This is a genomic window from Paenarthrobacter sp. TE3676, assembly GCF_056279165.1.
The window spans coordinates 229725-287044 of record NZ_JBWBQU010000005.1 but is presented as its reverse complement, the minus strand read 5'-3'; the positions used below and the strand labels follow the sequence as shown (position 1 = coordinate 287044).

The window sequence follows — 57320 nt, the reverse complement described above, 5'->3', positions numbered from 1 at the left end:
ACGACGTTCGGCTTCCGCTTGCCCTTCTTTGGTCCGTTCGCCATCGCGGACATGGCTGGCTTGGACGTCTACAACTTCTGCTACAAGTCGCTGCAGACCGGTTTCCCGGAACGATTCGCGACGCCGAAGATCCTCTCCGACCTTGTGGAAGCGGGCAAGCTCGGCACCAAGACCGGCGCAGGCTTCCTCAACGTGCCCGCCGAGCGCACTCCGGAACTCATCGCCTACCGCAACAAGGCCTACGTCGCCATGCAGAAGCTCATTGAAGAGCTCGGCCCGGCCCCCATCAACTAACTCTTCCTAGGAGAAAACACATGACTTTCCCCGCTGAACGCACCGCAATCGTCACCGGCGCCGTCTCTGAACGCGGTATTGGCCGCGCTACCGTCAACTACCTGGCCGCCCAAGGCTGGAACATCGGCATCATCGATCTTGATGACGCCGCCTGCAGGATCGCAGCCAAGGAAATCGCCGCTGAGTATGGCGTGCGGGCACACGGCGTTGGCGCAAATGTGGCAAGTGAAGCCGAGGTCCGTACGGCCATTGACGAACTTGAGGCCGAACTGCCGCAGATCGTCGCACTGGCCAACGTTGCCGGTGTCAGCTCGCCGGTTGGCTACCTTGAGCTCGAACCCGCTGAGTGGGACCGCGTCCTGAACATCAACCTCAACGGCGTCCACTACGCCACCCGCCGCGTGGCCGAATCCATGGTCAAGAACCGGATCGGTCGCATCGTGAACATCTCATCGGTCTCCGCCCAGCGCGGCGGCGGCACGTTCTCCAAGACCCCGTACTCCGTGGCCAAAGCCGGCGTCATCGGTTTGACCCGCGCTACGGCCCGTGAACTTGGCGAGTACGACATCACCGTCAATGCCATCTCTCCCGGCCCCATCGACACCGACATCATGGGTGGAACGCTGAGCCAGGAACGCAAGGATGAGCTCACCAAGGACCTGGTAGTGAACCGTGTGGGTTCCACCCGGGACATTGCCGCCGCCATCGCCTTCCTCATCAGCGAGGACTCCGGATACATCTCCGGCCAGACGCTGAATGTGGATGGCGGACTGTACATGCACTAGGGCCCGTGCCGTGAAGACCTGGACACGAGAACGCAAGATCTACCTTGCCGTGGGCGTCCTCGCCTGCGCAGTGGGCATGGTGCTCATTTTCTTCCCGCGCTGATCGCGCTGCTCTAGTCATTTCCTGTCACTCAAAGAGGAGTTTCAATGTCTGTTGCCACCAATTCCACTAAGGAGTTGCTGGATACGCCGGTCTTGAAGTCGGCGATTTCCAAAGCCTCGCGGCGGCTCATGCCAATGCTCGTCATCCTGTACGTGGTGGCCTTCCTGGACCGCACCAACGTTGGCTTCGCCGAAGCCGCGCTGGAAGTGGATAAGGGCATTACCGCAGGAGCTTACGCGCTGGGCGCCGGTATCTTCTTCATCGGCTATGCCCTTTTTGAGATCCCCAGCAACCTGCTGCTCACCAAGTTCGGAGCGAAGGTGTGGCTCGCCCGCATCGCCATTACCTGGGGCATCGTTTCGGCGTGCTTCGCTTTCGTCCAGGGTGAGACGTCCTTCATCATTCTTCGGTTCCTGTTGGGGGTCACCGAGGCCGGCCTCTTCCCGGGCGTCATCATGTTCCTGGCCGCATGGTTCCCCAACAAGGTCCGCGTGAAGATGTTCGCCATCTTCTACCTGGCCCAGCCATTCTCCCAGATGATGGGCGCACCGCTGTCGGGGTGGCTCATCAACATCGGCGACCAGGTTCCGGGCGTAGCTGGCTGGCAGGTCATGTTCTTCGTAGAAGGCATGCTCGCCGTCGTGGCCGGTATCGCCGCCTACTTCTTCCTCATCAACAGCCCCCAGGACGCCAAGTTCCTTACCAAGGAAGAGAAACGGGCACTGTCCGATGTTATGGCATTGGAGGACACCGTGAAGGAAGAAACGGGTCCCCGTGGCGTCCTGGCATCCATGCGCAACGGCCGGGTCTGGTACTTCACCGTCATCTACTTCTGCCTGCAGGTTGCGGTCTACGGCGTGACGTTCTACCTGCCACAGCAGGTGGCGCAGTTGACCGGTCAGAAGGTGGGTATCGCCGTCGGACTCTTGGCCGCGATCCCGTGGTTCTTCGGCATCTTCGCTTGCTACTTCATCGGCAAAGCTGCCAACACTGTGGAACGCCGCCGCCGTTGGGGCACCGCATTGTTCATCTCCACAGGCCTCTGCATCTTCGGCTCCGCATGGGCGGGTGCGAACCAGATGCCGGCCGTCGGCATCATCTTCATCACCCTCGCGGTGTGCAGCTTCCTGTCGACGGGCCCCATCTGCTGGTCATACCCGACAGCGTTCCTCACCGGAACTGCTGCGGCTGCGGGCATCGGGCTGATCAACTCCCTTGGAAACCTGGGTGGGTTCGTTGCCCCGATCCTGCGCACCACGGTCAACCAGGTCACCGCCTCGGACACCGGCACCATGGGTGTCTACGCGCTGGGTGTGCTGCCCTTCGTGGCGGCTGTCCTGATGTTCGGCACCAAGCGCTTCAGCAACAAAGCCGACGAACTGCTGGGGAAGTAGTCGTCCGTGAAGCTGCCTGCTACTGACACACTGTTCATCGGTGTGAGCACCAAGATGTACATGGGCTACGCGCAGAGCCTGGAATGGCTGGAACAGCTGGTAGCTGAAGTGGACGCCCGTCCGGCCCTCGTGGCCGGGCGGGTGGTCCCGTTTGTGATCCCGTCGTTTCCGGTGCTGCCCGAGGCGGCGCGGTTGCTTGAAGGCACGCCATTGGTCCTGGGCGCCCAAAACTGTGGCTGGTCCGATGGTCCTTGGACGGGCGAGGTTTCGTCGTCGATGCTGGCGGAACTCGGTGTCGATCTCGTGGAGATCGGGCATGCAGAACGCCGCCGGTACTTCGCTGAGGATGAGGCGATGATTGCCCTCAAGGTGAGTGCCGCCGTCGACGCGGGACTGACGCCACTGCTGTGCGTGGGGGAGCCTGAAACCCTGGCCCCGGCGGCAGCAGCTGACACGGTTTACCGGCAGATCAAGGCAGCTGTGTCCGGCGACTGGTCCGTTGCCTCCGGGCTGGTCATTGCTTACGAGCCTGTATGGGCGATCGGTGCTGCCGAGCCGGCTTCGGCAGAGTACGTTTCCCAAGTGGTGGACGCACTGCGGGATTCACTGGCCCAGCATGGCCTGGCCCGATTGCCCATCATCTACGGGGGTTCGGCTAAACCAGGTCTCCTTCCGCAGCTGAACGGGGTGTCCGGGCTCTTCCTCGGCCGTTTTGCCCACGACGCCACCAACTTCGGAAGAGTCCTCGACGAGGCCCTCGCTGTCAGCTAACCCCGCGCTGGCAGAGGGCCACGAAGCCACCAAGATTCTCAAGACCCTCGGGATGCGTCGGCAGGTAGTTGGTCAGTTCGGGTGAACGCACGACGACGGCACGCCACTGACCGCGCGACACCGCCACGTTGATCCGGTTCCGGGACAGCAGGAACTCCATGCCCCGCGGGACTTCTCCGGCAGCTGACGCGGCCATGGAAACGATCACTACCGGAGCTTGCTGACCTTGGAACTTATCAACGGTACCCACCCGCACCTTGCCTAGTCCGGCGACCCGGAGATGGTGCTTGATCAGCTGGACCTGGGCGTTGTACGCGGCGACCACCAGGACGTCGGTTTCCTCGAGGGGACGGGGCGCCGGCGATTCCGAAGGGTCGAGCCAAGTCAGGCGGAGGTGGGCCTGGACCTGCCGGACCACCTCCGCCGCTTCCTCGGGTGAGGACGTTGAGTTACCGGTATGCGGGACGTAGACGCAGGAAATACCCGGAGCAACACCGTCCAGGTGCCGTTCCTTGGCCGCGGGTGCTGCCTCAAGTCGGTTGTCGTAGGAAAGCTCGGAAACTGCGCCGCAAAGCTCTGGATGCATGCGCCATGACAGCGCCAAAAAGTAGCCGAGTTCAGGCGGCAACGTGTTGTACCCGTCTGACAGCCAGCCGAGTGCTGATTCATCAACAGGTTCCGGATGCTTCCCTTGGGTGACCTGCGGAAGCTGCTGAGGGTCGCCTAAAAGCAGAAGCCGTTGTGCAGCCCGGCTAACGGCCATGGTGTTTGCCAAGGAGAACTGTCCGGCTTCGTCGATGACCAGGAGATCCAGCGAGCCCGCCGGAACCGAACTGCCCACCATGGTCCAGGCTGTTCCGCCAATCAAGGCCCCGCCCGGCTTGGACAACAGTTCTTCCACGTCGCCTTTGGCGCACTGTGTCCACGGCACGGGTTCGTCGTGTTTGACTTCCTTCGCCACCCGCTGGGGATCCAAACCGGCCTTCTCCACGGCAGCGCAGAGCATGTTCTCCACCACGGCATGCGACTGGGCCACGACGCCCACTTTCCAGCCAGCGGCGACGAGTCGGGCGATGACGTGGGATCCGACATACGTTTTGCCGCTGCCCGGAGGTCCCTGGACGGCCAGGTAGGAATTGTCCAAATCCTCGACCGCAGTTGTGATCGCGTCAACGTAGCCGTCCACTCCGGCCGCGAGGGCTGGCAGAGCTGGCAGTGTACGAAGCTTCGGCGGCTGCCTCCGCACAAGATCCAGGGAACAGTCCCGTGGCCACTGCGGCAGGGCAGCGCTGAGTTTTGTGGCCAAAGCCGCGAGTGCTGCCCGCTGCCCGTTGGTGGCAATGGGCGGATCCGGGGTAAGCGCCATGGGCAGTTGGCTGAACTCCGTGGAGTCCTTGCGAAGGCCTTCGGCGATGGTGACTGTTTCGAAGTCCTCGTCGTCTCCCACCTCAGTGACCAAAGTTCCGTTCCAGCCTGCACGGTCAAGCGCGGCGGATTCCTTCCCTTGGAGCGAGTCAGGCAGAGGAGGGCCGTACATGCGGAAGTATTTCTTACCGGGTTCCAGCCCGGCGCCGTCACCGGACCGGCCATAGAGTTTCACGAGCCGCGCAGGGTTGCTCCGAGGTGTCGGTTTCGCCCAGTCCTGCAGCAGTTCGGCGTGGTCGACAACGAAGAGGTCGCGCTCGTCAGGCCACTGGGATGTTGGTCTTTCCAAACGGTCGAAGTGTCCCCACCAGTGCTGCTTATCCTCGCGACGGTGATACCCGACGCCTGCGGCGACGATGCCGATAGCTCGGGAATCGGGAGTGGCTCTCAGGTCCTCGGGCAACCCGGCGAGGTAGTCGAAGAGTGCTTTCTCTTCCGGAGCCGCCTCATACTGATCCGGTTCGGTCTTAGCCGGTTCGGTATCTGCTGGGGGCGCTTCGTCCGCACCCCCTGGCGCGATGGAACGTTCCGCAGCACGGGCAAGCAACCAGTTGCGCAGTTCCAGAGTCGAAAGGCAGTCGTATTCGTTGTAGTCCCGGATGCCTTCGAGGATCACTGCTGCTTCTTCAGGGTTTCCGGTATCCCTGGCCATGCAGTAGTCCGCGTAGGCAACAACTGAGGCGCCGGCGTCGGTCACGTCACCCGAGCGCAGGTGTTGGCCCATGTAGAGAGGCTCGAGCTTTTTGATGCTGTAAGAGTTCTCTGAGATCCGGATGCTGTGCCGGACGGTGTCGTAGAGGTCCACCAGTACGCCTTGGCGCAGGAGGTCGTCGACGGCGGATTCGCCCACCACGTGCGTCAAAGACAGGTTGCGCAGGGCCGTCTTTTCGTAGGCAGCGTAGTGGTAGATGTGCATGCCCGGATATTGTGCCCGCCGCTTGACCACGTACTCAAGGAAGTCCACAAAGGCCTTGCCTTCTTCAGCCCGAGAGTGCGCCCAGAAGGGCCTGAACACCGGCTCGGTACCGGGTTCTACAGGGTTCTCAATGACCCCGAACAGGTACTCCAATCCCCACTTTTCGGTGACGGGGTCCTGCCACAGGGGATCGCCTTCGAAGTCGAAGAAGATGTCGCCCGGATCCGGTGCGGGTAGCCTGCCCAATGTGTGGTCCGGCAGGACGTTGTAACTGATGGCTTTGGCTTCACCGGACTTGGCCGTGTACTTGACTGTGCCATCAGGCGTACCTGTTCCGGTCTGCAGCCGCGCCTGCTCACGGAGCCGCAGCAACGTGGGGTCGCCCGCCTCGGGCATGGCTGCCAGTCCGTCAATGGTGGTAACGCCGGCCTCGATCAGCTTCTTGCGCCGACTGATCCGCATGCCGGCCACCATGAGGAGATCCCGATGAAGTTGTACTTGCTCAGCGCAGTAATCACACCGGCCACAGGCGGAATAGCGGTCGTCACCCCATTCCACAAGCCCGTTTTCCGAAACGTGCGCCTCGGTCATGCCAAGGAAGCGTTCCCGCCGTTCCCTGAAGACGGGAAGGACCTGGGCAAGGGGGTGGTCGCTGTGGACGCGGTTGCCCAGCACCAGGGTGACAGTGGGATGTGGTGTGATCCCGGCCTGGATGAGTTGATCGCCATAGGCTGCCAGCTGCAGGAGGGCTGTGACCTTGGCGTGCCGTGCGAGCTTGGTGTCGAAGACGGCGTACTGCCCGCCGGGGCGCTTCACCAGGAAGTCGGAGCGGCCATGGAATTGGCCATCGAAGAAGGCGGCCTGGAAGACGACGTCCGCGCCGGAGCGCAGGGCGTCGATGGATTCCGCATGCTTGGTCGAAAGGGTGGCGCGGTCCATCGCTGTGGCGGGGACGACGTCGTAAACACCTTTTCCTGTGGCCGCATCCCATGGCCCGAACTCAGCAACGAAATCATCCAGGACCCGGTGCTCGTGGACGTCGCCCAGCTTGGCTGTGCGCTCCAACATGGCGTCAGTTGCGAAGTCCGGTTTAGGCGTGCGGCCCAGTTTTTCGTCGAGTTTCCGGAGCAACTGGTACTCGCAGGTGGCGGCGATAACGAGGTCGCTGGCCGAGAACACCAAGTCCTGCGGGGCGCCCGCGATCTGAGGATCGAGAAAGAACAAAGCGACCCACCTGCCTTTCCATGCCGTGAATAAACCCTTGCAGCCAAGCTATCAGCGGGTCCTGACAATATAGAGCGCAGCCACTTTAGACTGCACGCATGACTGAAACAGCCCCGACCCCGGACCCCGCGTTCGAAGCCGCCTACCAAGCCGCACAAAAGAGCCTCAGCGAGGGCGGCATCCCCATCGGAGCCGCGTTGGCCCGTGGTGGGGAAGTCATTGCCAGCGGCCACAACGAACGCGTCCAGCACGGCGATCCGATCGCACACGGCGAGATGTCCGCGCTGAGGGCGGCCGGGCGTCAGAAGAGCTACCGCGACACCACCCTTTACACCACCTTGGCACCATGCGCGATGTGCACGGGAACCATCATCCAGTTCAAAATCCCCCGAGTGGTGGTAGGTGAGGCCGAAACGTTCCCCGGTGAATTCGACCTCCTGCGTTCACGCGGCGTGGAAGTCGTGGTGCTGGACGACCCCCGGTGTGTGGACATGATGCGCACATTCCAGGAGGAACACCCCGAATTGTGGGCTGAGGATATCGCCGAGTAGCAGCGGAAAGTGGACTCGGCAAAGGGTGCAGAATTCGCCTAGTCACGGCTAGCCACCGAGCGTAGGCTGACATCATCGGCGTCGGTGCCGAGAGGCCCCGCGTCGATGACCCCAATCGATGAAGGAGGATCCATGAGTGTCGTACGTGAATTCATGACAACCAATGCTCAGTGCATCGAAGAGGACAAAACTCTTCAGGAAGCCGCCAGGCTGATGCGGGACATGGACTGCGGTTCACTTCCCATCTGCGGCCACGACGGCAAGCTCACCGGCTTCATCACCGACCGCGACATCGTGGTCAAGTGTCTGGCAGAAGGCAGGGACGCCCGGGAAGTACGCGCCAGCGAACTCGCCACCGGCAAGCCCTTCTGGGTGGACGCCGATGCCAACGTTGACGAGGCCGTCACCATGATGGAGGAACATCAGGTGCGCCGCTTGCCCGTGATCAGCGACCACAAGTTGGTAGGCATCATCAGCCAGGGCGATATTGCGCGCAACCACTATGCAGAACAGCGCCTCGGCGAGATGGTGGAGCACATTTCAGCCAAGGAGCGCATGTCGCACTGATACCAGAGCCAACCTATAACCCAACCCAGCCGCCGCGAGGCATCCCTTTACAGGAACGCCTCGCGGCCCGTTCCCTCACGCAACACGAGTTCGCCGTCTTCAATCGAGACGAGCAGGCTCTTGGGTTTCCCCGCAAGCTTCTTCGTGGCGCTAAGCCTTCGGCTGCTGACCTCGACGCCCACGGTGGCACCCTTCGCCGGCAGCTCCACTGTCAATTCGTCGGCCATCCCCAACAGCGTCTTGGTGGACACATCCCTCTCAGACACAGCTTCCTTGCCGTTGACGGTCACTGTCACGTCATCGGAAGCAAACCCGTCCTGAAGAATGATGAGCAGTTCCTGCATGGTCCAACTACAGCACTAACACGGCCGCCCGGATAGGTCTTAGCGATACCTGCCTTCGGAAACTGTCGGCCATGTGAGGCAAACTGTCATGGTGACTTCAAATCTCCAACACCAGTCAGCTGACTCCGCCATCCACGCCATGATTGCCGAAGAACTCGGCGTCAAGACCTGGCAAGTCAAAGCCGCGGTGGAACTGCTCGACGCCGGATCCACCGTCCCCTTCATCGCCCGCTACCGCAAGGAAGTCACCGGGACGCTCGATGACACCCAGCTCCGCGACCTTGAGGAACGCCTCAGATATCTGCGTGAGCTGGAAGAACGACGCAAGTCCGTCTTGGAAGCGATCGCCGCCCAAGGCAAGCTGACCCCGGAACTGGAAGCCGCCGTCGTCGGGGCCGATACCAAGGCGCGCCTCGAGGACATTTACCTCCCGTTCAAATCCAAGCGCCGCACCAAGGCCCAGATCGCGCGCGAAGCCGGGCTGGAGCCGCTGGCCGATGTCCTGCTGGCCAACCCGCACCTGGACCCCGCCACCGAAGCCGCAAAGTACTTGAACGCTGAGCACTCCATCGACGACGCCGCCACAGCGCTCGCGGGAGCCCGCGCCATCCTGGTGGAGCGCGTCGGGCAGGACGCAGACCTCGCGGAGGACCTCCGTGAACGCCTCTGGAAGCAGGGACGCATGGTGTCGCGCGTCAAGAAAGGCATGGAGGCTGAAGGCCAGAAATTCAAGGACTACTTCGAATTCACGCAGGTGCCTTCCGGCATGCCGTCGCACCGTGTTCTTGCCCTGTTGCGCGGTGAGAAGGACGGCGTCCTTGAGTTGGATCTCGCCGAAGCAGACCCAGCCGACGACGACGCCCTGGCCGCCGCCCGCGGCCGCTATGAAAACGCTGTGGCCAAGTGCCTTGGGGTCGCCAATAACGGGCGGCCCGCGGATGCCTGGTTGACGCAAACAGCGCAGCTGGCTTGGCGGGGACGCATCCTGGATCGGCTGACCACGGACCTTCGGGGACGCATGTTCGCCGACGCAGAAGATGAAGCTGTTCGCGTGTTCGCCGCCAACCTGCGCGATGTCCTGCTTGCCGCACCTGCCGGCAACCGGGCAACGCTTGGCCTCGATCCCGGACTCCGGACCGGCGTGAAAGTCGCTGTCGTGGACGGCACCGGCAAGGTTGTCACCACGGACACCATCTACCCGCACGCACCGGCGAAAAAGTGGGACGAGGCGTTGGCCACGCTCGGACGGCTCGCGAAGCAGTACAACGTGGAGTTGGTGGCGATCGGCAACGGAACGGCTTCCCGCGAAACGGACAAATTGGCCACGGAACTCATCAAGTCACTCGAAGCTTCAGGCTCCAAGGGGATCCAGAAGCTGGTGGTGTCCGAGGCCGGGGCTTCGGTGTACTCAGCCTCCGCCCTCGCGGCTTCCGAACTCCCTGGCATGGACGTCTCGCTTCGGGGTGCTGTTTCCATCGCCCGCCGGCTTCAGGACCCCTTGGCCGAGTTGGTCAAGATCGAACCCAAGTCCATCGGCGTGGGGCAGTACCAGCACGATGTCACCGCCGCCAAGCTCGACCGCTCGCTGGATGCCGTGGTGGAAGACTGCGTGAACGCCGTGGGCGTGGACGTGAACACGGCATCGCCCGCGCTGCTTAGCCGCGTGGCCGGCGTCGGGCCGCTGCTGAGCGAGAACATCGTGGCCTATCGGAACGAGAATGGGCCGTTCGCCAAGCGCAGCGACCTCAAGAAGGTGCCCCGGCTGGGTGCCAAGGCGTTCGAGCAATGCGCGGGCTTCCTCCGGATCACCGGGGGAGCGGAGCCATTGGATGCCTCCAGCGTGCACCCGGAAGCATATTCCGTGGCTCGGAAGATCCTCGTAGCGGCCGGTGGCGGTCCCGCCACGGCGTTGGATCCGCAGGCATTCGTCGATGACACATTCGGCCTCCCGACCGTCAAGGACATCATGTCCGAGCTGGAGAAGCCCGGCCGCGACCCCCGTCCCGCGTTCAAGGCGGCCTCCTTCTCTGAAGGCATCGAGAAGATCTCAGACCTCAAGCCCGGCATGATCCTGGAGGGCACTGTCACCAACGTGGCCGCGTTCGGCGCCTTCGTGGACGTCGGAGTGCACCAGGACGGGCTGGTCCACGTCTCGGCACTGTCCAACAAGTTCGTCTCGGACCCACGGGAGATCGTGAAGTCCGGCCAGGTGGTGCGGGTCAAGGTGTTGGAGGCCGATCCCGAGCGCAAGCGGATCTCCCTCACCCTGAGGCTCGACGACGAACCCGGCACTGCTGGTGGGCGCACCTCGGGTGGACGTGCCTCAGGCGGCGAACGTGCTGGTGGTCAGCGCGGCGGCGGCCAAGGTGCCCAGCGCGGCGGCGGCCAAGCCGGGCAGCGTTCGGGCCAACCTGGTCAGGGTTCACAACGGCAGGGCCAGGGTGATCGGCGTCAGGGCGGCGCGCGCCAAGGCAAACCCCAGCAGGCTCCGGCCGCTCCTGCCAACACAGCAATGGCTGAAGCATTGCGAAGGGCCGGACTGGGTAAGTAAGCCCCGCTGCCAACGAATCCCGCCCTTGTTCGAGTGCCGTCCCGTTCTACGGTGAGTCGGACGAACACGGGCCGGATTCGTGAGCGGATGCCTACAAACCCGCGGTCCGGGCCTCCCACGCCTCTGCGTTCGAAGCCTGCAGAGCCATCGGTAGCCAGCGCCCGATACGTTCGAACGCCTGGCGCCTGACCGGTTCCGGCGACAGGAAAATGTCGTGGAACGCGTTCGGCAGCCGGCTCACCGTGACGGTGTCCGCCAGGGACAACGCGCGGTGGGCCACGGCGTCGACGTTGAGTGCTACGTCAGCGGTGAGCGCGTCGGCGGACCACTTTGGTTGGAGATAGCTCTTGTCCGAGAGCAACACGAGCACCGGAACTTCGATGCCCAAACCTGCTGCGACGGTTGCCTGGCCACGAAACACGGCGTCGAGGAAGGCCGGAGTGATAGGGAATCCGCGGTCAGGCCGCCACTCGAGGTTGTAGTCCCATTCGCCGTCAAGAGTGGCTGATACGGCCCGGGTGTAGATTCCCGGATCCACTGGTGGCAGCGGTGTCAAGGGGTGAAGACGGGCATGGAGTCCCACGAGGGGTGCGATCGCCCGCCTCCCGAGTTCGGTCGCCTGGAATTCCAGCCAAGGGCTGTTGAGGATTACGGCCGATGCGATGCCGGGATGGCGGGCGGCCCACAGGCTGAGGGTGAGCCCACCGGTGGAGTGTCCAAACAGGATGAGCGGCCGGTCCACGCCCGAAACACCAGAGCGGCCCATGGCTGAAAGCGCTGCTTGGATGTCGGCGTCGTAGTCCGCGAGGTTGGTGACGAAGCCCGGCACCATTCCAGGGCTTAGGCTGCGACCATAATTATGCAGGTCCAGGGCGTAGAAGCGAGCGCCGGCCCGATGCCAGAACTCGGCCACATGCTTTTGGAAGAAGTAGTCGGACCAGCCATGGACGTACAGAACGTCGGCGTCGATTCCACCGTCGTCGGGAATTTCGCCGGGGACCGCGAGCCACTCCGGGGCGACCCCGAGGTACCGCACCAAGGTGGCGGTAGCGCCGCCGTCGAGCTTTAGCGTTTGTTGCTCAAATCCCTCGCCAAGAATGTCCGGGGTCCACGGCTGCGTCATGAGTTTTTTTCCTTCTGCCACGGCCAGCGGCCCGTTATTTCGAGCTCGAGGGAGAAGCTGAGGAAGGTACGGATCAGCACGATGATGGCCAGGACGCCGACGCTCTCAAAGGTAGGGGTCACGGCGACGGTCCGGATGATGTCGGCGGCCACCAGGAGTTCGAGCCCCAGCAGGATGGACCTGCCCAGCAGTTGCCGGTATGAGCGGTACGGAGAGAAGGGTGCTAGGCCCGGGGCGCGTTTTGGTTGATACCCTCGCAGGGCCAAAGGGACGGACACCAAGGCCCCGATCACCATGACTGCCACCCCCGCGAAGTCCATGTACCGGCCGACTTCTTCGATGACGTGCTGGAAATCCATGGCCCTCCCTGCCTAGGTGCGTGCCTCCACCGTCTCACAGAGCCATCGCCGCACGCAGCAAACAACGACGGCGGCAGCCGGGTTCCGTTCAGAAGAACCTGGCTGCCGCCGTCGGGCGCTGATAAAAGGTGCCGCTACAGCGCCGGCCGCTACAGCGCCGGGGCCGGTACCGGGAAGAAGACCCGTGGATCCTGAAGCAGTGCGGGGTAGTCGAAGTCGGAGCGCTTGATCACCTTGGTGACCTCGAAGTTGCGCGCGAACCGGCCGTCAACGGTAATGGGTCGGCCCTGGATCAGGCCAACAGCGAAGGTTTGGCCACCGTCGAAGGGAACGGCAAGTTCGGTCTTGCCGGGCAGGGTGTTGAATGCCTGTTCCTGGGCCTGACGCTTGCGCGTGGGCTTCTTCTCTTGCTGCTTAACGGGCCGCTTCTTCGGGCCCTTAACCTGACGGCGGGACTTCTCCTCTGCGTACACGAACTGGTACTCGTCGGGGTCTGCCGTGGCAGCGGCACGGGCCTTGCCGTGCGGCGGCATGGCGACGGTGGTGAGCTGCTCCGGACGGAGGTCCTCCACGTTGGCGCGCAGGATCAGCAAGCGATCCTCTTCCGGGTCCTCCGGGTGGAACTCGTGCTTGGGTTCCGGCCACACGTACTCGAGCTTTTCCTCGGTGCCGGGGAAGATCAGGGAGTAGTGCTTGGGATCCTTGGAAATCAGCTTGGAGCGGTGGCTGAGGTGCAGGTCCTCGTGTCCGAGCCACGGCGGCATGACGATCCTGGAGGCGTAGTCAGGGTGGGCCGCCTGCGGGGCGAACTCCGTGATGTTGGTGCGCGTGTTGTCCGGGTGGCCGCGCGCAATCCACTCGTCGGCCATGGCCAGGCCGTACATGGTGAGCGCGGGGACGTGCCCCATCCACATGCGCACGGCGGGGTGGGACTGCCAACCGTACTCCGGGATCACCAACGCGCGGAGAACCTGAAGGGCTTCGACGCGCTGTTTGCCGAGCCTTGAAGTGTCGAGCGCCGCGGCACTCTCACGGAAATCGGCGAAAGGGAGGAAAGTCTGCATCCTTTCAGTTTGAGGGTGCCGGGCGTAAGAACCAAGTTGAGTGCTCCGGGACACGTGCCGGTGTTGGGGCCTAGAGTTGTCGGGTGGAAACTTTTGGCGAGAAAACTACGACCACGGCGCCTCCGGTTGCCGAACTGCACCTGCACATCGAAGGGACTCTCCAGCCAGAGCTGATCTTTGCCCTGGCCGAACGAAACGGCATCGAACTGCCATACGAAGACATCGAGGAACTCCGGGAAAAGTACGAGTTCACTGACCTGCAATCTTTCCTGGACCTCTACTACGCCAACATGGCCGTCCTGCAGACCGAGCAGGACTTCACTGACATGACGCGCGCCTACCTGAAGCGGGCTGCGGCCGGGGGAGTGCGCCACGCGGAAATCATGATGGACCCCCAGGCCCACACCTCCCGGGGCGTGGCCTTGGAAACCTGCGTCAATGGTGTGGCCAACGCACTGGCCACCTCCGAGGAAGATTTCGGTGTCTCCACCCTCCTCATCGCTGCGTTCCTGCGCGACATGTCGGAGGACTCGGCTCTTGAGGTGCTGGACCAGCTCCTGGCAATGCACGCTCCGATCGCCGGGATCGGTTTGGACTCCGCGGAGGTGGGCAATCCGCCGTCGAAATTCGAGCGCCTGTACCAGCGCGCCAGCGAGGCCGGTTTGCGGAGAATCGCGCACGCGGGCGAGGAAGGACCTGCCTCCTACATCACCGAGGCCTTGGACGTACTTCACGTGGAACGGATCGATCACGGCATCCGCTGCATGGAAGACACGGATGTAGTGCAACGACTCGTCGCTGAGCAGGTTCCCTTGACCGTCTGCCCGCTCTCCAATGTCCGGCTCCGCGCGGTGGATAAGCTGGCTGACCACCCCTTGCCCGAGATGTTGGCGATTGGGCTGAACGTTTGCGTGAATTCGGACGACCCCGCTTACTTTGGCGGTTACGTGGACGACAACTTCGAGCAACTGGTCAAGGTCCTGGAGTTCTCGGTTCCGGAGCAGGCCACCTTGGCTGCAAACTCCATCCGGTCCTCCTTTGCCAGTGACGCCCGCAAAGCGGTGCTGTTGGACGAGGTCACGGAGTGGGTCAAGGCATCCGTGTCCCCCGCTTAGAGCACGGCAGCCGAGACCCGTGGATCACTTGCGGCGTCTGTGATGTCACACTCAGTCACGACACACGGTGTTTACCTTCCGCAGTCGCGGGAATTAACAATTCATTGGCAAACTTCTAGGGAGTATCCACCGTTGAAGGAGAAGCATGGGCGCGAATACCGCCGAGAACACCAACCTTCGTCTGAAGGCCGTACTGGACATCCTCGCTGAGAGCGTATGGTCCGGGGCTACGTTGAACGCCGGCGAGGTGCTGGCCGAAGCGATCGTCCGAGTACCTTTCAATGACCACGAGGCTGAACTTCTCAGTGGCGGCATCCCTCGCGGCCACAAGACCCTGACGTCCGCCTCGGCGAAGCTGGTCAAGGCTGGCTGGCTGGTCAAGGGCCGCTCGGGTTGGACCATTCCGGAGGACGGCCTGCGTGCGACAGTGGCCTTCCCGGACGCGCAGGCATTTGGAGCAGCGCTCGACGCCGGCACACCGGTACCGGCCGACGTCGCCGTTCCGACGGCCCCGCCTGTGAAGCCGCAAGCCAAGAAGACAGCTGCAACCAAAAGGGCCGCTGCGAAGAAGGCCACTGAGCCTAAAGTCGCGGCCGCTGATGTAGCTGAGCCGAAGGTTGCTGCCGCCAAGGTCTCTGCGCCGAAGGCCAAAGCTGCAACAGCCAAGGCTTCCTCCGCCGCGGTTGCCCCCACCGCTACGAAGTCCACGCGCAAGGCGTCGGCGAAAGCAGCAGCCGCCTCCGACGTCGAGACCCTGCCACAGCCTGACGCCGTGGCGATCGCCGGGGACTTCAATAAAATCCTGGGAGCACCCGAGGATTGGGCGCCGCAGTACGACGAAGCCCAGATGGATTTCAACCCGCTGGTCCAGGTTTGGACGCTGACGGCTGAGCTGCCCGCCGGCTTTTACACCTACAAGATCGCGCTGAACCGTTCATGGGACGAGAACTACGGTGCGTTCGGCGCCCGTGATGGTGCGAACCACGAGTTGAACCACGACGGCGGTCCGGTCACCATCACGTACAGCCACGCGACGCGGGACATCGTGGTCGGCTAGGTCTATTTCCGGCTCGAGACCTGCCCTTGTTCGTCCCACGTCCCGTTGTACGGTGAGTGGGACGAACAAGGGCAGGTCTCGTTAAGGTGGTTCCATGACTGACGAAACCCTTCGCCTCACAGCCCGCATCACCGGAGTGGTCCAAGGGGTCGGGTTCCGTTACTGGACTGCCCGTAAAGCTGACGAGCTCATGTTGAAGGGAACAGTCCGCAACGACCACGACGGCTCGGTGCTGTTGGTCGCTGAGGGGGAGCCATCCGAGGTCAGTCAGCTCACCTCCTGGCTCCACTCCACCCGGGCACCTGGGCGCGTGGACAACGTTGACTTTGAGGTTTCCGAAGCAACCGGGGAGTTCGACGACTTCCGCATTGTGGGCTGAGCCGTTGCTACGCCCCGGGCGATGCCGTGGTGAGCCCTGATTCGGTAGCGGCGAGGAGCAGCTCGTGGTCGTAAGCGACCAGCCTGTCGGTCTGCAGTCGAATGGCTGATGCCAAGTGAATAGCGTCCGCACTCCTCAACTGTCTCGGGAGTGCCGCTGCGTACATGAGGTCTGAGCGGGCCACGTCAACCAAGTTGATTCCGGCCAAAACGGCGTTGACGACGTCGAACGTAGCATCCTGCGCGCCGACAGCGTTTCCGCTGGTCAGGCGGGCTGAGCTGCAGTCCGCGTCGCCTCGACGTAGTGCTCCAGCGGCTGCAGCGCAGGCTGCGAGGAGCTGTCCCTGACAGCGTCGGCACCAACGGCGTTGGCTACTGACAAGGCGTGCGTGTACTCAAGTCCGGACTGGAGCGCCAGGACCAGCGCGGCGCAGAAGGCGTCCCCGGCACCGATGGTGTTGGCAATGTCGGTGACTCGCACCGCCGGAGCCCCGGCCACCCGTTCACCGTCGACGAAGATCGCCGAACCCTCGCCCCCGTAGGTCACTGCAACCAGCGGAGCGTCGCGGAGGGCCGGGATCAGTTGGTACTCTGTCTCGTTCACGATCACTAGGTCGCAACGTTCCAAGAGCTCGGGAATGATCGGTGCAGCAGGGGCAGCGTTCAAGACAAAGAACCCCTTGGCCTGGCGTGCGGCTTCCAGCACAACCTCCTGGTCGACTTCGAGTTGGCACAGGATGGCCTCGTCGTCAGCGAACTTAACACCCTCCAGGCTCACCGAAGCGTTGGCGCCGGGGCACACCACTATCTGGTTCTCGCCCCCACCGTCTACCAGCACCAGGGCGGTTCCAGTGGCAGCATCCGCCCGGGATACGTCCTGAACGTCGACGCCGGCGGCCGCCATCGCGCTGAGAAGGCTGGCGCCGGCGTCGTCCTGGCCTACGGCCCCCACCATGCGGGAGTGTCCGGCCAGCCGGGCCGCAGCAACAGCCTGGTTGGCGCCCTTCCCGCCGGGTTGTTGGCGGAGAACGCCTCCGCCAACGGTTTCACCAGGCGAGGGGAGACGGTTGGCTGTCGCCGTGATGTCGAGGTTAATGCTGCCCACCACCGTAAGCGTGGGGGCCAATTTGGGCGCAGGGGACTGCAGGGACGTGCTCATGGGAGAACCCTTTCGGGATATTAGCGGAGGGGAGATTTCAGGAGGACTGGATGACGGAGAGGTGCCCGGCCTTGGCTGCCACCAGGCATTTGGCGAGATAGAACGGAGAACCATTCCGGCGGACGTATTGGGTGAGGACCAGCACGGGATCGGAGGGGCGGAGGCCCAGCAACTTCGCGCGGCTGGGGCCGGCGGTGCTCAGGCTGATCTGGCATTCGCCGGGGCCAAGGGTCGCGCCGGGCAGCCCGCTGAGGACTTCCAGGAGCGTTGACGCGGAAAGCGTGGGAGCTTCTGCAGCTTCGGCCAGGGCCTCGGCTTCGGGGATTTCCTGGGCGACGTTCTCCTGGAGATGCGCCAGGGGCTCACCGTTCCGGATGAGCACACTTTCCCAGAACCACACGTCCTCGTCAGGCTGGACACCAATGCCTGGCGCCACGAATTCCGACGCCGGTTGCTTGATTGCGGCTACCCGTTTGACCTGGATGTCCTGGTCCGGCCCGCCAAGAAGCTGATCGAACGGTCGAATGTGTTCAATGCCGATGCGGGGGAGCGAATCGGCAACAAACCGGCCAACTCCGCGTCGTGCCCGGGTGAGGCCATCTTCTTCCAGCAACATCAGCGCTTCCCGGATCACGGTACGGCTGACGTCCATCATGCTGCCCAGCTCCGTCTCCGTGGGGAGCAGGGAACCCGGCGGCAGGATTTTGGTCCGGATCGCTTCGGCGATGCGGGAGTAGGCCGCGACGCGCAAAGGCTGCCCGGGTTGGGCGGCGATGGGTCGCGACAGGAACTGGACGGCGTTGTCGGTCAAGGGTGCCTCACTTGAGATGGGTTACGGATACTGTACCGGATGACTGTGATAGGTTGCACAAGCTCGTAATACATGCTTGTATAACAACTCACATCTCGTGGCGCCGCCCGCGCCCTCGGACAAAGGAGTTTGATGTGAACATCCCCAATACCGCGGTTGACCCGCAGTCTGTAGATCCCCAACCTGTTGACCGGCAGTCTCCATCACAGGGGACATCAACTGAAGCAGCCGCAGACGAAGGCCGCTTCCACGGCAAGGCAGCCGCGCTGCTCATCACTACGCTGGTCCTGGCGGTGCTGGCATTCCAGCTCAACGCCAGCATGATCACCCCGGCACTGCCACACATCGGCTCCTTCTTCGGCGAAACGCCCGAAGCCGTGGCCCAAGTGCAGTCGATGTTCTTCCTCGCCGGCGCCATCGCTGGGCCCGTGATCGGCCGCTGGAGCGATTTCATCGGACGCCGTAACGCACTCCTCCTGGTGCTGGCCATCATGGGCGCGGGAACCGTGCTCTGCATCTTCGCACCCACCCTGCCGTTGCTGGTCACCGGCCGCTTCATGCAGGGTGTTTCCAGTGCCATCTTTGCGCTCTCCTACATCGTCCTGAACGAGTACCTGCCTGCCCGACTTTTCGGAACATCCATCGGCATCATCGCTGCCATCAACGGCGGGGTTGGCGGCGTGGATGGCTACTTCGGCGGACTCATGGCTGAGACCCTTGGCTTCCAGTCGATCTTCGTCGCAGTCCTCGTATTGGCCGCGATCGCCGTCGTGTGTGTCATTAAAGTGGTCCCGAGCGGCAAGTCCGCCGTTGCTCCCGGCCGGATGGACTGGTGGGGCGCAGGTTCGCTGTCCGTGTTCCTGGTGTTCATCACCTATTTCGTGTCCACGGGCTCTTCGACGGGTTGGACCTCACCGGCAGCCCTTGGCCTGCTTGCCGGCAGCATCGCGTCCTTCACGGCCTTCTGGCTCATCGAGAAGAAGCGCGAAACCCCTCTTGTGGCCGTTCACCACCTCCGTTCACGTCAGGTGTGGCCCGTCATCGCCACCACCGTGCTGACGCTCGCGGGCATCTTCGCCATCATCAACTTCACTGTGGTGTTGCTGAGCCAGGACAAAGAAAACGGCTTCGGATTGTCCGCTTCGGTCGCTGCCTTGCTGTTCCTCACACCCGCAGCACTCATTGGAGTGTTCGCGGCTCCGCTCGCCGGGTGGATCGCCGACCGCCGCGGCTGGATCAAGACCGTCCGCGTCGGCACCGCAACCAGCCTCGCCTGCGCAATCGTCGCGGCGCTATTCGCCCACAACCAGATAGCAGTGCTCATCGCCATCGCCGCTCTGGGCATCTTCTACAACGGCTTCTTCCTCACTGCCATCAACGGCCTGTCCGTGCTGCTCTCGCCAAAGGAAGCGCCGGCCGCGCTGCCGGGCATCAACGGTGCTTCCTTCGGCATCGGGGCGAGCCTCGGCGTTGTAGTCGTTGCACCGTTCGCAGGCCAGGGCACCGCAGCCGGATACTCGGCGGCCCTCTGGATTTCGGTGTCCATCACCGCGCTTGCCTTCATCGTCAGCCTGTTCATCGCGGCCCCCAAGGGCGAAAAGATCTAACGCACGACGCCGGCACGCGGCTGCGCGTGCAACTCACCGCAGCTTCAGCCCACTCCGCACAACAAGCAGTCCGCTTCACCTGAAACGAGAGACCAAAATGACCCAGCCCGCCCCCTTCTTCCTTGACTGCGATACCGGCATCGACGACGCCCTCGCCTTGGCCTACCTCCTCGCCTCCCCTCGGGCGGACCTCGTGGGCATTGGCACCGTGAGCGGCAACGTCAGTGCGGCAGGCGGGGCACGGAATACCCTGGACCTGCTGAACTTGGCCGGCCACCCGGACATTCCCGTGGCTATCGGCGCCCACGATCCGCAGGTTGGCACTTTTCACGGCGGCGCTCCGCACGTCCACGGTGATAACGGCATCGGCGGGGTAGATCTGGTCCCGTCGGACCGTGAGCCCGTCAAGGCCACGGCCGCGGAGCTGCTGGTTCAATTGGCGCACAAGTATGCGGGGGACCTTCGCCTTGTGGCCATCGGCCCGTTGACCAACATCGCCGAAGCCCTGCGCCTGGAACCGAAACTGCCCGAGCTGATCGCCGAGGTCACCATCATGGGCGGCGCAGCGTTGGCCCCGGGAAACATCACGCCTGTTGCCGAGGCCAACATCGCCAACGATCCTGAGGCTGCCTCCGAAGTCCTGGCCGCCGACTGGAACGTGACGCTGGTGCCGTTGGATGTCACCATGACTAACGTCCTGGAGGAAAACCACCGCCAGGAATTGCTCGCCACCGAGCACCCGGTCTCGCAGGCACTGGGCGAAATGCTTGGTTACTACTTCGGCTTCTACGTCGACATCTTCGGGCGGGCTTGCTCGGCGATGCACGATCCCCTTGCTGCGGCCATCGCTGTCAGGGGTGTTGAACTCGCACTGGCACCGACCGTCCGGGTCCAGGTGGATACCACCGACGGACCTGGCCGCGGCCAGACGGTCTGCGATCTCCGTGGCCAGTACGCGGGATTCCCGGCGCAGCGCGGCGCAAGTTGCCGAGTGGTGCTGGAAATCGGCGAGGACTTCGCGCCACACCTGCTGGGTACCATGCAGGCGGCCTGGCTTACTGAGGCACAAGCGGTGGCACCGGTCGCCTGACTGGCGGAAGACTGAGGTATCGGCGACGACGGCGGCAGCGGCCCGCCGTCGTCGCCCTCTTTAAGCTGTTGTCCTTTAGTGACTACGCGTACATGAGCGAGCCGGGCGTGGTGAGGGTTTCGCCGGTTTCCAGCCAGGTTTTGAGGCCCGAGAGGATCATGGGCCAGCCGCCGTACAGTTGGTCGTTCGCGCCTTCGCGGAGCTGATCGTGCGTCACAGTGAGGTGGCATGAGTCGCCGACGGGCTCGATTTCCCAGGTGATCCGCGACGTTCCCTCGGCCTTCACATCCTCGCCCCAGAGCGCACGCATGGTTTGGACGAGCCGACGTGGGGGATCCACTTCGATGTTTTCGCCCTCGCCGAGTGGCGCGTCCGCCTTGACGTTGTGCATCTCGAAGCGGCTGCCCGGAGTCCAGTCCGAGGTGAAGGTGTTTCCGAACTGGTATTTGCTGCGGATCTCGCTGTTGGTTATGGCTTCCCAGAGCCGCTCCGGGGTGGTCTTGATGTAAATTTCGAAGATCTTTTCCATGGGACTTTCCAATCTGGATTTGAGGTCGCTGAGGGCAGCGGCCCATGGTTCTGCGTATTTGCTCACCCATCGATCGTGGATGAGGCGGATGGGAACCGGATTCAGGAAGTGCAGCTTTTCGCGCCCCCGACGGCGGGTGACCACCAAGCCCGCATCCTCCAACAACTTGAGGTGCTTGGCGATACCGAAGCGGGTCATCTCGAACCGGGCCCCCAAGGCGGAGGCAGACTGACCGTCCTCCCGGAACAGCTCATCCAGCAGTTCCCTGCGGGTCGGGTCTGCCAAGGCCTTGAACACTACGTCCATGGGGTCAGAATAGGTGACCAATTGGTCACATGTCAACGGGTTTCTTTAGCCGCGAGATCGTGGGAACGCTGCGAGATCGCCATTCCTGCCCGTGTGATTCGGCAGCATTCCCACGATCTCGGTTCCCAGCATCGTGGGCGATAGCCGCGACTAGAGGTTCGTCCGGACTACCGCACCTTGGGCGATCACCGTGCTGACCTTCTCCAGTGCGGAGCCATCCGTTAGCGGATCCGAGTCAACAATTACGACGTCGGCCATTGAGCCGCGCACCAGGCGCCCCACGCTTTCGCCGCGTCCCAGCAAACGCGCAGCATTCGTGGTTGCGGCTTGGAGTGCTTCCAAGGGTGTCAGGCCGACTTCGGCCAGCAGCCGTGCTTCCGTTCCGATGGGAGTGACATCCGTTCCGAACGAATCGGTTCCGGCCACAATCGTGACGCCGGCATCCTGGGCTGCCCGGACTGCGGCCTGCAGGATGGGCGTGTATTCCTTACCGCGGGCGGCCAAGATGGGGTTGGTGGAATTGGCCATGCTGGTGATCGCATCCATGGTGGGAGTGAAGAACGTGCCGCGCCGGGCCATGTCCTGGATGGTCTTCTCCGTCATGAAGACGCCGTGTTCGATGCTGCGGACACCGGCCCGAACCGCGCCGTCGATGCCCTCAGCACTGTAGGCGTGGCAGAGGACGCCGGCACCCTTGGCTGCCTTGACGATTGCTCCGATCTGGTCCACGTTGTACACCAACTCCCGGGGGTCCTGCTCCGGAAGGCCTGCCCGTGGGTTGGCCCGCGTCTTGATGACTTCGGCACCGCGCTTGAGGTTGATGCGGGTGAGGTATGCAAGATCTTGGGGCTCTTTGACTCCACCGCTCAGCGTCGCCAGTGGTGCCAGGTCCGGATCGGCCAGCAGGGAGTCGCCCTGATCCGGCGAGATGAACAGGCCCGCCGGAGTCATCCTGGGTGAGAGGCCAGGTGCCCACGATGGCAGGGCGGCCAGGGCAATGTCCTGATAGAAAGTGCTCGAACCGCTACGGACACTGGTGGCCCCGCCTTGCAGCAGGGTGCGGGCGTCGGCCAGCGCGTTGGCGTGGACGTGGGCGTCGACGAGTCCCGGGAGCACCCATTTGCCCGAGGCGTTCAGCACGCGGGCACGCTTCGCGACGGCGGCCACGGCCTTCCGCGTTTCGTCGCGGCTTCCGACGGCGGTGACCTTGCCGCCGTCGAGCACCACCACGCCGTCGGCCACGGCGTCGCCGGTCTTGGGGTCAACCACCGTTCCGCCCTCAATGATCACGGCCTGGGTGTTCAGCGGCTTGCCGGGGTAGTTCGGTCCCGCCTGGCCGTTGTCCGCAAGGGCGGCCGGCGCTGATGCCAACTGTGCGGCGATACCGGCCACGGAGATCCCGGCTAGGGCTGCGGCTCCGGCGAGGATACCGCGGCGGGGCAACTCGCCTTGGGGTTTGGGTGCTGAGGTGTGATCGTGAAGGCACATGGGGACTCCTGAGGAACGAGCTGCGGGACCGCTACTTGACTGCGGATCGCATTTGGTATTCCAGAATGCCTCAGAGGGTGGATGTGACGCAAGCAATATCTGCACTCGACCGTGAGTGTTCGCAGTCTTGGTATGCCAGAACGTCTTTCCGGGAGGGTCGGCGGGGAAGACCGCGGGAACTGAACACGTTAACCACTCATCCGCCTCTGTGGGTCGGTCTGAGCATCACTCGCCCCCATCACCACACGACGGAGAAGCGCGCGCACCTGCGCACTGTGCGCGAAACAGGGCACCATGCTGGCAGCGCCCGGCCCAGTCTGTGGCGGGTTGATGTTCTCTGCGTTCTCTATGTTCTCTGCGTTCTCTATGTTCTCTGTGGTGTGTGGTGGTGGTTTCGCCGGGGTGTTTGCCGGGGATCGATGTGGGGTGGGGGGATGAACCAGGGGACCCCGGATGTCATGTCGATACGCCACTGCTCTTTATGGATGAGGTGGTGGTGGTGGCTGCAGAGCAGGATGCCGTTGTCGGTTCCTGTGGTGCCGCCGTGGGACCAGTAGGTGGTGTGGTGGGCTTCGCACCAGGGTGCGGGCATGGTGCAGTCGGGGAAGGCGCAGCCGCCGTCGCGGGCGGTGATGGCTTTGCGGATGTGGGGTGGGAAGATCCGGGTGGTCCGTCCGATGTCCAGGACGCGGGAGTCGCTGCCGATCAGGACGGGGATGATGTCCGCGTCGCAGGCAATTTTCCGGATGGTGTTCGGGTGGATCGGGCCCAGAAAAGTCGCAGTCCCTGAGCCGAGCTGGTTCCGGGCTGTGGCGTTGTGGCCGGGTTGGTTTCGCTGGTGGTGTGTGAGTTGTTCGAAGAGGTCGCCGTGGTCGATGGTGACCGTGAGTTGGGGTCGGAGGCCGCCGTTGGAGGGCAGCTTGCCGGTGCTCATCGCGACACCGCACGCACCGACGAGGCCGTCGAGGAGTTTCTGCGCCCGGGAGCGACGGTCCAGATCCGGTGCGGATTCGTCGTTGTGGGTGGTGTTCTGGAGTCGGGGGTTGGTGGCGGTGTTCATGACGGTGGTGAGGGTTTCGTATTGCTCGGTGGTGGCGAAGATTTCGAGGTGGTGGAGACCGTGGCGGCGTTTGCGTCGGAGGAATGCGCCTTGGAGCTGGCGGAGTGCTTCTTCGGAGGGCTTGTTGCCGTCTTGATCGATCAGGTCGGTCCAGCGCCGTGCCATTTTGGCCACGAAGTCGGGGTCGGTCTCAATGGCGGTGTTGGTGAGGGCTTGTTCCATCTGGGTGATGGTCTCTTCATCGGCGAGGTGGCGGACTTTGTCCAGGGCGTTACTGATGATCGTCGCGGACCGGGAAGGCACCGAGGCCGATCCGATAGCGTCGGCCAACACTTCGCGTCGGGCCGGGACGTCTTGCCCGGTCATTCCCACTCGGGGCAGCACCTCGGCTGCGAGAGCGAGCCGGCGCCGGGCCTCCCCGATGCCGATCCTCAACCGTGCCCGAAGGAACTCCGCCGCGTTCCGGTACCCATCATCCAAACCGCCAGCCGTCGCAGCCGGGGTTGCTCCCGCCGGGGCAGTACCCGCCGGCTCCGCACCCGCTGAGACAGCGGCTGCGGGAACCGCCGAGGCCCCTGCCGGATCAGTCCAACCTGTACGCCACTCCGGTGCTACCGCCGAGGTCCTGGCCGGTTGGGCTTGCTGCGCTTCGTGTCGGGTACGTTCCACCGCCTGTGCCGCGACAACCTGCAAGTACTCCAATGACCGGGACATCTCTTCGATCCTGTCGGCAAAGCCGGCGGCCTCCTCGAACCCGAAGAGCCGGGCCTCGTCGGCGATGGATTCGCGGAGCGAGCTCAGGGCGTCGTCCGTCTTCGTCATACGAAAACCATGATCCATGGCCACTGGGTTCACGTTTGCGGTCGAGCTAAATCCCGACGACCACGTCAACGACTCCCGGCCACGAGGCAGCTCCCTGGATTGGGGGCGATCCGCGATGGCGCCTGCCGCCGTCGTACTTTTGAACGCTGCCAGTCTCTCTGGCACGCCGAGAGACCTAACGGGGTAGCGTCGTGGGAGCGCCGGAGCGCGGGACAGCCCAACCCGCTGCGCGATGATCGTCCCGATGGCTCCCATACAACAAACATGTCATGGGGCTCCGACATTTTTAGCGGGAAGGACGTACGCGGTTACGTAGTGATCTGCTCGCGCAGGATATCCACGTGCCCGCAGTGCTGCGCGAGCTCCCTCAGCATGTGGAGGTAGACCCATCGGAGGGGGAGCGGCCCGCGTCGGTTCCCCAGCAGCAGATCGTCGAGGCCCAGCTCAGCAACCGCCTGCCGGGACGCCTCGCACGCTTCCTGGTGGGCTGCTTGAATGCTGGCGATGGTGTCGTGCTCGTCCAGGATGAACGACTCGTCAGGTGACGCCGGGATGCCAATCTCTGCGCGGGACCTTCGCGTGATGGCTTCGTCGAACCACACCTTCTCCACGAAAGTCGCGTGCTTCACCAAGCCCAGCAGCGTGGTCCGCGACGGGACCAGCCGCCGTCGTGCTTGTTCTTCCGTGAGCCCATCCAAACTGGCGTTCAGGGCTCTGCGGTGCTCGTCCAGAAAGGTATCGAACTGAATGCGGGCACTCTGGTTGATGACGTCGTCGGCAACAGTCTGCGGGAGTTCGCTCATCCGAAAGCCACCGTGCCGTCGTCGTCGATCTTCCAGCCTGGGTTGTGCGCAATCTCCCAGACGATCCCGTTCGGATCCTTGACGTGGCCGTGGAAGATGCCGCCGAAAGCGCCGGCCTGGGCGGGTTTGATGACCTTGGCGCCTGCGGCCACCAGGGCGTCGATGGTGCTGGACACTTCCTCCGGACTGCCGACATTGTGTGAGAGAGTCACTCCGCTGACGCCCGGTGTAGGCGTTGAGCTGTTGAGGTCCTGATCGAACTTTTCGGCGTCGAACAGGCCGAGCATCAGCCCCGGCGCAATCTGGAAGAAGAGAATCTCGCCGGGAACATCCATGGCCGGATCCCAACCGAGCCCGTCCTTATAGAAGGCGCGCGCGGCGTCGAGGTCCGGCGTGGCGAACGTGAGGAAATGTAGTCGCGGGTCCATGAGGGAAGCCTAGCGGGAAGGCGCGACCGACAGTGCCACAATGAGGGCATGGTGGAACCAGCTCATCCCAAGCGTCGCCGGGCAGCGTCGTGGATTCTTGCGGTAGTGCTGGCTGTGTTCGTCACGATGGGCGCTGTTGGGTGTAGCCCTTCCCTGGGTTCGCCGCCCTGCATGCCTCCCGAATACCAAGTGAACCCTTCGTCTGCCAAACCTGGCGAAGCGGTGACGGTTTCGGCGCCGGATGCGACGTGTAACCCCCGTTATGGCAGCAATGCCCAAATCCGCATTGTGTTCACCGACGCCATGGGAGTTGAGGTCCTCAACACCACTGCGCCCATGACCGACAAAGGTGGGTTCGCCTTCACCACAGAAGTGCCCACTCCCACGGCAGTGGGTGAGGTGGCCGTATACGCCGCGCCGGAGGGAGTCGACTGGTGTGATGACACGGGCAAGAACAACCGCGCCGGTTCCGGCGAGGACGTGCTGGAGATGGCCTCCTGCGCGAAGCCCATGAAGCCACTCACCATCACAAAGTAGCCAACGGCCAGTCCTGCGAGACCTGGTCCCAGCGTGGGAGGATGGAGCAGTGGAACCCCTCTTCGACTTCCTTGGCAGTTACTGGTGGCTTATTTTCCCTATCGGCGGGATGGCTGGTGGTTGGGCAAGTCAGTGGTCCAAGGCCAGTGCGGAGCGGCACCGGCGCAAAGTGGAGTTGTTGAAGTTGAAGAACCAACTCGCGGTGCACGAGGAAGCCAACCAGGCCGAGGTCGTCTCGCTGATTGCTGCGCACGATTCCGTGAACCACAGGTGGCTTGAGTACGAGCTCGACGTAGGAAACCTCATCGACTTCCCGCTCATGACGGACGTCCGCGAACCGCTGACGGTCGCCTTCCTGCGGGCCAAGAAAGAGGCCGACGGCTTACGTCCCGCCACCCCTGAAGAAATTTCGACGCCGGCCCGGCTGGCTGAGTATCGGGCGGCTGTCCACAGCTATGAACTCGCTTTCGACGTTGCCGAACGGGAAGCAAGGCGTATCAAGGACGGCAACTTCAGCGGTCCCGAACGCCAGCGGCTGGCAACGGCCAGGAAACTGCTGCGCATCGCCGAGGACACCGCCGCCACCCCCGCCGAACGTCAAACGGCCTATAAACGTGCCCGTAAGGAACTCGATGGCCTGATCGTCCTTCCGGAGGCGACCGTCGCCGCACTCGAGAGCAAGATCATCAGCATGCTGGACACCCGCAAGGACCCGGACACAGACGCGCGGCTCGCTTGAGGCCGCGGCGTGTGGTCATTACTGGTGCTGGCCGCGGGCTGGGTGAGTCGTTGGTGGACGAATTCTCCGATGCCGGTTGGGCGGTTGTCGCGCTCACTCGAGCACCAGCCACCTCGGCTGAACGGCAGCACGTCACGGCAGTGACTCACGACATTCGGGATGAGCCCACCGTCGAGTTGATGTCAGCCATCGGAAACGGGCCCGTTGACGTGCTCATCAACAATGCTGCCCAAGGAGCTCCGCACGCAGGGCTGGGTGACATCGCAACGGCAGGTGTCATGAACGCCGTCAATGTTAACGTCGCCGGCCCTTTGCGTCTGGTGCAGGCACTTTTGCCTCAGCTGTTGGCTGCGCCGGATCCGGTGATCATCAACGTCACGTCCCGCTTGGGCTCTGTGGCGGCGCAGGCACGGGGTGACTACTCGGATCTCTCAACAAGCTACGCCTACAAAATCTCTAAGGCCGCACAAAACATGTTGACTATCGCCCTCGCTCAAGATCTCGCCGGGCGGGTTCGATGCTGGGCGGTTCACCCGGGCAAACTGGCCACCGGGATGGGTCAGGCCGACGCCTCCAAGGATCCGCGGGTGGCGGCACATGAGCTGAGGGAACTGGTCGATTCGCCAGACCGTACCTCGCCACGGTTCGTTTCACTGGGATCGGCCGACCTGGCCTGGTAGCGGCAAACCCTAACGCGCCTGACGGTACGCCTGACGGGACGTGAGCTAGCTCAACTCCACGCCCATCACGGTCCGTACCATCGCCCCGCCCAGGTCGTCCTCGAGCTGCCGCATTCCCAGCCTCTCGGCCACCCGACGCGAGGCTACGTTGTCCGGGTGGATGATCGCCACCAGGCGACTAACCCTAAGAACATCCCGCGCAAGTTCCAGGCAGGCCAAAGCCGCCTCCGTTGCATACCCCCGCCCCTGAAGGTCCCGGCGAACGTGGTAACCGACTTCGAGTTCGGATCGCCCGTTCACCGACTGCCACGTCAGCCCGCAGTCGCCCACGAACCCGCCGTCGTGCGTTGCGACGATCCACAACCCAAAACCGTCGCGAGCGTAATTCGTCTGGTTCCACTCGATCCAAGCCAGTGCTTCGCTCCGCGTTTTGGGCGCTGGGTAGTACGTCATCACTGCGGGATCACCCAGCATGGAACTCATCGCTTCAACGTCAGCGGGAGTCATCTCGCGAAAGCGGAGGCGGGCTGTCGGGTGGGGGAGCATCCTCGAAGCCTAACTGCAGCAGGGCCGTGCCTTCCTCACCTTCTTTGAAGTCGGCAGGGCCCTAAAACAACTGTAATCGGCTGAATTGGAGCCCCGAGGAACCCAAAGTGGGTGGTGACGGCACGCCGTCTCTAGGCGCAAGCCTTCGCTTAGCCCCGGCCCATGCTGGTCGAGGGGTCGCCGCCACCTTCTGAGGGGTCGGCGCGTAGGTCATCCGGGTCACCGCTGGGCAGACCGGCCGGGCCTGACACGTCGCCTGAGCCGGCAGAAGCGTCAGCGTCCGCCTGGCCGTCCCGGTGAGTACCGCCGTCGTGCGCGCCGGCGTCGCGGTGCCTTGGCGCATCGCCTGTCGCGGTGCGGCTCCGCTGGGTGTCATTCGGAGAGAGGTCCTCATCCATGGCGTTGGAGCCTTCGCTGATGGAGGAGTGAACCTGGATGTCGTCGTCTTTTTCGCCGGGTTCGGGGACGCGCCCGTCGTTGACGGGATCGGAGGTGCCGGCCAGGTCTTCCATCGCGTTTTCGGTGGCCTTGCGGATGCTGTCTTCAACGCCCATGAGATGACTCCTTTGCACGAATAGTCCGTATCACGGATCTCGGTTTGCATTAGTAAGCCTACTTACTTCCGCGAGCATATGAAACCCTTCCCTAGGTTGACAAACGCCTCTCCGTTACTCATGTATCCGCAGGTCAAGACCGGTTGGGGCTGCACTTTGTACCGGTGATCGTTGGACGATAAGGTATTGCCAGACCGTTTTGCAGAGGGCGGCCCTTATCGCTCCTTTGCTGTCTGCTGGGGACGCATTTCAGTCAGTAGGAACGTGCATGGTCAACCCCCGCCCTGAGCAGGAAGCTCTCCAGAATGGATACTTTTTGGATCTAGTCCTGGGCAGCGAAGACGTCGAAGCTTTTCTCGGCGAGCTCGCGGCTTTCTCCGCCGAAAGCCTCTCGCACCCGGAGGCGCCCGTCTTCTGTGGCATCACCGTATTGCGTCGTAAGAAGTCGGCCACCGCGGCCAGCAGCGATGATCGCGCCAGAGCAATGGATGAGCTTCAGAACGACTTTGATGGCCCTTGTCTCACGGCCATGGACAAGCTGACGCCGGTGATGGTGCCGGACCTTCTTCGGGAACATCGGTGGCCAGGGTATGTGAAGGCCGCGTCGCACCAAGGCCTGCGATCCATCCTCAGCGTCCCGCTCTTGGTGGAAGGTGATACCCGTGCCGCGTTGAACCTGTACTCGGAGCAGCCGGACGCGTTCAGCGGTGACGACGTAGAGCGGGCCGAAGTTTTCGCCTCCCACGCCTCAAAGTCGTTGCGCCTCGCCCTGAAGATTGCACAACTCAGCGATGCTCGTAATGATCTCGCAGCGGCCATGCAGTCCCGCACGGTGATCGATCTTGCGGTCGGGGCCATCATGGCTCAGAACCATTGCAGTCAGGACGAGGCCTTCACCATCCTTCGCACCGCGTCCAGCAACCGCAACATCAAGCTGCGGCATTTGGCGAAGTCCATCATCTCCGCTGTCTCATCAGGGAAGATCACCACGCATTTCGAGGAGTAAGTCCGCCCACCGAACCTGTTTCGTGACCCGAGGCAACCATGGAGCAGACTTAGACGGGTGACCGCCAACAAACCCCGCCCCGGCCTTGCGATCGCCGCGCTAAGCCTCGGGACGGCGCTGAATCCGCTGAACTCGTCCATGATCGCCGTGGCGCTGGTGGTCTTGCGGGAGCATTTCGAGCTCGACGTCGCCACAGTGACTTGGGTGATCACCTCGTTCTATCTCGCGTCGGCCGCGGGCCAGCCGCTCATGGGCCGGCTCGCCGACCGCTTCGGTCCGCGCCGCCTATTCATGTTCGGCATGGCATTGGTGGCGGTCACGTGCGCAGTCGCACCGTTCCTGCCCAACTTCGCGTTGGTCTGCGTGGCCCGCGCGCTCATGGCTGTAGGGACCGCGACGGCGTACCCGTCCGCCGTCGTGATGGTTACCGAGTTGAGCCGGCTAATGAACCTGCCGTCCACGCGGCCATTGGGCCGGATCCAGATGGCGAACACGTCGGCCGCGGCTGTGGGCCCTGTGGTGGGCGGGCTTTTGGTGAGTTTGGTGGGGTGGCAGGCGCTGTTCGCGATCAATGTGCCCATCGCTTTGTTGGCGATGATCGTGGTGTACAAGGTGGCCCCGGTGGATTCCGGACGCGAGACCGGCAAGCTTGGGCAACTGATCCGCGATTCCGACATCCCCGGCATCCTCGCGTTCGTCACCTCGCTGATGCTGGCCATGATGGCGCTGCTCAACGTGATGCCCGGCTACCGCTGGTACCTGCTGGGCGCCGCTACGGTGATCGGCGCGCTGTTCGCCTGGCGCGAGCTGCGTTTCCAACCGCCGTTCCTGGACCTCCGTTTGCTGGGCCGGAACCGGCCGTTGCTGCTGGTCTACTTACTGTTTGTGGTGTTCAGCGGCGTCTACTACTTTGCGTTTTTCGGACTTCCGCAATTGCTGCAGGAGGCGGGAAACTACGACGCCGGTGTGGTGGGCCTGCTGATGCTGCCACTTGCGGCGTTGTCGGTTGTGGTGACGCCACTGACCGTGCGGTTCATTGAGCGCTTCGGCGTCCGTTCCGTACTGATCACCGGGGTGTTGATCCTGACGATCGCGACCGGCGCACTCGGGTTCCTGACCATGACTTTGTGGGCGCCGCTGGTGTTCGTCCTGACTGCCTTGATGGGCGTGCCGTATGGGGTGGTCAGCACGGCGTCGAACCAAGGCCTTTACGTTTCCGCCCGCCCCGGAGAGAGGGGAGTGGCCTCCGGGATCTTCCAGACCTGCCGCTACCTCGGGGCCATCACTGCCACTGTGTTGATCGGCGTGCTCTATGGCCCGGGTGTGAACCAAGCGAACTGGGGGATCATGGTGCTGGTGATGCTTGGCCTCAGTGCTGTGGTGCTGGTGCTGGCCGTAATGTGGCGGAAGCCCGCGGTTTAGGCCCCACAACTGCTGGGTGGGGCGTTGTGAGGCCCGATGTGCAGGGTATTTCGGTGTTGAGGGGCGCAGAGTAGGCCCCGCAACTGCTGGGTGGGGCGTTGTGAGGCCCGGTGTGCAGGGTATTTCGGTGTTGAAGGGCGCAGAGTAGGCCCCACAACTCCTGGGTGGGGCGTTGTGAGGCCCGGTGTGCAGGGTATTTCGGTGTTGAAGGGCGCAGAGTAGGCCCCGCAACTCACGGGTTCAGCGGGACCAGGAGTCCCGCCGCACCGGCAATGGAGAGTGCTGCGCGTGCGTGATTAGCCGGCACCCAGCCTCGCAGGAACCGGCTCCAATCCTGGCCGCCAACCTGCGCCAGCCGGTTGTTGAGCGGCACATTGACTGCCATGGTTGAGACGAACCCAGCCAGGCAAGCGACGGCTCCTGCCACCCGCAGCGGGGGTTGGCTCCCCGGATCCACGACGGCGGTAATCACCACAGCAGCTGAGGCGGCGGCCGAGCCGATGAACAAGATCATGAACGGCGGGGTCACCGCCTTCCGGTTGATGGAGTTCATGGCGGTGACGGCTTCGCTTGCTGGTCGGCCCCGAAGGGCGGGCATCACGAGTGTGGAGAAGGCGAAGTAGAAGCCGCCAACCAGTGCCGAACCAGTTCCTGCCGCCACGGGTAGCCATGTGCTGAGAGTTGTCATGAGTCCAGTCTGCGCATTCGGTTCTGGACTCTGAATAGGTAGGGCTCTCTTTTTCATACGTGAGCGTCTATGCTGACCGCATGGACCCGTTATCGCAGTTCCTCACAGGACCTCGCGCACAGGCTGCGTTCGCCTTGCGCGTGGTCATGGACCCTCCGTTCGCCATCGACGTTCAGGACCAGGCCGCCCTCACCGTTATTGTGGCCGTTCGTGGGCAAGCTTGGATCGCCGCGGAAGGCGCTGTCCCGGAACTCATGATTCAAGGCCAGGCGGCCACTGTCCGCGGGCCGGGCCCTTATGTTGTGAGCGATGCACCCGGCAGGCGAGCCACCGTCGTGATCGGGGAAGATCAGTCCTGCCGCACTCCCGAAGGCGAGCATCTGGAGCTCACGTTTTCTCAAGGCGTGCGGACCTGGGGGAACAGCCCCGACGGGGAGACGGTGCTGCTGATCGGCACGTATCAATCGAAGGCTGCAGCCGGCCAACTGGCCATGGCGGCGCTGCCCGCTGTGGCTGTCGTCGCGGAAGATGACCTCGACGCCGGCCTGCTGGCCATGCTGGAACGCGAACTCACACACCAAGGCTTGGGGCAGGAAGGCGCGCTGGACAGGCTCTTGGATCTTCTCCTGCTGCAGCTCGTTCGCGCCAGCGTCCACCGTGCGGGGCCGGACAATCCAAGCTGGGCAACCGGAACCCGCGATCCGATGGTTGCCCGGGCGCTCGCGCTCCTGCACCAGGATCCGGCGGCGCCATGGACCGTCGCCGCATTGGCGCACAGCTGCCACGTCTCAAGGGCGACCATGGCCGCCCGCTTCCGTACCGCCGTCGGGCAGTCACCCATGGCGTACCTCAGCACGTGGCGACTGACGCTGGCTGCCGACAGATTGGTTTCGAGCGATGTGACGACGGCGGTGATCGCCGAAGAGCTTGGCTACAGCAACGCCTTCACGTTCAGCGCTGCGTTCTCTCGCGAGTATGGCGTCAGCCCGAGTGGCTACCGACGATCTGCATCCATCTCAACGGGCGCGGGTGCGGGCCTGAGGACCGCCAAGGAGTAGGTGGTCGAAAGCAACGAGCGGGGCTTTCCCTTGACTAAATAATTGAGTGTGCTCATAATTGAGTTAAGTCAGTAATCAGTCAAGGGAGAGTTTCAGTGAAAGCCTTCGTCCTTACTCAGTACAAAGAACCGTTGCAGCAGATCGACGTACCTGAGCCCGTGCTCGGTGACCATGACGTATTGGTCGAAGTGAAAGCTGCCGGCCTGAACCAGCTCGACGAGAAGATCAGACTCGGGGAGTTCAAGCAGATCCTCCCTTACAAATTGCCGCAGGTTCTTGGCCACGATGTCGCAGGCGTGGTTCTGCGGGTCGGGGCGAAGGTTCGGTCCTTCAATCCGGGCGACGAGGTGTTTGCCCGTCCCGGAAATGACAGCATTGGGACGTTCGCGGAGCGCATCGCAGTCGCCGAGGGAGACCTGGCCATCAAGCCGGCCAGCATCAGCATGGACGAGGCCGGATCGCTTCCGCTGGTGGCCTTGACCGCCTGGCAGGCGCTGGTGGAGCGGGGATCGGTGCGCCCCGGCCAGAAGGTGCTCATCCATGCGGGTGCCGGGGGAGTGGGCTCCATCGCTATACAGCTCGCCAAATACCTCGGGGCCACGGTAGCTACTACGGTCAGTGCCGGGAACAAGGACTTTGTTCGGGAACTCGGCGCGGATGTGGTGATCGACTACCGGACCGAGGACTTCGCGAAGATCCTTCACGACTACGACCTTGTCCTGGACAGCCTCGGTGGCGAGAACCAGGAGCGCTCGCTGACAGTCCTGAAGCCTGGAGGGAAAGTTATCGGCATCGCTGGGCCTCCAGACGCCGGCTTCGCCCGCCAGTTGGGTGCGAACGCACTTTTGCGTGGTGTCATGACCCTGCTCAGTTCGGGTCTGCGACGCAAAGCCAAGCGCCTCGGCGTCACCTACGAGTTCCTCTTCATGCAGGCCAACGGCCAGCAGTTGCGGGAGATCGCGGCACTCATCGACGCCGGAGACATCAAGCCAGTAGTGGGACGAGTGATTCCGTTCGATCAGACCTCCGATGTCCTGGCAGCACTTGAAAAGGGCGGCGTCCGTGGCAAGACCGTCGTCAGCCGTATCTAGCCACAACCATCCGAAACGTCAGGACGAAAACCATGAGCAGTGAACAGCACAATCAGAGCAGTTACTTCCAGACGCCCTCGAAAACAGTGACAGCTGACGGCGTCAGCTACGCGTACCGCGAATTGGGGCCCAAGGGCGGTGTCCCGGTGGTTTTCCTCATTCACCTTGCCGGGAACATGGACAATTGGGACCCGCGCATCATCGATCCCATCGCCGAAAAACATCACGTGATTACCTTCAGTAACCGCGGTGTGGGGGCGTCAACTGGCAGTGTTCCGGACAGCATTGAAGGCATGGCGGACGACGCTGCCACCTTTATCAAAGCCCTTGGTTATCCGAAAGTGGATCTCTTCGGCTTCTCGCTTGGCGGCATGATCGCCCAGTCGCTGGTGGTCAAGCATCCCGGGCTGGTCCGCAAGCTGGTGCTCGCCGGCACGGGTCCTGCGGGTGGAGAAGGAATCCAGAAGATCATCGGAACCACGTACTACGACGTACTCCGGGGTACTTTGACCCGGCAGGATCCTAAGGAATTCCTGTTCTTCAACCGCAGCTCTGCAGGCAAACTTGCTGCGCGGGCTTTCATCGAGCGACTGAAAGAGCGCACCACCAACCGCGAGGCACCCGTCAAGCTCCAGGCGTTCCAGACGCAACTGAAGGCCATCCGCAGGTGGGGACTGTCGCCGTCGGCCGATCTGGGCGTCATCACCCAACCGACGCTGATCGCCAACGGTGACAACGACCGCATGGTGCCCTCGGTTCTTTCGAGCAACATGCATCGGAGGATTCCCGGCAGCGAGCTGGTCATTTACCCCGACTCCGGGCACGGTGGCATCTTCCAGTTCCATGACAGGTTTGTCCCTGTAGCCCTCGAATTCCTGGGCCGCTGATCTGCCGGACCGCTGATACGGTAGCTGAATGCAGCCTGCGCCCCAGACACTTGGCCGACGTGAGCGGAATAAGCAGGAAAAGCTTGACCGCATCACCGCGGCCGCACGCGAACTTTTCACCCAATTCGGAGTAGACGAGGTCACCACCCAGCAGGTGGCTGAGAAGGCCGACGTCGGATCGGGAACCTTGTTCTTGTATGCCAAGACCAAGGCGGAGCTACTTCTCTTGGTGCACAACGTGAAATACGCCCAAGCCCTCGACGCGGGAATCGAAGCCGCCTCCACGGAAAAATCGGTGCTCGACGCCGTGATGGCCATCATTCGCCCGATCATTGAGTGCAACCGCGTTCAGATCGAAAACGGCCGCACTTACCTGAGGGAAATCGTCTTCGGCGATCCTTCCGAACCGCACCATGCAGAGGCGTTGTCTCTCACCATCCGTACTGAAGCTGCCATTGCCGGGATTTTTTCCCGGGATGAGCGGCTGCTTGCCCGTGATGCGGAGAAGCTGGCAAGGATCGTCACGTCGATCATGTTCATCAGCATGACGTCATCAGCCAACATCGGACACACGGACGCCCAGGTTGGCGACGAGGTCCGGGATCAGATCAGCGTGCTCCTGGGCGCCTGACTTTGAGTGGGCTTTAGCGGTTGAGGAACGCCTCGTGCTGGCGGTGCGCTTCGGCCACCTGCTCGCGGATCTGCTCCACGTCCTTGGCCTTGTTCCTGTACTTCAGCGGCATCTGCACGATCTGGGCTTCTTCCGCAGTCAGGGCCCGGTAGATGCGCTCGCGCTCGTTGGCATCGGCCGTGTAGTCGAGGTCGAGGTAGTTGACGGCGTGACGGCGGGCGTTGTTGATGGCAGTCTGGGCCTTGCCGGCCGGGCTGAGGAGCGAGAGCACCACGGTAATGATCAGGGTGCCGATGATGACGCTGAGGGAGAGGCCGGTGGTGATTTCTATGACGTTGACGTGCTCGCCGTCGTTGATGAACGGCAGGTTGTTCTCGTGCAGGGCGTGCAGGATCAGCTTGACGCCGATGAACGCAAGGATGGCCGCCAAGCCATAGGAGAGATAGATGAGGCGGTCCAGCAGTCCGTCAATCAGGAAGTACAGCTGGCGCAGGCCCATCAGTGAGAAGGCCGTGGCGGTGAACACGATGAAGACGTTCTGAGTGAGGCCGAAGATTGCCGGGATGGAGTCAAGGGCGAAGAGGATGTCCGTTCCACCGATGGCTACCATTACCAGCAGCATGGGAGTCAGGGCCCTCTTACCGTTGACCATGGTGAAGAGCTTGTCGCCGTCGTACTTGTCCGTGGTGTGGAAGAACTTCTTGGCCAACCGAATGATGAAGTTGTTGGCCTGGTTATCGCCGTGGTCGCCCGGCTTGAGGAGGTTGCCGGCTGTCAGCAGCAGGATCAGGCCGAAGATGTAGAACACCCAGGCGAACGAGTTGATCAGCGCGGCGCCCAGGAAGATAAAGCCTGTCCGGGCGATCAGCGAGAAGACGATGCCGAAGAGCAGGACCTTCTGCTGATCCTCACGAGGGACCCGGAAGCTCGCCATGATGATCAGGAACACGAAGAGGTTGTCTACCGAGAGGGCCTTCTCCGTGATGTAGCCGGCGAAGTACTCGGACCCCATTTGGCCGCCGCCGAAGATCAGCACCAAGATGCCGAAGACCACTGCCAAGCCCACGTAGATGCCGGACCACACGGCCGCTTCCTTCAAGGTGGGGACGTGTGCCTTCCGGATGTGGAAGAAGTAGTCGAAGGCGAGCAGCGCCAGAATAACGACGATGGTGATGCCCCAAATGAGGGGAGAGACAGTCATATGATCCTGCTTTCGTGAGGTGCGGCGTGGTACTCACCGAGGGTCAGAACTTCTGGGCTCAAATTTACCGGCTTCGTTGCGGCGGGTGCTAACTGGATGACACTGCGCTGGACAGGAAAGTACTTGACAATTTGGAAAGTACTTTCCTAAAGTCAGGTCATTGGAAGCGACAATTTGGGGGAATCATGAACGAGAACACAGGCAGCGTGTCAGCAGCTGAAGCGCGCGAACTTCTGGCTAAGGCGGATTCGCTGGGCGCAACATCAATCAACGCTGCAGCTTGGCCGGTCGCCGTCACTTTCACGAGCCTCGCAATCATGGGCTCTCTGCTGATGATCGGTATGCACATCGTTGCCCACACCGGATACGGGGCGGCCCTTCTGGCCTGTTCAGTGGGCGCCTGGGGTGCGATCATAGCGTGCATCTGGCCCATGTTCCAAAGGTCAACGAAAGCTGGCTTCACCAAACGCTTCCTCACATCCCTCATCGCCTACTTCGCCCTGTACGTTGTGGCGCTTGTCGGCGGTGCGTACTTCTTCCCGGACGGTGGTCTCTGGTTCTACATCCCGGCCGCTATCGCCCTGGCTGCCATCGGCCTTACCGCCGCCTTCCGTGAGCTGCGCGCATGAGCACACCCCCAGAACACCCGCGGCACAAGCTCAACGAGCTCATCCACTCGCCAGTCCGTTTCTCCATCATGGCGGCCCTCTCCAGGGCTGAGTCGTTGGACTTCAAAGACCTGCGAGATGCCATCCAGGTGAGCGACTCCGTGTTGAGCAAACAGCTCTCAATTCTGGAGAAGGCCGAGTTCGTGAAGATCAAGAAGAGCTTCGCCGGCAAGATGCCTCGGACGTCGGCTAGCCTGACGGCTGCCGGCCGGGATGTATGGGCGGCGCACTTGCAGACGCTGCGGGAGATTGCTGGCGGTTAGGTCCTCCGGACCGGCTCAGCGTTGCATTCTGGGGTTGGGCGGATTCGAATACTGGGTCTGCAAGCCCCGGCTCGTGAGACCGCCACCAGGCATGGAAACCAGCGATAGGAATGCAGGCCATCCGACTGTTCAGAGTACTTAGCCCCCGAAAAGTTTACGGCCGATCTTTGCGAATACACCTGACTCGAACGAAGCCTCGATGACAACCGATTCGGCAGTTAGATCAGTGCCAAGATCTGACACAGGCCGCCGCTTGTTCTTCCAGTCGACTGACTTGAACTCGGGATTGTAGATGGGGGGTTGCAGTCCCGATTCCTTGAAGATAGCCCACATCCACGGCGGAATCCTGTCAGGACTGCGAGGAAAGGCGGCTAATTCAACTATGTATTCTTTGGCTTCGAGTCCCACCTCAAATTGATGAGTCGGTGCCGTTGCATTGTCATCAAAGAATTTGATTCGCCCAAGCGCATCCTTATATAGCCGGATCTCCAACTTCATCCATGTGCCAACGCCCGGTACATAAGAGCGCCTCTTCAGTTCCTCTGCCCAACTATCCAAGGCATTTTCGGAGAAGGAGATATGTACAGACGGCCCACCAGGTAAGGGCTGGGGAAAAGTTTGATATCTGTGGAACGTTGTTCCTCTAATCGTCAATTCAATACGTACTTCCTGGTGTTCCAACAAGACGCCAGAGTCCAAGGCCTCCCGCTGAAGACGGCGGAGGCCCTCTTGGATAAAGTCTGCCTGATCCAGCATGTCCAGTTCGTCACCATTCATCTATGTAGTCGTTAAGATTATTGAACTTGTGAACGGAGTGGTTCTCATTTCCCTCCATCCCCATACGTCGGCGTCATAAGCGTCGTCTAGTTCAACCAGACCTTGGGCGAGCGGGTGTCCTTCATGCCGAACCACGGTGTGCGCCCAAGCCGCAAGCTCGCGTATTTGAAGTGTTCCTTGAATGACTCGGCGGGCATGAAAGTGGGCTGCTAGTAGCTGAGCGTCGTCTGGCGTCATGCTTGCAGTCGCCAGACCTTGCTCCCGAAGAGCTTCTTCAATGAGAGCTCCGAGGTGGAACACGTTGATCTTCACGGATGCTCCAGCGAGTTCACGGAGCGTTTCGCTGTCATGACCCTCTAGGAGGGCATTCGTTGCAGCGGTAACCCCGACCTCTGCTGCATCCTGTTTCATAAGCCATAGAGCGCGCGCCGCAAGAAGCTCCATGATCGCTGACGTTAGCTCTGAGGTCACGCGTTCAGCATAGTCATGCCCGGGCGGCTGCTCTGTGCTTAGGAGGGTTCGCCGTCGTTGTTTGTTAGTAGGAACTTGCGCAAGAGGTTAGCGAGTTGCACTCGCTCGGTTTTGGACAGCCCTTCGAGCATCTTGTGCTGGTTCTCCACGTGGTGGTCTACCACTTCATCCACCAAGGCGAGTCCCTTAGGGGTGAGGCTGATCAGCAGTTGCCGGCGGTTGTCCGGGTTGGTCTCACGATGAACCAGCCCCCGGTTTACGAGTCGGTCCACGCGGTTGGTCATGGCTGCGGAACCGATCATGGTCAGGCTGGCCAATCGTCCGGGAGTCAGCGGCGCTTCTGGTGCCGAGCGCCGGAGCGTTGCCAGCACGTCGAACTCCCACGGCTCCAGGCCGAACTGGCTCATGAACTTCTGCACGTCCAGTGAGGCCAGGCGGCTGGCCCTGTTCAGCCGGCCCAGAACGCCCATCGAACTGACGTCCAGGTCGGGGCGTTCCTTGTTCCATTGCTCAAGAATCGTGTCTACTGCGTCGCGGTCCATCGTCCCTCCAAGCTTGACCTCAAACAGTACACCACCTACATTGTATTACATCAAATAGTTCGACATCAAAATATATGAAAGTGGACAATGGCTAGGGCATCTCCTCGGGATCTATTCATCACTGCACTGGCGCCCATGGTCTGGGGGTCCACTTACTTGGTGACCACCGAGTTTCTCCCCGCCGACAGGCCGCTCCTGGCCGCAACCGTCCGTGCCCTTCCGGCTGGCATCGTGCTGATGCTCGTCACCCGCACATGGCCGCGGGGGAGCTGGTGGTTCAAGGCGGCCGCCCTGGGCGCACTCAACATCGGGCTGTTCTTCTTCCTCCTGTTCTTCACCGCCTACCAACTGCCCGGTGGGGTGGCGGCGCTGGTCGGGTCGATTCAGCCGCTGTTCGTGTTGCTTCTTGGAGTGCCGCTGCTGGGGGAGCGGATCCGCATGACGCACATCGTCGCGTGCGCTGTGGGAGCGGCCGGAGTCGGCTTGCTGGTCCTGCGGTCCACCGCGACGCTGACGGTTATCGGTGTGTTTGCCGGGATGGCCGGCGCGCTGAGCATGGCGGCGGGGATTGTGCTCACCAAACGCTGGGGGAGGCCCGACGGCGTGGGGCTGCTTGGGTTTACCGGCCTGCAGTTGGCGATGGGCGGGGTTATGCTCCTGCCGGTGACGCTGGTGGTTGAAGGGCTGCCGGGGTCGGTCTCGGTGCCTAACCTGGCGGGTTTTGCTTACCTCAGCGTGATCGGTGCGCTGGCTGCCTACACGGTCTGGTTCCGTGGGATCCAGTGGCTGCCCACGATGGTGGTCTCGTTCCTGGGATTCCTGAGCCCCTTGGTAGCTACGGTGCTGGGGTTTGCGTTCCTGGGGGAGGCGTTGTCGGGCTGGCAGCTGGTTGGGGCCGTGCTGGTGCTGGCGTCAGTGTTTTTGGTGCAGCGGCCGCTGCCTAAATTAGCGTGTAAACAATGGGAGCGGTGGGCTTAGGTTCGGCAGGAATCAGTACTCAACGGCTGCTGTTTGCGCGCTGGAGTCACCTAGGCAACTCAGAAGGCGCCCCCATGTAGCCCGCGTCGCATGGAGTATGGACGACGTCTCAGGGTGCCGTCGGCACTGGACTTGCAAACCCTCTCGGAATATCGAAACCACGTGGCGGGGTCGCGGATTCAGTCCGGGCTTTAAAAGCCAGAAGGGCGTTGTGGTCCTGCATCCAAATGACTGCTGCCGAGTAAGAGTGTGCTGGGGTGGTGTGCCGGAGCGATCCGTCCGGAAAGACCGAGGTTACGTCTAAGTTAGTAGTGATGAGTACATCCTCGATCCTCGCGTCAAGCACTTCAACATTTATGCAGGAGGGAACTATCTCGACGAATAAATGGATACGCGCGCAGCGCGTCATATCGTCGGTATCCGGGCATATAGCGGAGAGCCCGGCTCAGGCGCTCGAATCAGTCCGCCGCCATCTTGATGAGCAGCTCACTGAAGCGCGCAACGAGAATGCGCGTTACAGCATCACATAGTTTCGCATCACCTGACGGGATGGAACGGAAGCCAGTGGTAACGGCCATCGCTACCCTCGAGGTGTCCTTATCCCGATAGCGTGCTGCAAGAGTGGGCGGCCTACAACCGAGGCACCTCCTTATTCGAGAGTTCAGAGGCACCTTACTATCTCGCTACTCATCGAAACCTGTGTGGCGGCTTTGCCGCCGCCACACACCAGAGAACATTCACCCAGCAGCGGCCCTGGCTTCGTGGTCGCTCAGATTGTAGCCATCGTCTTCTGGGGACAGGATGGCAGCGTTTGCCTTCTTCCGGCTGCGCACCGTGAATCCTATCTTTCCCTTTGGAGCCGCAGCATACGGCGCAGCGTAGGAAATCATCACTGCGATGAGTGCAGGATCGACCTCCCCGGAGAGTGTCGAGGGGTCACTAACCGAATACTTGCCTCGCGGGTCATGAGCTGGTGTCAGCAGGATTGCCCCGCGCGTTTGAGTGCGGAGTGATTGCACCAGGTCCGTTGCACCATCCTCCTGTCGCGGATCAGCGATCGCTTCCACGGCGACGCGTTGCCTTCTTGAACTGCCAGAAAACGCCCACTGCCGCTCCTCGCGACGCTTCCGCTTGAGTATGCTGAGCTGCACTCCATCAACAGAGACTCTGGTACCTTCAGCCAGTTCAGGAACAACGACAACCCAATCCTTGATCCGGCCGTCGGTTTCCGCCTTCTTGAGAAATTCAAGCTGTGGTTCAAGATCGAAGGTTCCATTGAACTTGGTGTCTTCCAAGACCCTGATAAAATCGCTGGCTGCGACGATCCCGTACTTCGCTGCATAGGTTGACCCCGAATCTGTAACGAAGGTGGCGTCGGTGATAGCACTCTCAAGTAGCGGCTTAACAGCTTGGAAGTTACCCCGGTTGATAGCGTCCTCCTGCGCCGGAAGTGCGTTGAGATCCTTCAGGCGCCCGCCTTCCCCTCGCTCGGTCACAACTGCGTTGTAACGTTTATTTGCGGCCGTCGGTGCCAGCCACTGGAGGTGCTGAGTGACGAGTGGCGGTACGTCCCTTGGACGAACTTGCGGCTTCCCTTCGTCGTCGAGTTCGGCATAGCGAGCAAGCTCCTCGCGGAAAAGCTCTTCGTCGATAACTATGGACTCAAAGGCCTCGTAGAGGTCGAAATATTTTTGACCACTGAGCTCGGCGCGTCCAATATATAGGCGAACCAGGTCTTTGTATCCGCCTCGAAATCCGAACCACCGCCCCATCTGCATCAGAGTGTCCGCAGCCAACGTCTTTCTGCGGTAGTAAGAGACAGTGAGGCCTTCAACTGTGAAACCTCGGCTTAACTTTGTGCCGCCCACGAGGATGCGCCAAACGGAACCACGATCAAAGTTAAGCGCTTCCTGGTGCGTCTGCAGGTCTTTGTCGCCATTAACCACGAGAACAGGGTTCTGGCTAGAGTTGATTTTGTCGAGAGCTTTGCCTATATATGGCATTAGTTCATCAAACGATGATGGGACTAGCGATTCGTCTTCCGCTCGAGCTTCGCTGACAGGGTGATAATCCTCATTCCACAGTTCTTCGAGCCGCGGCAGGCCCGAGGATGAGTAGCCGCCCTGTGCCCATAATTCACGCAATAGGTCGGCCGTGTCCCGGTGCTCGATCATTTTCACCGATTCGTGAACGAGCATCGTGTGATGTCGGAATGTTAGCTCAGACTTATCTGCTCGATACAGCTTGATAGCACCGGACAGAAGGTAAGCATCGAGGGCGCTTCTCAGAGACCTTTCTACGTCTTCTGGGTCATCTCCCTGGACCGACCGAACGAAGGCTACCTCATTGGATGTTTTGAATGACTTGCAGTCTGTCTCGAATTCAAGCCCAAGATCGTGAAAATCTTTAGCACCCATGTAACCCGTTGGTCGCTTGAGGGCAATTATGAAGTCATTTGGGAAGATATCCGCAGCATCGTCAGGGTCGACAAAAACATTCGCAAAGGGAGTGGCCGTGTAGCCGACATACTGGGCACGCTTAAGGGTGCCGAGCAAATTCGTGATCTCGCGATTGACTGCCGTACGTTCTTTTTTCTCCGCTGCTGTTGGGCGCTTTGTGCTGATGGACGCTTGGTCTGATTCATCATCAATGATTAGCGTGGGAATCTCGGCAAGACTGATTTTCAGTGACTTTAGGTCAGAAACTAGCTTTTTGAGAACGGTCGTATTCTTCTTTACTACGACAATTTTTGCATCGGCTTTGTATAGGTTATCCGGATGGTAGAGCGGCTTTGTCTTATCGCGGAGACCGGTGCGAAACTCGAGGGCATTTAGTCCCTTTTTGAGGCGCTTGTAGTCATCCGCATATCCCGACAGGCGAACAATGTCCACGAAGCCAGCATCAGAAGGTTGAACGCCGTGAGACAAGAACTTTTCCCAGTCTGTATCGTCCAAGTAGTCGATTTCCTTGCGGTGATCCGGATCGTCGACGTCCATGCCGCCGATGATATTTTCCTTACCCACCAGCTCCATGTCTAGGCGTCGCTGCGTCTGAGTCCTCAGCATGTTTAGTGTTCCAGCAAGGACGATAATCAGTCGGTATCCAGCGTCGATAGACTTAGCAATAGTTCCTGCAAACTGTGCTGTCTTCCCGCTCTGTACATAGCCCACAACCAATCCCTTTGACTGGTACAGTGTCTCGTTTGTTGGGTCACTGAGCCGACTGACGACTTCACGCGTGCTAACGTCCAAGTCTGCTATCGCCTCGGCGGGCCACCCTTTATTGGCGAGAACAGCGCGATAGGCTGGCCAGTAGAACGAATGCTGCTTTGCGCGCTCCTCTGTGTACCATGGGTCAGCCTCAGTGGCGATAACGATGTCTCCTTCGTCGGCGCGCACCGGCCACTGGCTGTTCACCACGTCCTTGGCATCATCACTGAAGCCGAGAAGGGTAAGGACTCGATCGCGGCGTCCGATGGTCGCAGGCTCTGAACCTTCGAGCCACTCGCCCTGGGAGGTGGCGTCCCAACGAGCCAAGGCGAGCTGGAATTCCATTCTGATGGAATCGTTGACGTTCTCGGCAGTGATAGCTGAAATCAACTCTTCCTCAGCCATGCTCGACAGATCTTCGATCTTGAGCTCGTTGTTGACGCGAACCAACAGTGACTTCGGGCGTCCGGCACCCATAACCTTCAACTGGGAGATGATGGCTTCTCGAACAGCGGATGATGACAACGTTTCCCCCACAGGACACGTCCCTTCATGATTAGAGCAGTTGGTCGGTGTAAATTGCTTGGTTGAGAGGAGCCGGTGCAGCGGCTGGCTCGCGGCTGCTGACATCTACACGGTAGGACACATCACTGACAGTTTCGAAGTGCGGCACAACGGACATCAGCGCAGCAGTCGTAATTGCAGGGAAATCGTCGGTGACAAGGTAGGTCTGGATGGGGCTACGAAGCATAAACCGCTGTGAATACAGATCGGCGTCCTCGCGGCGCCAGCCCAAACCTCGTAGATAACCCCAAAACCGCTCTGTTTCAGTGTCCAAAGACTGCGCGACGTCTGTTACCAGTTCGTTCAAAGACTCGCCAGAATCCAGCCCGGCCCTAGTGATCTGAACGGAAATTAGCCACAAGTCTCGTCCGGGGTTCTTTTCCAGCTGGGACGCGGATCCGATCACGTGGATCCGTTTCTCGCTGGTGGTCGTCTTGCATTCGGCGTCGAATGCGCTAAAGACGAAGTCGTGCTGTTCGCTCGCAGGTCCCAACCATGCGTCGACGGCACTGGCTTCACCAATCAGGGAGATCAGCTGGCGCATGAGGAGCAGTTCGCCGTACAAACCGTGCTGCTGTTCTGCACTCAAGCCGCTTTTTCCGCGTAGTAAAGCCTTGTAGTTTCCAAGTGCTTCCGTTGTTGCCCGCGCAAAGCTGGAACCGGCGAAGAGCTCATCGATTATTGCAGTCAGAATGTTGTAAGCCTCGAAGTGGGCATCGGTGGCATCTACCCGGATCTCGAATTCGCCGGCTGCACCATCGCCCAGAACGGTAAAAGAGATTCTGTTGAATTTGCTGACATCCGGCTCGGCTCCGTCGGCGGGGGCGGTCAACGCTATTTCTTCGTGGATTGGGTCGATGGTGATTTCGCATCGCGGAGATTCGATGACGCGATGTCTGGAAATTTCACGCTCTCCGAACAGGCGTTCCAGTGAATCAGGGTCAAAAAATCGGTGCTGGATGTTACTCATCGTTACTCTCGTTATGGACAGCGGTGACTCGACTAACATCGTCCCTCAGTGCGTTCTCGAGTGCCAGTGATATGCGGAAATGATCTTGCTGTCTATTTTTTTGAAGGTGGGATTTGAGAAACTCTTCTTCTAGAAGCAAGAAAAGAAGAGTTTTGATCAGCTGCGCGTCGTTGGTTGCACCCTTCACACCACCATTGATGATTTCTCGATAGTTCTGATTCAGGTAAATTACTCGACCTTCGAGATCAATCTCGTATAGACCCACGCTGAGGGCCTTCCAACTTACTTGGATGGGCTCGGAATTAGGCCGAAGCATCTTTTCGTTGGATGCAATCATCGTCCTACTGGCATCGGAGAAGCCGCGTCCCATAGGTGCGAAGCGTCTGTGTTCCCTTGTACGTCGGTTGGACTCTTTGAAGGCGTCTCTCGCTGCATCCAAGTACTGTCGAAAGGATACTCCTGAACTGCTGACCGCCCTGTCGATCGCAGTCGTTAGTGCAGGGGTGAATTGGACCCCTGTCTTTTCTGGATTGATCTTAACGTGCTCGTCGATGCCGGTACCGACGTCGAAAATCACCCGCGCCAATTGCAGGGCCTTCTCGTTGGGGAGGAGTTTCGGCCATCCGCCGAGATGCTGTAGCCGGTCGCGGCGGTACACGAATATTCCCTGATGATGCTCCCTGTCCTTGCCCAACAGACGTGCGGAGGGGGTCGCACCACCAGTTGGCAGAATATGGCACTCGAGCGTGAACTCCTGATCTCCTACATGCCCTATCAGCTTCATAGGGTAGTTATTGTTCGCGCTTTGTCTGTAGTCAAAGGGGTCCGTTGGTTCGAGCCTGGATCTTAGGCCCGGAGTTGACCTGTCCGCGTCGAACACGTCAACGTAGATGTCCACGGCACCCGTCTCCAGAAGCCGGTGGAAAATGACGGACAGTTCTAGTTTGAGAGCCACCAGCGCATTTTCGAACCAACGTGTCTGGTCGGCGAGATTGTCGGCCGCGGACATGCCATGCACGTCCGACCACTGCACCACTGTGCCCGTCGTGAGATCGAAACCGTAGTCTGACGCGTAGAGGTGGGCAAGAGCGGAGGACTTACTGAGGATGTCACATTGTGCGCCATCCATCATTGAGTCCTTCGTCATCCGCATGCCGGTCGGATCATTGTTCGCAGCTCGGGTCCACACACTCAGCACATTGGCCTGGCTGAGCGAGCTTGCTTTCAGACCCATGCCGAAGTGACCGAGTTCGTCTGGTCGATAGTCTCGACGTCTGCCTACCGTCATCCCGTCGCGGAGCCCCTGCGGAGTCATCCCCTTTCCGTTGTCGACAATTTGCACACCGATGATGGTCCCCTGACTTTGCAGGAATCGAACCAGCACCGCATTGGCTTCAGCACTAATGCTGTTGTCGATTAGGTCGGCGACAGCCGAGCTTAGCGTGTGGTGCTTTCCCAGACCCTCCATAGCCTTTGAATCGATGGGGAGTGTGACCTGTTTTACTGCCTCCTCGCGGCCAAAGACATCCACACTTGTCATGACTCGTCCTCGAATTTAGCTGACTCGAACTTGAGCTGGGTGGCATTCTCGCTGACCACACGTACGGTGTCGGCATCAAATCCTGCCGCGCGGTTGGCAATAACCTCGACTGAAACCTCGATGTCAGCGTCGGGCACGGTCGCAAGATGACTCAGCACCTCGTCGTAGACCTTCTGAAGATCCGTTCTGAGCGCTTCGACTCGCGCATAGAACGTGCCGGTGAACCTTACGTTCTTGGCGCGCTCACGCCTGCTCGGTTCCATCTGCTCCCATGGCAGCCCCTCCGTCAGGCCTTCCTTGCCGTCGGAGGTTCTGTCTTTGAAGGTGGCGAAGGGCTTGTCGATGGGGGTGTGTGACCTCAGCACCTCCCGTTCCCGCTGCTTTTCGGCCAACCTTGGATCCACCAACAGGGTCGAGTCAGTGATTGTCCCAAACGAGTCTTCAGTCATCGGAATTGCTAGCCCGAGGAAGTCCCCTGAAGCCTCGTCGTACCCCTCGGCCAAGGCGAAGCCCTCGGTGCTCCAGGTGGGCAAATCCAACACGGCGCGCACACCTGTTTCCAGGATTGAGCGGTCGCGGATACGCCGCAGGTAGGCGTACTGCGTGTAGTATCCCCACAACTCGCCTACAGTGATGCGGCCAGCGTTCCAGCGGGCCCTCAGCCGGCCATCCAAAGCTTGCTTGATCGCGGCGGGCGCGTTGACCACGCGCAGCGCGTCATAGCGGACCAGGGCCGCGCCCGTCCGCTCTGTGAGCGACTCACTGCCGCTGCCGATTTTCTGCTTGGACCATTGAACAGCGTGGCCCTCGTGTATCTCGGGCGCGAGGGCCCACAGGTACGTGCCAGAGAGCCGGAGATCCACAGCCTTTCGGCTTTCTGCAAGCCGTGCCTTGACTTGGGTTTCTTGTTGGCGGGTCAGCCCGAGATCATCGATCTGGCCCTGGATCTCGCGCCACGCAATGAAATCACGGACCGCAGTTTCAAGCGCGCCGTACTCGTTCTCGTCAGGTGCCAAGAACACAACCGTGTTGCGGTGTTGACGATTCGCGGGCCCGCGGTGTTCATACACGTCGCGAGCGAACGCCAGCGCGTCGCTTGTCTCAGATTTGCTTCGGTGCCTGTGCTTAGGGTGAAGGAGGACGAGCCGAACGCCTTCCACATCAGGAACGTCCGACGAGGAGGACGGCGCCACGACTGTCCCCGTGAATGCAGCAGTCGGCCGCCCCTCGAATTTGTTAAGGCGGTCCACAATCTCCTGCCAGACGTCTTCTTTATGCAATCGCTCCGCAATGTCCTTAGCCTTGCGGCTCACCGAGGCTTGGACGTCGAACCAATAACGGCTGGACTCGGAATAAAAGTACGTGGCCTGCTCTGACATGAGCTGAAGCGCGCTGCCAAAGTTTCCCACCACGTCGCCGGGGATCGCGACCCCAAGGGCAACGTGCTGACGTTCAATGCCCTTATGCGCGCTGCGGAGCGTCGGGGCGGACCCCAGGAAAATGGTTCGTGCCAGGCGTCGCGAGAGGAGTCGCTGTTGGAACGCTGGCCTCGATGTATCAAGACGGGCGGGCGTAGATGCTGAGCCATCGACGTCGGCATCGATTATGGGCTTCCATTGGTCATCGAGGTACTGTGTGATCTCGGTGAGAACACTATCTGTGTCTAGCGGGAAGCTTCCGGGCATGATGATGGGGCTCTGGTCACCAGCCGTCCAGAGCTCGTGGACCACTGTGCTCATAAGCCGCAGTACGCCGCGAGTGCGCTGGAACCGCTCAAGCGTGGACCAATCGCGGTAGAGGCGCTCGAAGAGCTCCGGATGGATAGGATACGCCTCGGCGATCCGGCGCTCGTATTCACGATCCATGGTTTCGACGGGGAACTCATCTCGATGATTCCTATAGAACTCTGCGAACTGACGTGCTGTTGATGAGATGTCGACGGAGGCGTCACCGGAGGGAGCTTCAAATAGCCGGCGGCGGACGATCTCGAATGATTCACGGGATGTTGCTGGCCGCCACTGATCTGCCACACGCCGGACCACGTTTTGAAGGCGCTCGAGTGCAGCTTTGCCGTTAGCGCCGCCGACCTCGAGGTCGGACGAAGAGTCCTGCTGGCTTTCCGACGTATGATCTGAGGCCGGAATTGAAACTACCAGCATGACTCCGGGTACTGATTTCGCGGCTTCCGTGAGTGTCTGGGCGAAGGTGAACTGCGTGTCGAACGTGCCAGCTGGCAAGCCGTCCCGCGCGTACAGTTGCCGAGCATAAGCCACCCATTCGTCTATAAGAATGAGCGAGGGCGAGTAGCGGCTCAGCAGCGTTCTAAGGCTTGCACCAGGGTTAGTGCCGGACACGTCCGATTCCTTGACGACGTCGTAGCCCTCGGGACCACCGAGCTGCCAAGCGAGTTCGCCCCACAATGTGTTGACGATGGTGCCGTCGGGCTTGACGGAGTCCTTTCCCGGAGTTACGGCAATGTGATTCCCCACGAGGACTGCGCGCTGACACATTCCAAGCGCCTGGAGGTCGGTGCCACTGAGGAGCTCTTGTATTTCCTGAGGATACTCATCGAGTTGGTGGCCTGACATAATGTGCCAGAGCGCGAGCATCGAGTGGGTTTTGCCGCCGCCGAAGTTAGTCTGGAGGTTTATGACAGGGGGAGCGTTGAGATCCCCGCCAACGCGCCGAACGGCTTTCGCGAGGAGATCCTTGAGGCCTTCGGTTAGATAGGTGCGGCGGAAGAACTGCACAGGATCGATGTATTCCTCGGATCCGACACCTTGCGCCACCATATGAAGGTCAGCCGCGAATTCACTGGCATTGAAGGTTCCGCTGATGACATCCGCGTGCGGTTTGACGACGTCGCGCCAGGCTTTGGTACTCGACGATCCCGTATCCAATAGGGCACCCGAGGTTGTTGCCCTCTTGACGTCCTTTTGGAAGTTGCTGTTGCGAAGGTCCTCCCTGGAAACTCTGATCTGATCGGCACCATCGGGCGACCCAACTACCCGCAAGAGTCGTTCGAGAGTGTCCAGTGCACGATAGGCGTCGTCGAAATTGATTGGTTTGCGGTGCGCCCAGTTATTGCGGATATCCCGTGCCTCGCCAGCTAGGTTCTGCTCTGCTCTGGAGAGTTTCCCGTCAAAGGGGAACCAGCCGGGACTCAGTTTTTCCGTAAGTGCTCGGAGTTGATCGTTGGGATCGAGCCGGTTGTACTGTTTAGCCGCCCCGTTTTGTGCGTCCTTAGCAGCCAGAACGATCGTCCAGTCTTTGCCTGGCGGTACTTTGGCTACCAGGGCTTCGGCTACGAAAGGCTCTAAGCCTTGCGCCAGAATATCTAGTGCCTTGCCGATTCGGTCGAGATTGCTTAATGCCATGGTGCCCCCAAGTGCCTTTCTAGAACTCGTCGTCGACGGACTCGAAGTCGAAGCCGGTCTGTTCGATGGCTGACGCGCCTGCTTCGGAGGCTTTTAGAATATCTGGCCACGCTGTGGCCAGATTGTTGAAAGTCTGGCCGATATTCGACCAGTTCATACGTTCAGCGATCGAGTACAAGAGGTACGCGAGTTCCTTCATTGCATCCAGATCGATCCGCGAACTCGTCGCCTGTTTTAAACCGGCTACAAGCCGCCCAGCGTCGTCGATGCCCTTGACCTCGAGAACTCTCGCCGTGTGCAGTCCGGCCTCCCAGATACTAAGACGCTGGTCCCGGCGTGGGTCGTAGTCGGCTGGCAGATCTGCCGGGGCGAAAAGCTGCACTTTACCTCCACGGCTGGTTAGGATTCCACCGCGTTCAAGGCTTTCGAGCGAGGTATTCAGTGCCGTGGCAAGAGTCTCTGCTGCCCCAAAGGCCCCTTCGTCGAAACCGTGTTGCTGGAACCATTTGAGTGCCCAACGAGTGTCTGAATCAAAGTCACCTTCCAACTCATTGAGCACTTCCGCAAGCACCTGATTGATGAGCTCGAGCGCCGTCCGGACTCGCATTGCAGTTCCGTCGGCCTCGGTAACTTTGGAGAAGCGAGTGAACACGGCCATCCCCGGTCCGATGGTCGACTGGGCGAGGTCTACAGGAGCCACTGTGGCTTCCTGGAGCTGCCGTAGCTTTTGCGGAAGTTCGGAGCGGAGGACCGCCAGGAACCCACCCCTGTCTGTAGAGGGTGCTGATTCGCTCCGTGGACGGCAGGCCAGAACAATTGATGATGCCAGGGCGTTCGTGCCGACCCCGATAAGTCGCCCCCCACGCTCGCTGCGAACAGGCCATGTTGCAGTGATCATCCACCCAGCACGGACAATTCCTTCCAGAATTGTCGACCAGCCCGTCGACGACTGACCGTTTTGAGTGGTTTCTGACTGTTTAAATGCGTAGTAGACCGTGATCGGATATTCGGCGTTCGCGCCCATGCGCATCTTGACAAAGACTTCTTCAAAGCCGGACTCGAAGAATTTCTCCGCCGACGGTTTGCTTCCGTGCCTGTATGGGTTCGCTACTAACTCCTCAGACTTAGGGACCAGTAGTGTCCCCATGAGCTTGGGGTGGATGGCTTTTAGAGCCCTACGCTGCCAGACGTAGAAGTAGTCCGATAGGTCCGAGTAACCAATGTTGTCGTAATACGGAGGGTCTGTGGACACGACCATTCCTGAATAATCCCTCGTCGCGGCGTCGGCCGAAACTGCAACCGCCCCGCTACTCGATGGGACAACATCCACACACCGGGCTACCCACTCGATTTGCCCGAGAAAGTTGCCTGACGAACTTGAGAATGGATCAATTTCAGCGTAATCCCAGACCATTGGGATAGCTTGACGTCCGAAGACGTTGCGTACTTTTTCGCCAGTTGACTGCCAAGAGGCCAACGTTGAGCACCTATCCGTTAAGCGACTTACCGAGAGTCCGAGGTAGGTTGCTACAGCGTCGGCGTAGGCGGCGGCTCCACCGCCGCCACCTTCGAGTCGATCACCGTGTGGCGCGCCGGCGGCCAGTGAATCGGCCAGGATCCTCTCGCGGACCTCAGCTATGAGGTCGCTGAATGTTGTGAGCGCCACAAGCTGCCGATTGGTGAACAGATCAGCAAACCTCTTTAGGCCGTAGGCGGGTGGCGAGAACCACCGGGGGTTGCTGGCTATCAAGGCGCCGCCCAAATCCTCGTCCGAAACTTCCGAGTCAGCTGCGTCGACGTGGACATCCGTCGGCTGAAGGTAAATGCGCTCTCGCCTACCTTCGGCCACGATGGCGATTAGGTCCCTGCCCGCCTGTCCATTGGCTTGCGCCTGGCGGACGTAACTCATAGGGACAGCCGCGCCGCATGAGATGCAGTTCGCGCCCGTACGCCCCGAAATAGTGCCGTCCTTTTCTGGAAAGTTCAGGGGATCTTTATCGATCGAGTATGAGACTTTACCGTCTATTACCTTGGGAACAAGAAACCTTTCCTTGTTCTTCTTCTTGCTGAGCCACCACGAGCTGACCAGCGGCATGTTGATGCCGCACATAGGGTTTGGGCATATCACCGTGCGCGCCCAGATCCAAGCGATGACGTTGGCCGTCTGACCCGCACCGAGTTCGGCCTTCGGATACAAGTGACCGATTCTCTGCTGGGCTACATCGCGCATCCATCGACCATAAGCACGGACGTCAGCTGCCAGCCCTTCGGCGTCCCGCCATGCAGTCATCTGCCCGTCCGCCAGCCCCGGAAAAACTGGCGGTGCGCCTGCGAACATCGGGGGTATCTCGATAAGTGCCCGGTTTATGAGAACTGCGACGGGGTTGAGGTCGGATGCGTGGGCCTCGAGGCCCAGACGCTGAGCCTCAAGTGGGATCGATCCACCGCCTGCAAACGGATCGAGGATCGCTGGCGGGCCTTCTGGACCAGAGGATTTAGCGATCTCGTCGTGAGCAGCTTTGAGTAGTGCCTTATTGTTCGAGTTTTCCCACACGACAAGTTGCTCGATTATGCGGTGGAGGCGTGCTCGTTCAGTGGCCTGTGACTCTTCAGTAGGAAAACGGTCCGGGTGTGAAGAGGGGTCGTCGACCAGTTGGGCGAATAGGACCGCACGGGCCGCTGCAAGGGGGCGTCGGGCCCACCACAGATGCAGAGTGGACGGGTGTCCATGACGGATGGACTTTTCGCGGGCCGATTCCCGATTTATGACCTCGAGAGGCATCGAGACCTCGATGAGTTTGCGCTTCTCCGCCTGCATTCGTACTTATGTCCATTCATGTTGTGTTGCCGGACCCGAGACACCCCGTTTCCATGATCAAATGTATACGGCGGAGGCAAGCTCGACGGCATCGGGCTCTCGGCGTGGGGCAAAGACTAGAAGTCGATGTGTGGTCTAGGCGGGCGCGCCAGCCGTTCTGTTCAGAAGTGTCGTAGTGGCCGGCTAAGCTAGTGGTCATGCCACAACGTCTCCGCCTCATCGACCTCTTTGCCGGCGCAGGCGGCATGACCCAGGGTTTCAAGTCCACTAAACGCTACGAAACCGTGGTCGCCGTCGAGCTTGATCAGTATGCAGCGGCCACGTTTGCGCAGAACCACAAAGCAGCACGAGTCTATGCTGGGGGGATCGAGGAGTGGCTGGACGAAGGTGCTGTTCCGCAGGCTGACGTGATCATCGGAGGTCCCCCTTGCCAGGGGTTCTCGGCACTCGGAAAGCAAGACGTGCTCGATGAGAGGAACTTCCTCTGGCGGAAATACGCAGAGACGATCATCCAAGCACAGCCCCGGTACTTCGTGCTCGAAAATGTAAGGCAATTTTTGACTTCGCCCCAGTTCGGGGAGCTAGAGTCCTGGACTTTGCCTGGAGGGCCACTGGAGGACTATGAGCTGCAGCCGCTATTGTTGAACGCAGCAGACTTCGGAGCCTACCAAGCGAGAGTGCGAACAATAGTGATTGGTCGGCGGCGTGGACTGCCGAAGGTGGCTGTGCCCGTCAACGGGCCATTCAAGGGCAAACACCGCAGCGTGGAGGACGCCTTTGCGGGGGGGGTAGGCCAACAGGTGATCCCTCGGGGTACATCCATGCGTGACTTTCCAGACACTAGAACTGAAGTCGGCGGCGTTACGATGCCGGGCCCGTTCGCGACGCCTGAGCTGCACGTGACACGCAATTATACCGATCTGTCTCTGAAGCGCTTCGCGAAGATCCCAGCTGGTGGAAATCGCTTTGATATCCCCTTCGCCCTTTTAGCCGATTGCTGGAAAAAGCACAAGAACGGCTCCGGAGACGTTATGGGCAGGTTGCATTGGAACAAACCGTCTGTGACAATCCGAACGGAGTTCTTTAAGCCCGAGAAGGGCCGGTACCTACATCCTGATCCGGACGTCCACCGCGCTATCACGCACTTCGAAGCCGCTCGACTCCAGGGGTTCCCCGACACATACAAGTGGATGGGAACGAAGACCGCAGTGGCCAGACAAATAGGTAATGCAGTGCCTGTTCAGCTGGCCGCATATCTGGGGCAGCTCATTGCTGAGGCTTGGGATGCGTCATTGGTACTCCGTCCAAGCGTCGGAGAAGATGAGAAAGAATGCTGAGGATATCAAGGCAGTCCTGATCAGTGAAGGCTTCGTGCTCTAAAAGCCATTTCTTTTCTTGATGGTCCAAGAGGTTTCGCACCCCGGACACGACTCCGCCGCTGAGTTGCCGTTGCCCGCTTTGCACGTTCTTCACAGTGATGTCAGTGATCCTCGATCCCGCAATAGTTTTGTACTTGGCGAAAACGGAGAGTCCATTTCCGTTCTCACTAAAAGCCTGATTCATCAGGTCAGTCGCATTTTGGATCTCCCGACCCAGCCGAGTTTGGACTTCGGAAATATATCGCTTTATAGCCTCGTCTACAGCGTCAATGTATCGCCCGGCCTCATACTCCGGAAGTGCGGCATCGTGAATTGACTCATGCATGTGACGCCAGTGCAAATCAGCGTATTCCGGGGCGATGGACTTCAAGCCGTCAATTATTTTGTCTTGTGCCATATTGGAAAGTCGAGATTCAGGTTCAGCAATTGTTTCTAATATCGACTGAAGAGCAGCGGATTCTGGGCCGCGTAGTGTAGAAGTCCAGCCAGTGAAGTCAGTTCCACTTCGTTCCTCTGCACGTTGCTGCTGTCGTTCTTTTCGAGCTTTCCTCCAGTCTGATGCTATCGATTTCAGGACATGGGCTAAAACCGATTTCAACTCAGCCGGTTCTTCCGCATCCCAGTTGATCGCTCGCCTGTCGGTTGCGATGACGTCTGGCTTGATGTCATCGAGGTAGGAGACATCGATGAACCCTGTGAGGTACGAAAAAGCGTGGCTTGATTCTGAAGCACCGAAAAACTCGGGCTCATTAATTAGCCGCCCATTCGCATAAAGTGCAACACCACGGTTTGTTCCGGCTAGGGGGGATGCGGCCGATACAATTCGTCCGCTGATTTCATTTGTGGTGATGTAAGATCGCACCACCGTTCCAATGGTTTCTTCAATGTCTTTGTCTTGGAGTACCCATTGAAATTCAGGCGCAATTCCGTCGAGACGCGCCTCCTTCGTTACTTCTGTTTTTTCTCCACGCTTGTTCTCCACGAACAACCTGAAAGTAGTGTCCCCGTAGTCGAATAGACGCGCAAGGCTTTTTCGCAAGTCGTCAGTCCGAATGGGAGAACTGCGCACTAACCTGCGAATCGTTATTTTCGTTCCCTGTTGCTCCCGGCTGGTACTGCCGGTGCGTACTGATGGCCTGTACTCTCCTTCGGACTCGAGCATCGCCTCGTAGTCAAGTGAAACGTTATGGAGAGCTGTCGATGCTCGCCGGCTTGTAGCAACTTCAACAACGTGCCCTACCCCGAAGAGTGCAAGCTTTCCAATGCCCTTCTTCCCAGAGACTTTGCGTTGCCCGCTCTCTGAGAGCCCCGTATTTAGTTCGTTTCGGCGATTACGTCCTATACGAAGGTATTTGGAGGCCAAGTCATCCAATGACATACCATGACCATCGTCGGTTACGGAAACATAATCACCTAGGTCGTCAGCACCAACTTTCACCTCGACTAGTTTTGCGTCGGCGTCGTAGGCGTTGGCAATCAGTTCGGCGATTGCATTGGGCAAGTGTGAGTACATGTTTGATCCCAGATGCCCAACCGTTGACGGTTCAAATCTGAGGACGATGTCCGGGATCAATTGATGCTCCTTGTTGAGGCGGTTCTTCTTGGACGATGTTATCCGAGGTTGGTCGCGGCCAGTGGTTCATCGCTGGCGTTTGAGGATTTCCCATGCGCGTGGCAAGTTTCATAGAGGCCAGCATCGTGGTTCACTGCATCGACGGGTGAAAGGACACAAACATGCTGAGCTATCGGACGCTTCTCACTATTAATCCGAAGTCGGATTCTGATGTAGTACAGGGAGTACTGGACGCGACCTTCGAGTGGTTCCAAAGTAAAAGGCTGGACACCAATGCTCTACGACCCAACGCCGAGGTTGCTGTGGCTGGTCATGCTCGAGTGATGTGGATTGCCCCCGATTCTGAGACGTTCGCGCGCACTCATCGCCTGGTTCTTACAGAGCAGTCATCAGCAAGCGAATGGGTATCCACTATTACGGTGCGGCAGCCAATAGATGGACCTCCTTGGTTCTGGGTGGATGTCGAAGGGCCGGAGTGGGCCGGAGCTCCCCGACTTGTTGGATCCTTGATGGAGAACTATTCCTGTTCCGATCGTGGCGTTCGATTGACCAAAAAGCCTGTGGTCGTTCGCCCTCAACAGGTCGACAAACTAATACAGCTACTTAACAGGCCGGGCCGGAGGACTGCGTCCTTCATAGCCGGGAGTAGTCCTGCATTGAACATGCGGGACTGGACGGAGTTTGTCGGAAACATCCTAAAACAGACTACTGGTCAAGCGTCTGCCTACGTACTGGATCCAGTGGCGACGACCCTGTTTAACCAACGAGTGGGTGCCAATTTCGGAGTGAAAGCTGGAATGCTGAGGATGTATCTTCCGGAGCTGGACGCCAGTGACTCACAAGATTCTGCTCGACACCGGTTCCTGACAGCTGAATCGCTGGCCACCCAGGACGTCCGTCGTCTCGGCAAGACACTGAGCTACAAAGCGCGTGAAGTTGCTCAGACGGCGCTTTTGGATGACGGCATTCGCCTCTTGGACCGGCAGCTTGACGATCTGGAGACTCGAATTGGTCTCCGTCCCGGAGC

The 57320-nt window shown here is 60.7% G+C and carries 51 protein-coding genes (2 of these 51 cut by a window edge); 26 read left to right on the top strand and 25 right to left on the bottom strand.

The genetic code is table 11. The features are described 5' to 3' along the window. From ACZ881_RS14120 to ACZ881_RS14105, 4 genes are all read left to right on the top strand, one after another. On the top strand, positions 1–294 hold the final stretch of the coding sequence (locus ACZ881_RS14120) for a 3-hydroxyacyl-CoA dehydrogenase family protein (RefSeq protein WP_091465854.1). The gene continues 696 nt to the left of window position 1, outside the view; 294 of the gene's 990 nt are visible here — the last part of the coding sequence; the start codon falls outside the window, past its left edge; it ends in the stop codon at positions 292–294. Positions 295–314: 20 nt separating this feature from the next. Then, positions 315–1079 (top strand): SDR family NAD(P)-dependent oxidoreductase, encoded by a 765-nt coding sequence (locus tag ACZ881_RS14115; protein WP_476116349.1) that lies wholly within the window; start codon positions 315–317, stop codon positions 1077–1079. A gap of 147 nt (positions 1080–1226) precedes the next feature. Next, positions 1227–2576, top strand: a complete 1350-nt coding sequence (locus ACZ881_RS14110; protein WP_091465855.1) for an MFS transporter — start codon at positions 1227–1229, stop codon at positions 2574–2576. A gap of 6 nt (positions 2577–2582) precedes the next feature. Next, positions 2583–3347, top strand: a complete 765-nt coding sequence (locus ACZ881_RS14105) for a triose-phosphate isomerase family protein (RefSeq protein WP_476116347.1) — start codon at positions 2583–2585, stop codon at positions 3345–3347. Here the strand turns inward: ACZ881_RS14105 and ACZ881_RS14100 are convergent. After that, entirely contained in the window at positions 3340–6912 is a 3573-nt protein-coding gene (locus ACZ881_RS14100; RefSeq protein ID WP_476116345.1) for a TM0106 family RecB-like putative nuclease, read from the bottom strand. The two genes, ACZ881_RS14105 and ACZ881_RS14100, sit on opposite strands and share 8 nt — an antisense overlap. A gap of 98 nt (positions 6913–7010) precedes the next feature. Between ACZ881_RS14100 and ACZ881_RS14095 the strand changes: the two genes are divergently transcribed. Both ACZ881_RS14095 and ACZ881_RS14090 read left to right on the top strand, forming a co-directional pair. Continuing rightward, positions 7011–7463: a nucleoside deaminase gene (locus ACZ881_RS14095; protein ID WP_429331461.1), complete on the top strand. Its 453-nt coding sequence runs from the start codon at positions 7011–7013 to the stop codon at positions 7461–7463. Between the two features lie 132 nt (positions 7464–7595). Further along, positions 7596–8030, top strand: a complete 435-nt coding sequence (locus ACZ881_RS14090; protein ID WP_476116342.1) for a CBS domain-containing protein — start codon at positions 7596–7598, stop codon at positions 8028–8030. A gap of 47 nt (positions 8031–8077) precedes the next feature. Here the strand turns inward: ACZ881_RS14090 and ACZ881_RS14085 are convergent, their stop codons facing one another. Then, positions 8078–8374 (bottom strand): hypothetical protein, encoded by a 297-nt coding sequence (locus ACZ881_RS14085; RefSeq protein ID WP_091465863.1) that lies wholly within the window; start codon positions 8372–8374, stop codon positions 8078–8080. 88 nt (positions 8375–8462) lie between these two features. Here ACZ881_RS14085 and ACZ881_RS14080 point away from each other — a divergent pair, with 88 nt between their 5' ends. Then, positions 8463–10925, top strand: coding sequence for a Tex family protein (locus ACZ881_RS14080; protein WP_476116340.1), 2463 nt, complete (start codon positions 8463–8465; stop codon positions 10923–10925). A gap of 91 nt (positions 10926–11016) precedes the next feature. Here ACZ881_RS14080 and ACZ881_RS14075 read toward each other — a convergent pair whose 3' ends face one another. The 3 genes from ACZ881_RS14075 to ACZ881_RS14065 all read right to left on the bottom strand — a co-directional run bounded on the left by ACZ881_RS14075 (position 11017) and on the right by ACZ881_RS14065 (position 13471). Beyond that, entirely contained in the window at positions 11017–12048 is a 1032-nt protein-coding gene (locus ACZ881_RS14075; protein ID WP_476116338.1) for an alpha/beta hydrolase, read from the bottom strand. After that, positions 12045–12407, bottom strand: coding sequence for a DUF1622 domain-containing protein (locus tag ACZ881_RS14070; RefSeq protein WP_476116336.1), 363 nt, complete (start codon positions 12405–12407; stop codon positions 12045–12047). Before ACZ881_RS14070 ends, ACZ881_RS14075 begins: the two co-directional genes overlap by 4 nt. A gap of 149 nt (positions 12408–12556) precedes the next feature. After that, positions 12557–13471 (bottom strand): MSMEG_6728 family protein, encoded by a 915-nt coding sequence (locus tag ACZ881_RS14065; protein WP_476116334.1) that lies wholly within the window; start codon positions 13469–13471, stop codon positions 12557–12559. Between the two features lie 83 nt (positions 13472–13554). Here ACZ881_RS14065 and ACZ881_RS14060 point away from each other — a divergent pair, with 83 nt between their 5' ends. From ACZ881_RS14060 to ACZ881_RS14050, 3 genes are all read left to right on the top strand, one after another. Then, on the top strand, positions 13555–14586 hold the full coding sequence (locus tag ACZ881_RS14060) for an adenosine deaminase (protein WP_476116332.1): 1032 nt from the start codon (positions 13555–13557) through the stop codon (positions 14584–14586). A gap of 145 nt (positions 14587–14731) precedes the next feature. After that, positions 14732–15643 carry a pullulanase X25 domain-containing protein gene (locus tag ACZ881_RS14055; RefSeq protein WP_476116330.1) on the top strand — a complete coding sequence of 304 codons (912 nt, stop codon included), beginning with the start codon at positions 14732–14734 and terminating at the stop codon, positions 15641–15643. Positions 15644–15737: 94 nt separating this feature from the next. Then, a complete protein-coding gene (locus tag ACZ881_RS14050; RefSeq protein WP_091465875.1) occupies positions 15738–16022 on the top strand; it encodes an acylphosphatase in 285 nt (94 codons plus the stop codon). Between the two features lie 264 nt (positions 16023–16286). Here ACZ881_RS14050 and ACZ881_RS14045 read toward each other — a convergent pair whose 3' ends face one another. Next, a complete protein-coding gene (locus ACZ881_RS14045) occupies positions 16287–17180 on the bottom strand; it encodes a ribokinase (protein WP_476116328.1) in 894 nt (297 codons plus the stop codon). 37 nt (positions 17181–17217) lie between these two features. Beyond that, complete coding sequence (locus tag ACZ881_RS14040) at positions 17218–17991, bottom strand: GntR family transcriptional regulator (RefSeq protein ID WP_178994412.1); 774 nt, start codon at positions 17989–17991, stop codon at positions 17218–17220. A 134-nt stretch (positions 17992–18125) separates the two neighbouring features. Here ACZ881_RS14040 and ACZ881_RS14035 point away from each other — a divergent pair, with 134 nt between their 5' ends. Both ACZ881_RS14035 and ACZ881_RS14030 read left to right on the top strand, forming a co-directional pair. Next, on the top strand, positions 18126–19598 hold the full coding sequence (locus ACZ881_RS14035) for an MFS transporter (protein WP_476116326.1): 1473 nt from the start codon (positions 18126–18128) through the stop codon (positions 19596–19598). Positions 19599–19695: 97 nt separating this feature from the next. Continuing rightward, a complete protein-coding gene (locus ACZ881_RS14030; RefSeq protein WP_476116325.1) occupies positions 19696–20688 on the top strand; it encodes a nucleoside hydrolase in 993 nt (330 codons plus the stop codon). 82 nt (positions 20689–20770) lie between these two features. Here ACZ881_RS14030 and ACZ881_RS14025 read toward each other — a convergent pair whose 3' ends face one another. From ACZ881_RS14025 to ACZ881_RS14005, 5 genes are all read right to left on the bottom strand, one after another. Then, positions 20771–21523 (bottom strand): ArsR/SmtB family transcription factor, encoded by a 753-nt coding sequence (locus tag ACZ881_RS14025; protein ID WP_091467577.1) that lies wholly within the window; start codon positions 21521–21523, stop codon positions 20771–20773. Between the two features lie 150 nt (positions 21524–21673). Further along, positions 21674–23011 carry an amidohydrolase family protein gene (locus ACZ881_RS14020; protein WP_476116323.1) on the bottom strand — a complete coding sequence of 446 codons (1338 nt, stop codon included), beginning with the start codon at positions 23009–23011 and terminating at the stop codon, positions 21674–21676. A gap of 364 nt (positions 23012–23375) precedes the next feature. Then, on the bottom strand, positions 23376–25148 hold the full coding sequence (locus tag ACZ881_RS14015; protein WP_476116321.1) for an HNH endonuclease signature motif containing protein: 1773 nt from the start codon (positions 25146–25148) through the stop codon (positions 23376–23378). A 53-nt stretch (positions 25149–25201) separates the two neighbouring features. Continuing rightward, the gene (locus ACZ881_RS14010) at positions 25202–25696 is read right to left on the bottom strand and encodes a DinB family protein (protein WP_476116318.1); all 495 of its coding nucleotides are present in this window, start codon (positions 25694–25696) and stop codon (positions 25202–25204) included. Beyond that, positions 25693–26124, bottom strand: coding sequence for a VOC family protein (locus tag ACZ881_RS14005; RefSeq protein ID WP_476116316.1), 432 nt, complete (start codon positions 26122–26124; stop codon positions 25693–25695). Before ACZ881_RS14005 ends, ACZ881_RS14010 begins: the two co-directional genes overlap by 4 nt. 48 nt (positions 26125–26172) lie before the next feature. On the opposite strand from ACZ881_RS14005, the gene ACZ881_RS14000 reads away from it, so the two are divergent. Genes ACZ881_RS14000 through ACZ881_RS13990 form a run of 3 tightly spaced genes read left to right on the top strand, consistent with a single transcriptional unit; the run spans position 26173 to position 28080 of the window. Further along, positions 26173–26661, top strand: coding sequence for a hypothetical protein (locus ACZ881_RS14000; RefSeq protein WP_476116314.1), 489 nt, complete (start codon positions 26173–26175; stop codon positions 26659–26661). Positions 26662–26710: 49 nt separating this feature from the next. Next, complete coding sequence (locus tag ACZ881_RS13995) at positions 26711–27400, top strand: P-loop NTPase family protein (RefSeq protein ID WP_062066606.1); 690 nt, start codon at positions 26711–26713, stop codon at positions 27398–27400. An 11-nt stretch (positions 27401–27411) separates the two neighbouring features. Then, positions 27412–28080: an SDR family NAD(P)-dependent oxidoreductase gene (locus ACZ881_RS13990; RefSeq protein WP_476116312.1), complete on the top strand. Its 669-nt coding sequence runs from the start codon at positions 27412–27414 to the stop codon at positions 28078–28080. A gap of 45 nt (positions 28081–28125) precedes the next feature. On the opposite strand, the gene ACZ881_RS13985 is transcribed toward ACZ881_RS13990, so the two are convergent. Both ACZ881_RS13985 and ACZ881_RS13980 read right to left on the bottom strand, forming a co-directional pair. Then, the gene (locus ACZ881_RS13985) at positions 28126–28626 is read right to left on the bottom strand and encodes a GNAT family N-acetyltransferase (protein ID WP_476116310.1); all 501 of its coding nucleotides are present in this window, start codon (positions 28624–28626) and stop codon (positions 28126–28128) included. A 149-nt stretch (positions 28627–28775) separates the two neighbouring features. Then, the gene (locus tag ACZ881_RS13980) at positions 28776–29180 is read right to left on the bottom strand and encodes a hypothetical protein (RefSeq protein ID WP_476116308.1); all 405 of its coding nucleotides are present in this window, start codon (positions 29178–29180) and stop codon (positions 28776–28778) included. A gap of 268 nt (positions 29181–29448) precedes the next feature. Between ACZ881_RS13980 and ACZ881_RS13975 the strand changes: the two genes are divergently transcribed. Next, the gene (locus ACZ881_RS13975; RefSeq protein ID WP_179019378.1) at positions 29449–30186 is read left to right on the top strand and encodes a GAF and ANTAR domain-containing protein; all 738 of its coding nucleotides are present in this window, start codon (positions 29449–29451) and stop codon (positions 30184–30186) included. Positions 30187–30243: 57 nt separating this feature from the next. Then, positions 30244–31608 (top strand): MFS transporter, encoded by a 1365-nt coding sequence (locus ACZ881_RS13970; protein ID WP_476116305.1) that lies wholly within the window; start codon positions 30244–30246, stop codon positions 31606–31608. Between the two features lie 232 nt (positions 31609–31840). On the opposite strand, the gene ACZ881_RS13965 is transcribed toward ACZ881_RS13970, so the two are convergent. Continuing rightward, positions 31841–32296, bottom strand: a complete 456-nt coding sequence (locus ACZ881_RS13965) for an anthrone oxygenase family protein (RefSeq protein WP_476116303.1) — start codon at positions 32294–32296, stop codon at positions 31841–31843. An 80-nt stretch (positions 32297–32376) separates the two neighbouring features. Here ACZ881_RS13965 and ACZ881_RS13960 point away from each other — a divergent pair, with 80 nt between their 5' ends. The 4 genes from ACZ881_RS13960 (at position 32377) to ACZ881_RS13945 (ending at position 35963) form a co-directional block, all read left to right on the top strand. Next, complete coding sequence (locus ACZ881_RS13960) at positions 32377–33354, top strand: cupin domain-containing protein (protein ID WP_476116301.1); 978 nt, start codon at positions 32377–32379, stop codon at positions 33352–33354. Positions 33355–33449: 95 nt separating this feature from the next. After that, entirely contained in the window at positions 33450–34445 is a 996-nt protein-coding gene (locus ACZ881_RS13955; protein ID WP_476116299.1) for an NADP-dependent oxidoreductase, read from the top strand. 32 nt (positions 34446–34477) lie between these two features. After that, complete coding sequence (locus ACZ881_RS13950) at positions 34478–35332, top strand: alpha/beta fold hydrolase (protein ID WP_476116298.1); 855 nt, start codon at positions 34478–34480, stop codon at positions 35330–35332. Positions 35333–35360: 28 nt separating this feature from the next. Continuing rightward, positions 35361–35963 (top strand): TetR/AcrR family transcriptional regulator, encoded by a 603-nt coding sequence (locus ACZ881_RS13945; protein ID WP_476116297.1) that lies wholly within the window; start codon positions 35361–35363, stop codon positions 35961–35963. 13 nt (positions 35964–35976) lie between these two features. Here the strand turns inward: ACZ881_RS13945 and ACZ881_RS13940 are convergent, their stop codons facing one another. Continuing rightward, on the bottom strand, positions 35977–37164 hold the full coding sequence (locus ACZ881_RS13940; RefSeq protein ID WP_091465915.1) for a TerC/Alx family metal homeostasis membrane protein: 1188 nt from the start codon (positions 37162–37164) through the stop codon (positions 35977–35979). Positions 37165–37349: 185 nt separating this feature from the next. On the opposite strand from ACZ881_RS13940, the gene ACZ881_RS13935 reads away from it, so the two are divergent. Together ACZ881_RS13935 and ACZ881_RS13930 are read left to right on the top strand one after the other, a co-directional pair. After that, the gene (locus ACZ881_RS13935) at positions 37350–37793 is read left to right on the top strand and encodes a hypothetical protein (RefSeq protein WP_476116295.1); all 444 of its coding nucleotides are present in this window, start codon (positions 37350–37352) and stop codon (positions 37791–37793) included. Continuing rightward, positions 37790–38095, top strand: a complete 306-nt coding sequence (locus ACZ881_RS13930; RefSeq protein ID WP_476116293.1) for a winged helix-turn-helix domain-containing protein — start codon at positions 37790–37792, stop codon at positions 38093–38095. Before ACZ881_RS13935 ends, ACZ881_RS13930 begins: the two co-directional genes overlap by 4 nt. Before the next feature lie 138 nt (positions 38096–38233). On the opposite strand, the gene ACZ881_RS13925 is transcribed toward ACZ881_RS13930, so the two are convergent. From ACZ881_RS13925 to ACZ881_RS13915, 3 genes are read right to left on the bottom strand one after another with little or no spacing between them, the layout of a single operon-like run. Beyond that, positions 38234–38872 carry a hypothetical protein gene (locus ACZ881_RS13925; protein ID WP_476116291.1) on the bottom strand — a complete coding sequence of 213 codons (639 nt, stop codon included), beginning with the start codon at positions 38870–38872 and terminating at the stop codon, positions 38234–38236. Further along, positions 38873–39343: a hypothetical protein gene (locus ACZ881_RS13920; RefSeq protein ID WP_476116289.1), complete on the bottom strand. Its 471-nt coding sequence runs from the start codon at positions 39341–39343 to the stop codon at positions 38873–38875. A gap of 38 nt (positions 39344–39381) precedes the next feature. Further along, positions 39382–39885 (bottom strand): MarR family winged helix-turn-helix transcriptional regulator, encoded by a 504-nt coding sequence (locus tag ACZ881_RS13915; protein ID WP_476116288.1) that lies wholly within the window; start codon positions 39883–39885, stop codon positions 39382–39384. A gap of 87 nt (positions 39886–39972) precedes the next feature. Between ACZ881_RS13915 and ACZ881_RS13910 the strand changes: the two genes are divergently transcribed. Next, positions 39973–40863 carry an EamA family transporter gene (locus ACZ881_RS13910; protein WP_476116287.1) on the top strand — a complete coding sequence of 297 codons (891 nt, stop codon included), beginning with the start codon at positions 39973–39975 and terminating at the stop codon, positions 40861–40863. A gap of 737 nt (positions 40864–41600) precedes the next feature. On the opposite strand, the gene ACZ881_RS13905 is transcribed toward ACZ881_RS13910, so the two are convergent. From ACZ881_RS13905 to ACZ881_RS13885, 5 genes are read right to left on the bottom strand one after another with little or no spacing between them, the layout of a single operon-like run. Continuing rightward, positions 41601–44609 (bottom strand): Z1 domain-containing protein, encoded by a 3009-nt coding sequence (locus tag ACZ881_RS13905; protein WP_476116286.1) that lies wholly within the window; start codon positions 44607–44609, stop codon positions 41601–41603. A 19-nt stretch (positions 44610–44628) separates the two neighbouring features. Next, positions 44629–45606: a PD-(D/E)XK motif protein gene (locus tag ACZ881_RS13900; protein ID WP_476116285.1), complete on the bottom strand. Its 978-nt coding sequence runs from the start codon at positions 45604–45606 to the stop codon at positions 44629–44631. Continuing rightward, complete coding sequence (locus ACZ881_RS13895; protein ID WP_476116283.1) at positions 45599–47146, bottom strand: ATP-binding protein; 1548 nt, start codon at positions 47144–47146, stop codon at positions 45599–45601. The genes ACZ881_RS13900 and ACZ881_RS13895 overlap by 8 nt, the downstream gene beginning before the upstream one ends. Continuing rightward, complete coding sequence (locus ACZ881_RS13890) at positions 47143–50523, bottom strand: Swt1 family HEPN domain-containing protein (protein ID WP_476116281.1); 3381 nt, start codon at positions 50521–50523, stop codon at positions 47143–47145. Before ACZ881_RS13890 ends, ACZ881_RS13895 begins: the two co-directional genes overlap by 4 nt. A gap of 19 nt (positions 50524–50542) precedes the next feature. Then, entirely contained in the window at positions 50543–53341 is a 2799-nt protein-coding gene (locus ACZ881_RS13885) for a DUF1156 domain-containing protein (protein WP_476116279.1), read from the bottom strand. Between the two features lie 197 nt (positions 53342–53538). Between ACZ881_RS13885 and ACZ881_RS13880 the strand changes: the two genes are divergently transcribed. After that, on the top strand, positions 53539–54678 hold the full coding sequence (locus ACZ881_RS13880) for a DNA cytosine methyltransferase (protein ID WP_476116277.1): 1140 nt from the start codon (positions 53539–53541) through the stop codon (positions 54676–54678). On the opposite strand, the gene ACZ881_RS13875 is transcribed toward ACZ881_RS13880, so the two are convergent. Beyond that, a complete protein-coding gene (locus ACZ881_RS13875; RefSeq protein ID WP_476116274.1) occupies positions 54608–56293 on the bottom strand; it encodes a TIGR02391 family protein in 1686 nt (561 codons plus the stop codon). The genes ACZ881_RS13880 and ACZ881_RS13875 overlap by 71 nt on opposite strands. A gap of 161 nt (positions 56294–56454) precedes the next feature. On the opposite strand from ACZ881_RS13875, the gene ACZ881_RS13870 reads away from it, so the two are divergent. Next, a protein-coding gene (locus ACZ881_RS13870) for a hypothetical protein (protein ID WP_476116272.1) crosses the window boundary here: on the top strand, positions 56455–57320 show its start. The gene runs 1063 nt beyond the window's last position; 866 of the gene's 1929 nt are visible here — the first part of the coding sequence; the start codon lies at positions 56455–56457; its stop codon lies beyond the right edge, outside the window.

Excerpts from the sequence above, each read along its gene's own strand:
- ACZ881_RS14115 (WP_476116349.1), top strand. The coding sequence starts at position 315 with ATGACTTTCCCCGCTGAACGCACCGCAATCGTCACCGGCGCCGTCTCT.
- ACZ881_RS14110 (WP_091465855.1), top strand. The coding sequence starts at position 1,227 with ATGTCTGTTGCCACCAATTCCACTAAGGAGTTGCTGGATACGCCGGTC.
- ACZ881_RS14095 (WP_429331461.1), top strand. The coding sequence starts at position 7,011 with ATGACTGAAACAGCCCCGACCCCGGACCCCGCGTTCGAAGCCGCCTAC.
- ACZ881_RS14090 (WP_476116342.1), top strand. The coding sequence starts at position 7,596 with ATGAGTGTCGTACGTGAATTCATGACAACCAATGCTCAGTGCATCGAA.
- ACZ881_RS14085 (WP_091465863.1), bottom strand. The coding sequence starts at position 8,374 with ATGCAGGAACTGCTCATCATTCTTCAGGACGGGTTTGCTTCCGATGAC.
- ACZ881_RS14080 (WP_476116340.1), top strand. The coding sequence starts at position 8,463 with ATGGTGACTTCAAATCTCCAACACCAGTCAGCTGACTCCGCCATCCAC.
- ACZ881_RS14075 (WP_476116338.1), bottom strand. The coding sequence starts at position 12,048 with ATGACGCAGCCGTGGACCCCGGACATTCTTGGCGAGGGATTTGAGCAA.
- ACZ881_RS14070 (WP_476116336.1), bottom strand. The coding sequence starts at position 12,407 with ATGGATTTCCAGCACGTCATCGAAGAAGTCGGCCGGTACATGGACTTC.
- ACZ881_RS14065 (WP_476116334.1), bottom strand. The coding sequence starts at position 13,471 with ATGCAGACTTTCCTCCCTTTCGCCGATTTCCGTGAGAGTGCCGCGGCG.
- ACZ881_RS14055 (WP_476116330.1), top strand. The coding sequence starts at position 14,732 with ATGGGCGCGAATACCGCCGAGAACACCAACCTTCGTCTGAAGGCCGTA.
- ACZ881_RS14050 (WP_091465875.1), top strand. The coding sequence starts at position 15,738 with ATGACTGACGAAACCCTTCGCCTCACAGCCCGCATCACCGGAGTGGTC.
- ACZ881_RS14045 (WP_476116328.1), bottom strand. The coding sequence starts at position 17,180 with ATGAGCACGTCCCTGCAGTCCCCTGCGCCCAAATTGGCCCCCACGCTT.
- ACZ881_RS14030 (WP_476116325.1), top strand. The coding sequence starts at position 19,696 with ATGACCCAGCCCGCCCCCTTCTTCCTTGACTGCGATACCGGCATCGAC.
- ACZ881_RS14025 (WP_091467577.1), bottom strand. The coding sequence starts at position 21,523 with ATGGACGTAGTGTTCAAGGCCTTGGCAGACCCGACCCGCAGGGAACTG.
- ACZ881_RS14020 (WP_476116323.1), bottom strand. The coding sequence starts at position 23,011 with ATGTGCCTTCACGATCACACCTCAGCACCCAAACCCCAAGGCGAGTTG.
- ACZ881_RS14015 (WP_476116321.1), bottom strand. The coding sequence starts at position 25,148 with ATGGGAGCCATCGGGACGATCATCGCGCAGCGGGTTGGGCTGTCCCGC.
- ACZ881_RS14010 (WP_476116318.1), bottom strand. The coding sequence starts at position 25,696 with ATGAGCGAACTCCCGCAGACTGTTGCCGACGACGTCATCAACCAGAGT.
- ACZ881_RS14005 (WP_476116316.1), bottom strand. The coding sequence starts at position 26,124 with ATGGACCCGCGACTACATTTCCTCACGTTCGCCACGCCGGACCTCGAC.
- ACZ881_RS14000 (WP_476116314.1), top strand. The coding sequence starts at position 26,173 with ATGGTGGAACCAGCTCATCCCAAGCGTCGCCGGGCAGCGTCGTGGATT.
- ACZ881_RS13985 (WP_476116310.1), bottom strand. The coding sequence starts at position 28,626 with ATGCTCCCCCACCCGACAGCCCGCCTCCGCTTTCGCGAGATGACTCCC.
- ACZ881_RS13980 (WP_476116308.1), bottom strand. The coding sequence starts at position 29,180 with ATGGGCGTTGAAGACAGCATCCGCAAGGCCACCGAAAACGCGATGGAA.
- ACZ881_RS13975 (WP_179019378.1), top strand. The coding sequence starts at position 29,449 with ATGGTCAACCCCCGCCCTGAGCAGGAAGCTCTCCAGAATGGATACTTT.
- ACZ881_RS13965 (WP_476116303.1), bottom strand. The coding sequence starts at position 32,296 with ATGACAACTCTCAGCACATGGCTACCCGTGGCGGCAGGAACTGGTTCG.
- ACZ881_RS13960 (WP_476116301.1), top strand. The coding sequence starts at position 32,377 with ATGGACCCGTTATCGCAGTTCCTCACAGGACCTCGCGCACAGGCTGCG.
- ACZ881_RS13950 (WP_476116298.1), top strand. The coding sequence starts at position 34,478 with ATGAGCAGTGAACAGCACAATCAGAGCAGTTACTTCCAGACGCCCTCG.
- ACZ881_RS13945 (WP_476116297.1), top strand. The coding sequence starts at position 35,361 with ATGCAGCCTGCGCCCCAGACACTTGGCCGACGTGAGCGGAATAAGCAG.
- ACZ881_RS13940 (WP_091465915.1), bottom strand. The coding sequence starts at position 37,164 with ATGACTGTCTCTCCCCTCATTTGGGGCATCACCATCGTCGTTATTCTG.
- ACZ881_RS13935 (WP_476116295.1), top strand. The coding sequence starts at position 37,350 with ATGAACGAGAACACAGGCAGCGTGTCAGCAGCTGAAGCGCGCGAACTT.
- ACZ881_RS13930 (WP_476116293.1), top strand. The coding sequence starts at position 37,790 with ATGAGCACACCCCCAGAACACCCGCGGCACAAGCTCAACGAGCTCATC.
- ACZ881_RS13925 (WP_476116291.1), bottom strand. The coding sequence starts at position 38,872 with ATGAATGGTGACGAACTGGACATGCTGGATCAGGCAGACTTTATCCAA.
- ACZ881_RS13915 (WP_476116288.1), bottom strand. The coding sequence starts at position 39,885 with ATGGACCGCGACGCAGTAGACACGATTCTTGAGCAATGGAACAAGGAA.
- ACZ881_RS13910 (WP_476116287.1), top strand. The coding sequence starts at position 39,973 with ATGGCTAGGGCATCTCCTCGGGATCTATTCATCACTGCACTGGCGCCC.
- ACZ881_RS13900 (WP_476116285.1), bottom strand. The coding sequence starts at position 45,606 with ATGAGTAACATCCAGCACCGATTTTTTGACCCTGATTCACTGGAACGC.
- ACZ881_RS13895 (WP_476116283.1), bottom strand. The coding sequence starts at position 47,146 with ATGACAAGTGTGGATGTCTTTGGCCGCGAGGAGGCAGTAAAACAGGTC.
- ACZ881_RS13890 (WP_476116281.1), bottom strand. The coding sequence starts at position 50,523 with ATGGCATTAAGCAATCTCGACCGAATCGGCAAGGCACTAGATATTCTG.
- ACZ881_RS13885 (WP_476116279.1), bottom strand. The coding sequence starts at position 53,341 with ATGCAGGCGGAGAAGCGCAAACTCATCGAGGTCTCGATGCCTCTCGAG.
- ACZ881_RS13880 (WP_476116277.1), top strand. The coding sequence starts at position 53,539 with ATGCCACAACGTCTCCGCCTCATCGACCTCTTTGCCGGCGCAGGCGGC.